The organism is Streptomyces sp. NPDC052023 (assembly GCF_044548465.1).
GTDB lineage: Bacteria > Actinomycetota > Actinomycetes > Streptomycetales > Streptomycetaceae > Streptomyces.
On the sequence record NZ_JBIUBW010000004.1, the window covers coordinates 275,105 to 332,775 of the forward strand.

Genomic DNA, 57,671 nt, shown 5'->3' on the forward strand with positions numbered 1-57,671 from the left:
CGTTGTGCGAGGACCAGTTGAGGGGACCGCTGCGGGTGGGGGCGAGCATCCGTCCCCATGACGCCCGGTGAACACGCGGGGGTCGTGGAAAGTTCATCTGCTGCCTCGATTCTCCTCGGCACGGCGCAGGGGCGCCGCTGATCCAGGAGGCGCATCATGGGGCACAGCCACGGACCCGGGCATCACCACCACGGACACGACCACGACCACGAGCACACGGCTCTGCCGGCCGCGTTCGACACTGCCGTGCCCGACGACGCGCTGACCCCCGAACAGCGGTCCCGCCGCTCGCTGCTGCGCCGCGCCGGTCTGCTGGGCGCGGGCCTGGCCGCCGGCGGCGTGCTGTCGGGCGCCGCCGCCGCCACGGGTGCCGCGCCCGCTGCCGCCGCCCCCCGCAGCCGCCGCGGCAAGGGGTTCCTGTGGCTGGCCGGTGACCACCACATCCACACGCAGTACAGCAGCGACGGCAAGTACCGCGTCGTCGACCAGGTCCGCCAGGGCGCCAAGCACGGCATGGACTGGCTGGTCATCACCGACCACGGCAGCGCCACGCACGCCAAGATCGGTGTGGAGAAGGTCAACCCGGACATCCGGCAGGCCCGCGCCGCCTACGAGGACACCCTCGTCTTCCAGGGCCTGGAGTGGAACATCCCGGCCGCCGAGCACGGCACGGTGTTCGTGCACCCCGGCAGCAACGAGGTCTCCGTCCTCAAGCAGTTCGAGACCGACTACGACGGCAGCGTCAAGGGCGCCAGTGGCAACTCGCCCGCCAACGAGGCCCTGGCCGTCGCGGGCCTCGCCTTCCTCTCCGACCAGGTGAGGCGGCGCAAGGTCAAGGACGCGCTGATGCTCGCCAACCACCCGGCGCGGCGCGGCGTCGACTCCCCGCACGAGATCCGCGCCTGGCGGGACGCGACGCCCGCGAGCCACCAGATCGCCGTCGGCTTCGAGGGCGCGCCCGGCCACCAGGCCGCCGGCCTCCCGGCACCGCTCGGCATGGGCCGGGCCCGCGGCATCTACGACAACAACCCGAGCGCGGACTCCTTCGCCGGCTACCCGCTGGAGAGCTACCGCACCTGGGGCGGCTTCGACTGGATGACCGCCACCGTCGGCGGTCTGTGGGACAGCCTCCTCGCCGAGGGCAAGCCCTGGTGGATCACCGCCAACTCCGACTCCCACCAGGTCTACGCCGACACCGCGGCGCGCGGCGGCGGCGACTTCAACGCCAACGGCCGCTACGACGACCCGGTCTACGCCGGGAAGATCGACGTCAGCCAGGGCGACTACTGGCCCGGCTACTACAGCCGCACCCACGTCGGCGCCGACGGCTTCTCCTACGCCGCCGTCATGGACGGCATCCGCGCGGGCCGTATCTGGGTCGACCACGGCCAGCTCATCAGCGGCCTCGACGTCCGGGTCTCCGGCGGCAGCCGCTGGGCCACCCTCGGCGGCGCCCTGCACGTGCGCAAGGGTACGAAGGTCACGCTCACCGTGGACGTGGCCCTGGCCGGCGGCCCCAACTGGGCGGGCTTCCTCCCGGCCCTGGCCCGCGTCGACGTCATCCAGGGCGACGTGACCGGCGAGGTCTCCGACAAGGACACCTTCACCGCGCCCACCGCCAGGGTCGTCAAGTCCTACGAGGTCGACAGGTCCAGCGGCACCGTCCGCCTCACCTACGACCTCGGCAAGGTCGACCGCCCCGTCTACGTCCGGCTGCGCGGCACCGACGGCAACCGCGGCGCCGTCGGCGCCATGGGCCCGGCCGTCGACCCGGCGGGCCCGGCCCTCGACGTCGTCGGTGACGCCGACCCGTGGCTGGACCTGTGGTTCTACTCCAACCCGGTGTGGGTCCTGCCCTCGTGACGCCGTACGTCCTCACCGTCGACGCGGGCCTGAAGGACCTGCGCGGGACCGACCACCTCCTGCTCGCGCTGGCGGCCGAACTCGCCCTCCCCGAGAGCACGTTCGGCTGCACACACCTCGTACGTGACGAGCGGCCGCGCGTCGCGCTGTCCTTCGCGGTGGAGTCGGAGGAGGTCCTGCTGACAACCCGGGAGGGGCTGACGGCAAGGGGCCACGTGGTGACGGACGGGGCCCCCGACGCGGCGGGCCGCGCCGTGCTCTACCCCGGCATGGCCCACCTCACCGGCACGCTGTCGATCGCGGAGCTGCTGTCCCGCTCCGCGATCGACAGCGTGACCGTCCTGGGCACCACGGGGCCACCCGCTGGGGAAACTCCCGTCGTCACCCGCGACCACGTGCGGCCCCAGTGGCAGGGAGGCGCACTGGTGCTCACCGTCCAGCCCGCGGCCGGGGGAACCCTGACGCCCTTCGAGGTACCGGACCCGACCCCCTGCTGCGCGGACCACTGAGGGCCGGCCTTCAGGCGGGCAGCGCGTCCAGCTCCTCACCGATCGCCTCGCGCAGGGCGAGGTGCCGCGGACCGAGCGCGTGCCGCTCGTCCGCCCAGTGGTCGCGCGGGTACAGCCACACCGGCAGGTGCACGCGATCGGCGGGTTCCCAGTCGAAGCGGGGCCAGACGTGGGCGTGCAGGAACGCGTCGGTGTTGCCGAGGATCTCCAGATTGACCCGGCGGAACGCCGGATCGAACCGCTTGCAGGCGCGTTCCACCGCCTCGCCCAGCCGGTCCATGTCGGAGAGGAACGCGAGCCGCCGCCGCCTCGGCAGCTGGGAGAGCCGGCCGATCGCCGGGTCGTCGCCGAGCAGCACCGAGTAGCCCGGCAGGAACTGCACATCACCGATGACCGCGAAGCCGGCGTCCAGGCGTCGCAGCACGGTCGGGTTCTCGCCGCGCAGTGCGCTGCCGATCCGGTCGCCGCGCCAGTCGGTCGTGGGAGTGTGCGGTTCGGTCATGGCCGTGAAGTGTACGAGGCCCGGGGTCACCCGGGGCCTCGTACCGTCGCTCAGCCGATCTCCGTGAAGACGAAGCCGAACGTGCTGGGCCGTGCGTGCAGCTGGTACTCGGGGAGGGGGCCGGGGCCGCACGACTGGGAGCCGATGCCCGTCTGACCGTGGTCCAGGTTGACCCACACCGTCCCGCCGGGCGTGAGGTCGGTCAGATGTGTGGCGGCGTCCAGCTGCTCGGTCGTCCAGCGCCGGGCGGTGAACCAGAACTCCGGGTCGCCGTCGATGCGCAGCCCGCCGAGTTCCGCCCGGCGGACGTCGGCGCGGGCGCCGTTCTCCTGCGGGTGGACGTAGGGGGTCTGCATCTCGTCGACCGTGGAGTGCCAGCGGCCCAGCATGGCGGCCGACCTGGTGTCGGGGTACGCCTCACCGGGGCCGCCGCCGAACCACGTCACCCGGTCGGCCGAGGAGAGGCCGAAGCGGATGCCGAGCCTGGGCAGGGGCATGGTCCAGTCGCCCTCGGGCGTCACGGAGACGGAGAGCCGCAACCGGGTTCCGTCGCTCGTCCAGCGGTACACCGTCCGCAGGGCGATCTCGGCGGCCGCGGGTGCCACCCGGGTGCGTACCGTCAGCGTGTCCTCGCCCGGCTCCACGCCGTCCAGCCGGTGTTGCATCCGGTGCAGGCCGAGCTTGCGCCAGCGCGGGGCGTGGCGGGCGTCGGGCTGCCAGGGGGCGCCGTTGTCGTTGTCGGTGGGGGCGCGCCAGACGTCGAGGCGCAGTGACGTCACCTCGATGTCGCCGATGGTGCGCAGCGCGCCCGTGCGGGCGTCGAAGGCGGCCGGGCCGAGCCGGATGAGCGGTCCGTCGGCGGTCGGCGGCGCCGTGGCGGCCGGTGCCGTGAACTCCCGCCTGACCACCGGAAGTTGCGCCCAGGCGACCACATGCCCCTGGTCGCCCCACGCCGTGTCCTCGGCCAGTAGCGCCTGCACCGTCCACTGCGTCTCCGCGCCGGCGGGAGCCTCGGGCGGTGCCGGCAGCTTCACGTCGGCCGACTCGCCCGGCGTGAGCGGCGGGACGGACAGCGGGCCGGACTCGGCCGTCTCGCCGTCCACCTGGAACGACCACTCGAAGGCCAGTGCGGACAGGTCGGCGAAGTCGTAGGCGTTGGTGACCCGCACCGCGCCGGACGGGCCGTCCCCCTCGATCCGGACCGGCTCGATGACCTTCTTGAAATCGACCAGGCCCGGCGAGGGCGTCCGGTCCGGGAAGACCAGCCCGTCGCACACGAAGTTCCCGTCGTGCAGTTCCTCGCCGAAGTCCCCGCCGTAGGCGAACCCCAGCTCCGGATGGGTGACACCGTGGTCGATCCACTCCCAGACGAAGCCGCCCTGGAGCCGCTCGTGCGACTCGAAGATCCGCTGGTAGTCGGCGAGACCGCCGGGGCCGTTGCCCATCGCGTGGCCGTACTCGCAGAGGACGAAGGGCAGCCCGCGGCGCTTGTGCGTGCCGCCGTCCAGGCCGCGGCCGATCCGCTCGACCTCGGCGTGATGGGTGTACATCCGGGAGTACACATCGGTGTCACGGCAGCCGGTGTCTCCCTCGTAGTGCACGAGGCGGGAGTCGTCACGGCCGTGGATCCACTCCGCCATCGCGGTCAGTCCGCGCCCCGTCCCGGCCTCGTTGCCGAGCGACCAGACGAGGACCGACGGGTGGTTCTTGTCCCGCTCGACCATACGGGCGGCGCGGTCCAGCAGGGCCGGGGTCCAGCGGTCGTCGTCGACGGGGTTGTCCCGCCAGGACTGCGCGGTGAAACCGTGCGTCTCCAGGTCGCACTCGTCCATCACCCACAGGCCGTACTCGTCGCACAGGTCGAGGAAGGCGGGGTGCGGCGGGTAGTGGGCGGTGCGGACCGCGTTGATGTTGTGCCGCTTCATCAGCAGCACGTCAGCGCGCACGGTCCCGGCGTCGAGGGCGCGGCCGCGCTCGGGGTGCCAGTCGTGCCGGTTGACGCCCTTGAAGAGGACCGGCCTTCCGTTGACCTTGATCAGACCGTCCTCGACGGTCACGGTGCGGAACCCGATGCGCAGGGGGACCCGCTCGCCCTCGGTGGCCAGTTCGCCGTCGTAGAGGCGCGGGGTCTCCGCGGTCCAGGGCTCCACGGCGACCGTGACCGGCTCGCCGGTGGCCACGTCGACGGACAGCTCCGGGACGGTGACCCGGCCGGGCACGTCGGCGTCGACACGCAGGGTGCCCTCGCCGGTGACGTGGTCGTAGGAGGCGTGGACGAAGAAGTCCCGGACGCCGTTCACGGGGCGGTGCAGCAGGGTGACGTCACGGAAGATGCCCGGCAGCCACCACTGGTCCTGGTCCTCCAGGTAGGAACCCGCCGACCACTGGTGCACCCGGACGGCGAGCACGTTGCCGGCCGGTTTCAGCAGCCTCCCGACCGCGAACTCGTGCGGCAGCCGGGAGCCCTTGAACTCGCCCAGCTCCGTGCCGTTGAGCCAGATCCGCGCACAGGACTCGACGCCGTCGAAGCGGAGGACCGCGTCACCGGAGTCCGGCCAGCCGGCCGGGAGGTCGAAGTGGCGGAGATGGTCGCCGGTCGGGTTGTCGGTGGGGACGCGCGGGGGGTCCACCGGAAAGGGGTAGCGGTGGTTGGTGTAGATGGGCGCCCCGTGCCCTTGGAGGACCCAGTGGCCGGGGACGGTGATCCCGGCCCAGCCCGTGGCGTCGTACCCGGGTCCGGCGAAGGAGTCGTCCTCGGCGTCGGCGGTGGGTGACAGCCGGAAGCGCCATTCGCCGTTCAGGGACACGCAGGGCGCGTCGGAGGAGAACCGGGCGCGGGGCGGGAGGCTTCCGCGACCCGGCGCGACGTCCTCGACGTAGCCGACGGCAGGTGTGGTGGTGCGCAGGGACATCGGTCTCCTAGGTAAGCCTTGGTGCCGGGGATTTCGGGTGAGGCACCTCCAGTTCCCTTCCCCGGCACGATCAGGTCCCCGTGGCCGTCCACCCGACCGGATGACGCGACAGCACGCCGGGAGGCTGCCGACGGCCGCATCCTCGCCGTGTCAGGGACCGGGACCCGGGCGGGTTCGCAAGGCGGCACCGAGGGCCGTCCGGGATCAGCCGCCCAGCACACCCCGTACAAAGGCGTTGGTGAACTTCCCCGCCGGATCCAGTTCCTCGACCAGCGACCGGAACTCCGGCAACCTCGGGAACCGCTCCCGCACCACCGCCCCCGGCATCGCGAAGACCTTCCCCCAGTGCGGCCGAGCCCCGAAAGACTCCAGTGCCTCCTCCACCCGTCGCACCACCGGCAGCACCACCGCCATGTCCGCGACCCAGGTGAAGTGCACCGCCACGCTGTCCCGCCCGTACGCGGGGCTCAGCCACTGCTCGTCGGCGGCCACCGTGCGCACCTCGCAGGTCTGCACGACCGGCGCCAGCACGGTACGGATCGCGTCGAGGGCGTGCAGCGCACCGGTCGCGCAGGACCGCGGCATCAGATACTCCGACTGCAGCTCCGCACCGCTGCTCGGGGTGAACTCCGCGCGGAAGTGGGGCAGTCGCTCATGCCAGGGTCCGGGGACGCCGAACTGCTCGGTGCAGTTCACCGCGGGCATCCCCGGCACCGGATGCAGCGCCCGCGTCGCGGGCGGGGCCCACGGGAAGGCGGGCATCGGCCGGTCGGTGCGGCGCTTGACCCACACCTGCCGGAAGCCCGGCGCACGCCAGTCCGTGAACAGGCTGACGCTGTACGCCGCCGCCATGACCTGCTCGAAGTCCAGTCCCTTCAGGGGAAGTTCGGTGAACACGTGCTGCTCGACCTCGAACGCCGGCTCGAGATCGAGGGTGAGCGCGGTGACCACCCCGAGCGCGCCGAGCGAGGTGACCGCGCCGCCGAACCGCTCCTCGCCCCGGCCGATCCTCACCGTCGCACCGTCTCCCGTGACCAGCTCGACCTCCCGCACCGCCACGGCCAGCGGCCCGTTGCCCACGCCCGAGCCGTGGGTGCCGGTCGCCACCGAACCGGCGACCGAGATGTGCGGCAGCGAGGCCATGTTGGCCAGGGCGAGGCCGTGTGCGTGGACCCGGCGGGCGAGTTCGGCGTAACGGACGCCGCCCGGGACCCGTACCGTGCGGGCCGCCGTGTCGACGTCGATCGCGGGCGGCAGGGCGTCCAGGGAGAGCAGCACGCCCCCGGGGCCCGGCTCGGCGATCTCGTTGAACGAGTGGCCGCTGCCCAGCACCCGCAGCCGCGCACCGCCCGCGACGAGCGAGCGCAGCGCGCCGAGCGTGGCCGGGCGGTGCAGCTCCTCGGCGCCGTAGGTGATGTTGCCCGCCCAGTTGGTCACGGTCCCGGTCATGCGGTCGCCTCTTCCCGACGAAACGTGTCAACGTCGGGGACCAGCACATCACCCGCTCCCGGCACCCGGGGGCCGGGGGCCGGATCCGGCCCCCGCGCGACGGGGGCGACCGACCTGACCAGGAGCGACAGGTCACCGGGAGGCGGCCGCCGGGCGGTGTCCGTTTCGTCCTTCTTCCAGGGCTCGTGCCGGACCCGGCTGCACGGTCCCGGAGGCGGGGGGCATACCGTGAGGAGTCGAACACCGCAGCAGGCCGTCGCAGGGAGGAGTCACGGGATGAGCAGCCGCACCGCGCTCGTCGAGGATCTGATGGAGCGCTTCCCGCACGTGCCGCGGGAAGCCGTCTTCAAGGAGGACCTGCTCCGGGGCGGTGTCGCCTTCGATCCCTCCGCGCTCAGCGACAACGAGGGCGGCGAGGTGAAGCCGAAGTCGTACTTCATCTTCTCCTTCGACCACGGCACCCTGCCCGAGCTGGGCGAGGCGGCGCTGCGCCGGCCGCCGGAGGAGATCATTCTCACCGGCGGCCCGTACGACCTGCGCCGCACGGTGGTGTCGGTGCGCGTGAACCCGGCCTCGCCCTACCGCGTCGCCGCCGGCGAGGACGGGCTGCTCGGCCTCTACCTCGACGGGCGGCGCATCGCCGACGTCGGTGTGCCGCCGATGCCGGAGTACTACCGGCACACGCTGTCCAACGGGAAGTCCGTCATGGAGGTGGCCCCCACCATCCAGTGGGGCTACCTGATCTACCTCACCGTCTTCCGGGTCTGCCAGTACTTCGGCGCCAAGGAGGAGTGCCAGTACTGCGACATCAATCACAACTGGCGCCAGCACAAGGCGGCCGGCCGGCCGTACACCGGGGTGAAGGACGTCGAGGAGGTCCTGGAGGCCCTGGAGATCATCGACCGGTACGACACCGCCAAGGCTTCCACCGCCTACACGCTCACCGGCGGCGCCATCACCAAGACCGTCTCCGGACGGGACGAGGCCGACTTCTACGGCCACTACGCCAAGGCCATCGAGGAGCGCTTCCCGGGCCGCTGGATCGGCAAGGTGGTGGCACAGGCCCTGCCGCGCGACGACGTCCAGCGCTTCAAGGACTACGGCGTGCAGATCTACCACCCGAACTACGAGGTGTGGGACGAGTACCTCTTCAAGATGTACTGCCCGGGCAAGGAGCGCTACGTCGGCCGCGACGAGTGGCACAGGCGGATCCTGGACTCGGCGGAGATCTTCGGCGCCCGCAACGTCATCCCCAACTTCGTGGCGGGCGTGGAGATGGCGGAGCCCTTCGGCTTCACGACCGTCGACGAGGCCATCGCCTCGACCACCGAGGGCCTGCGGTTCTTCATGTCGCACGGCATCACGCCCCGGTTCACCACCTGGTGCCCCGAGCCCACCACCCCGCTCGGCAAGGCCAACCCGCAGGGCGCGCCGCTGGAGTACCACATCCGGCTGCTGGAGGCCTACCGCGCCACCATGGACGACTTCGGTCTCACCTCCCCGCCCGGCTACGGCCCGCCCGGGCCCGGCCAGGCGGTCTTCTCCGTCAGCTCCTTCATGGACAGCCTCCCGGCCAGTCAGGAGCCGCAGGAGCAGCGGACGGCACAGCAGGCGTCCCCTACGGCGGCACGGTAAGAAAGGCACTCGGCCCGCTGAATCCCCCAGGGCCCGGTCGCGCTCGTCCGCGACCGGGCCCTCGCGGCGTTCTGCATACCTCGCTTGTCAGTTGTGTCGAAACCGTGAAAGGCTCTTGCCCTGCCCGAGGTTTCCCCACAACTCCCCATGTTCCCACAGGGAGTTGACCTCGCCCGACGCAGGAGACCCATGCCCGACCTGCCGACCCCTCAGGACGCCACCGAGGCGGCGCTGTTCTCCGAGTACTGGGACACGGTGCTGTCCTACGCCGACCTGTGCACGGCCGGATCCGCGGCCGCGACCGCACTCGCCCGGGAGGCGTTCGCCCGCGGGATACGCGAGGCCCGCACCGCCCGGTCCGGACCGGACCGCAACGCCGGCCGGCGCCCGCCCCGGCAACCCCGGCTGCCCCGAATAGCGTTGCTCCTGACGGCCGTTCGCGCCACCGCGGCCGACTGGGAGGCGCAGGGCCAGGGCCACCGGCTCGACCCAGAGCTGCGACTGTGGCTCAACTCCGAGGGGGCCGCCCGCCACACCGGCCCCCCGCTGCGCCGCCCGCTGGCGCTGCGCGCCCTGCGTGACATGCAGGGCCCCGACGCCGAACTGCTGTGGCTGGCCGAGGTGGAGGCCCTCCCGCTGCCCTTGGTCGCCCGCCGCCTCGGCCTCGACCCGAGCGGCGTCGGTGGCGAACTCACCGATGTGCGCGGCCTGTTCCGGGACCGCTGCCTGCGCAACCACCTCGACACGCCGATGGATCCGCAGTGCCGCAGCTACGCCCGGCTCCTCGACGCCGTCACCCGCTCGCCGGTCGCCGACACCCCCGACGACCTCTCCCGGCACCTCGCCCGCTGCGTGCTCTGCGCCGAGGCCGCGGCCTGTCTGCGCCTGCACGGCGGCGGCCTTCCCGGCGCCCTCGCCGGCGGCGTCATCGGCTGGGGAGGCCTCGCCTACCTGGAGCGCCGCCGCAGGGCCGCGGAGGTACGCCTCGGCGCGGGCCGCCCCGGCACCCCCGACCCCGACGACGCGGCCCCCGCCGGTGCCGGCAGGGCGCGGCTGCTGCGCGGCGGCCTGCTCGTCGCCGCCGTCCTCGTCTCCCTGCTCGCTCTCGCCGTCACCCTGATGCCGCAGGGCGGCACCGGCGACGGCTCCGCGCCCCCGGCCGTCCCCACCGACCGCCGCCCGGTGGCCGCGCCCCGCCCGTCCCCGCCGGCCGTCACCCGTGCCCCCTCCGCGCCGGCGTCACCGGCCCCCGAGCCGGGCGCGGAGACCTCCGCCCCACCGTCCGGGCGCGCGGGCGCAGACCCGGAACCCCAGGGCTCGGCCACCACCGCGGCGCGGACCCGGCCGGTGCCCGGCGCGAGCGTCCGGCCGTCCTGCCATGTCACCTACGAACTCGTCGGCCAGTGGCCCGACGGCTTCCAGGCCCAGGTCACCGTCACCACCGAACGCCCCCTCGACGACTGGCGGGTCGCCTGGACCTTCCGGGACGGCCAGCGGGTCGGCCAGATGTGGGACGCGAGCGCCGGCCAGGACGGCTCCCGCGTCACCGCCACCGCCGCCGCCTACAACCGCACCGTCGCGGCCGGCGGCAGCCTCGCCTTCGGCTTCCTCGCCTCCTGGCGCGGCACCAACTCACCGGCCTACGACTTCACGCTGAACGGGCGGGAGTGCGCACGCGCCTGAGGGGGACGGCGGTGCGGAAAACGCGTTGACGGGCCACCGAGGGGCCCCGTTAGAGTGAGGGCGCAACTGGCCGTGGCCCCCGTGCCGCCGCCGTCCCGCCGCGTATCCGGAGAGGAGGTGCCGACCCGATGACTGTCGCTGCGCCGGGCGCTGCCCGCCTTCAGAAGCTCATCAAGTCCACCTCCGTGGCCGCCGGCTGACACACACTCCACACTTCGCGCCCGTCGTCCGTACGCGCGCCCGCCGGGGCCACCCTTGTGAAGGGTCTCCCTGTTGTCCTCCACCTCTGTTTTCGCCGCGCTCGCTCCCTACGGCTGGGACGACGCGTGGGCGGCCGAGTTCGCCCCCTACGACTCCGAGGGGATGCTGCCCGGGCGGGTGGTCCGGGTCGACCGCGGTCAGTGCGACGTGGCCACCGCCGCCGGCACGCTGCGGGCGGACACCGCCTTCGTCACACCGCACGACCCGCTGCGGGTCGTGTGCACCGGCGACTGGGTCGCCGTCGAACCCGCGGGCAATCCCCGCTACGTACGGACGTATCTGCCGCGCCGTACCGCCTTCGTACGCTCCACCTCCTCCAAGCGGTCCGAGGGGCAGATCCTCGCCGCGAACGTCGACCACGCGATCGTCGCCGTGTCGCCGGCCGCCGAACTCGACCTCGGCCGCATCGAACGCTTCCTGGCCCTGGCCTGGGAGTCGGGCGCGCAGCCGGTGGTCGTGCTGACCAAGGCCGACCTGGTGCCGGACGCGGTGACGCTGTCGCATCTCGTCCAGGACGTGGAGACGACGGCGCCGGGCGTGCCGGTGCTGGCGGTCAGCGCCGTCGGCGGGGACGGGCTGGACGTCCTTGCCGCCGTCGTCGCCGGGGGGACCTCCGTCCTGCTCGGGCAGTCCGGCGCGGGCAAGTCGACGCTCGCCAACGCGCTGCTCGGACAGGACGTGATGGAGGTGCAGGCCATCCGGGACGCCGACGGGAAGGGGCGGCACACGACCACCACGCGCAACCTGCTGCCGCTGCCCGGCGGCGGTGTCCTGATCGACACACCGGGGCTGCGCGGCGTGGGGCTCTGGGACGCCGGTACCGGGGTCGGGCAGGTGTTCGCGGAGATCGAGGAGCTGGCGGCGGACTGCCGGTTCCACGACTGCGCCCATGAGTCCGAGCCGGGCTGCGCGGTGCTGGCCGCGATCGACTCGGGTGAACTGCCCGTGCGGCGGCTGGAGAGCTATCGCAAGCTGCTCCGCGAGAACCAGTGGATCGTGGCCAAGACCGACGCCCGGCTCCGGGCGGAGATCCGCAAGGACTGGAAGCGCAAGGGCGCCGAGGGGCGGGCCGCGATGGAGGCCAAGCGGGGGCACCGGCGGTAGGACGTGTCCGGGGCGGGCACGGGTGGGGGCACCGGCCGGTGCCCGGCGGCGCCGCCGCGACCACCCGTGCCCGGTCCGCCCGCCCACGGGGAACTCGTCCCACGTCACACAGCAGGGCGTCCGAATTCCGCCAGCCGCACCCCTGCCCAGGGCGCAGACTGGACAGCGTGATGGACGAAGACACCAGGTACGAGGCCGTGCGCAGCAGGGACGCCCGGTTCGACGGCGAGTTCTTCTTCGCGGTCGAGACCACCGGCATCTACTGCCGCGGCCCAGCTGCCCCGCCGTCACCCCCAAGCGCCCCAACGTGCGGTTCTTCGCGACGGCCGCCGCCGCGCAGACAGCGGGCTTCCGGGCCTGCCGGCGGTGCCGTCCGGACGCCGTGCCGGGTTCCGCCGAGTGGAACGTCCGGGCCGATGTCGTGGGCCGCGCCATGCGGCTGATCGGCGACGGCGTCGTGGACCGGGAGGGCGTCGCCGGGCTCGCCACGCGGCTCGGATACAGCGCCCGGCAGGTGCAGCGGCAGCTCACCACGGAGCTGGGTGCCGGGCCCGTCGCCCTCGCCCGGGCCCAGCGGGCGCACACCGCGCGCGTGCTGATCCAGACCACCGGTCTGCCCATCACGCAGATCGCGTTCGCGGCCGGATTCGCCAGCGTGCGGCAGTTCAACGACACCATGCGCGAGGTGTACGCCTCCACCCCGAGCGAACTGCGGGCCGCCGCGCCCAGGGGACGTACCGCCCGGCGGGCGGACGCACCGAGCGCCGGGATCCCGCTGCGGCTCGCGCACCGGGGGCCGTATCACGCGGGTGCCGTCTTCGACCTGCTGGCGCGCGAGGCGGTGCCCGGCGTGGAGGAGGTGAGCGGCACGCCCGGCCGGCGCACCTACCGGCGCACCCTCCGGCTGCCGTACGGCACCGGCATCGTCGCCGTCGACGAGCGCACCGGCAGCTCCGGCTCCGCCACCCACCCGGGCGGCTGGCTCGACGCCCGGATGCACCTCACCGACCAGCGGGACCTCACCACCGCCGTGCAGCGGCTGCGGCGGCTGCTCGACCTCGACGCCGACCCGTACGCCGTCGACGGGCGGCTCGGCGCCGATCCGAGGCTCGCGCCCCTGGTCGCCGCGCGGCCCGGGCTGCGGTCACCCGGCGCCGCGGACCCGGAGGAGCTTGCGGTGCGGGCACTGGTGGGGCGGCCGGCGGCGGAGCGGCTGGTACGGCGGTACGGCAAGGCACTCGACGCGCCCTGCGGCACCCTGACCCACCTCTTCCCCGAACCGGCCGTCCTCGCCGGCGCCGAACCCGAGGGCGCCCTGGGCACGCTCACCACGGCCCTCGCCGACGGCGTCGTACGCCTCGATCCGGGCGCGGACCGGGACGACGCGCAGGCCGCCCTGCTCGCCCTGCCCGGCCTCGGCGCCACCACCGTCGCCGTCATCCGCACCCGCGCCCTGGGCGACCCGGACGTCGCCCCGCCCGGCGTGGACGTTCCCGTCAGCTGGCGCCCCTGGCGCTCGTATGCCGTACAGCACCTGCGCACCGCAGGGGAGTTGGAGTTCCCGTGAGCATCACCGCCCGTACCCTCGTGACCGAGACCCACTGGACCACCGTCGGCAGCCCGCTCGGTGAGCTCCTGCTCACCGCCGACCAGGACGGCACCCTCACCTCCCTCTCCGTGCCCGGACAGAAGGGCGGGCGGACCGTCCAGGACGGCTGGCTGCACGATCCCGCGCTGTTCCGCGAGGCGCGGGAGCAGCTCGCCGCGTACTTCGCCGGGGAGCTGACGCAGTTCCGGCTGCGGTGGCGTACCGACGGGACGCCGTTCCGGCAGCGGGTGTGGGACGCGATCGAGTCCCTGCCCTACGGCGCGACCACCACGTACGGTGAGATCGCCGCACGGATCGGCGCCCCCCGCGCCGCCGTACGGGCCGTCGGTGGGGCGATCGGCGCCAACCCGCTGCTGGTCCTGCGCCCCTGTCACCGGATCATCGGCGCCGGCGGCTCGCTGACCGGCTACGCGGGCGGCCTGGACCGCAAGGTGCGGCTGCTCACGCTGGAGGGCGCGCTGCCGCCCGTGGGTGCCGCCGGTTAACCGATTGAACCGTCTGCCGCCCACGTGGTTCCGTGGGCGGCATGGTGCCGACCGATCGACTCGCGGCCTTCGCCGCCATGTCGTTCCTGCTGATCGTGGTCCCCGGACCGAGTGTGCTCTTCGTGGTCGGGCGGGCCCTGGCGCAGGGGCGCCGGGCTGCGCTGACCACCGTCGTCGGCAACACCATGGGGGCATACGCCGCCGTGGTCGCCGTGGCGTTCGGCGTGGGCGCCGTGGTGGAGCGGTCGGCCCTGGTCTTCATGGCGCTGAAGCTCGCGGGCGCCGCCTATCTGGTCCACCTGGGCGTCCGCGCGATACGCGGGCGGCACGCGCTGCGGGCGGCGTTCGGCCGGCCGGAACCCGGCCATGGCGGACTGCGCACGCTGTGGGAGGGGTTCGCCGTCGGGGTGACCAACCCGAAGACGATCGTGTTCTTCGCCGCCGTGCTGCCCCAGTTCGTCGACCGCGCGCAAGGGCACGTCGCCGCGCAGATGCTGCTGCTCGGCCTGGTCTTCAACCTCATCGCCGTGGCCTGCGACAGCGTCTGGGGGCTGGCCGCGGCCGGTGCGCGCGACTGGTTCGCCCGCTCCCCGGGACGGCTCGCGGCCATCGGCGGCGCCGGCGGCCTGACCATGATCGGCCTGGGCGTGACGGTCGCGGTGACCGGCCGCAAGGACTGAACGCTCCGAGGCCCCGGCGGGCCGGTCAGCCCCAGATCACGACGCCCAGCCAGGCGCCCATGATCAGCTGGCAGGTGAACAGCTCCGCCAGCACGCTCCAGCCCCCCGAGCGCATCGCCGTGCGCAGCGCTGCCCAGGCCTCGCCGTGGCGGCCGAGCCGGAGACGTTCGCAGAGGTAGATGCCGGCCATGAAGCCGGGGACGGCGCCGACGACCGGTACGACGACGAAGCCGGCGACCGAGCCGAGTCCGGCGTACACCGCCATCCGGGGCGTCGCGCCGCTCTCCCGGAGCCTGCGGGGCGGCAGGGCCCAGCGCGCCACCTGTGCCAGGAACAGCGCGACGGTGGCGCCGACCAGCAGGAACCAGGCGGCCGGCCGCGGGTCCTGCAGCGCCCACCACATCACCGCCGCCCACACCAGCCACGACCCCGGAACGCCGGGCACCAGCACTCCGCACAGGCCGGCCGCCATCAGCAGGCCGGTCAGCAGGAGCTGCCACACTCCCATCTGCCCAGCGTGCCGGAGCCCGCGGAAGCTCGCAGGTCGCACGTGCGGGCCAGCAGCAGGAAACGATCTCCAGGACGGTGCCGTCGGGATCCTCGTGGCACTCGGTGACGCCGGAGTCGCCGCACCGCAGCGGCAGTGCCTCCCGCCACACCGGCTCGAACAGGCCGGTTACTTGTACCTCCTCGCCCCGCCCGAGCGCCAGCTCGGTCAGGCCGCCCGGCTGGTCCAGCGCCGCCCGCTCGACCACGACCCGACAGCGCGCGGCTGCCTGTTCGGAGACGGCGGCCGCCCCGGTCACCACCTCGACCAGGTCGTGCACGGCCGGTTCGGCCCCCGCCGCCCGGAACTTCTCGGCGAGCAGCGCGGCCGCCGGCTCCACCTGTACCAGTTCGTGCCGGCGCCGGGTGAGCAGCGCGCCCAGCGCCACGCCGGGCGGGGCGGCCACCCAGTGGCCGGGCCGGGCGGACGACCGGGCGGCGAGGCCGTGCCGTTCCAGGCTGCGCGGCGCGCGCTCGGTGTCGTGCTCGCCGAGGGCCGGCCGCCGGGCCGGTTCGGGCACTTCGGCGGCGCCCACCGCCACCGGCGCGCGGTACGCAGACTCGTGCGTCCCGTCCAGCCCTGTCGCCGCCGGCACCGGCTGTCGCGCCTCCCCGGAATCCGGACCCCGCGGACCGCCCGTGGCGCAAACAGGCCACGGCGCAAAACCGCCACGGCACATCATCGCCGTACCGCGCGTAACTCTGCCAAGGTGGGGCCACCGGCGCCGACGGGTACCGGGTCTTTCGCGTCGCCGGGCGGTTCTCCCGTGGGGGGTGGAGCCGTCCGGCGGCCTTTTCGAACTCATGTACGGCACTTCCCGCCGCGGCCTGCGTACTTCGCACCCGACACCCGTACGACACCTCACCCGGACACGCCGCGTGAACGCGGGCGTCGCGCCGCATTTTCCCGACGCCCCGTTTTCATCCGGCCCCCGCGGTGGACAATTGGGGGCATGAGCCAGCAGGGGGGAAGGCCCGCCGGTCACTCCGACGACTGGTGGGGGCAGCTGTACGACGACACCACCGAGGACACGGGCCCCACACGCACGCCCGAGTCGCTCGACGACCGCTTCGCCTCGGCGTCCGGCGCGGTGACCGCACCGCCGGGCGCTCCGGGCGGCTTACCGGCGCCGCGCGGCGGCCCACGCGCCGCCGGCCCGGACGCCACGCCCCGCGCCGACGGCACCGGCCCCGCGTCCCGTGACGCCGGGCCGGTCCCCTCCGTACGAACCCCACCGCCTCCCACGGGCCCCACCACCTCGGCCACCGGCGCCCCCGCGCCCACCTTCACGGAGCCGCCCCCACCGCCTGTGCCGCCCCCACCCGCCCCGCCCCGCCCGAACCCGGTCACCCCCACCCCTCTCCACCACGTGGGCTCCGGCCCGCCCACCTACGAACCCGAACCCACCGCCCTCCCGCCCGCCGACCCCGACGACCTCGGCGGCCTGGTTGCCGACACCGTCCTGGACGGCGCCCACTACGGCGCCTGCACCCTGCGCGCGGCCTCGGTGCGCGGGGACTCCGCGCGGTACCGGGGCGAACCACGCCGCGACGCCCTGTTCACCGCTCGGTTCGGCACCGGCGACACCGCGCTCGTGCTGGTCGCCATGGCCACCGGCGCCCGGGCCACCGCCGGGGCGCACCGTGCCGCGGCCGAGGTGTGCCAGTGGATCGGGCGGGCGGTAGGACGCAGCCAGGCACGGCTCGCCGAGGACATACGAGCCGGCCGGCGCGGCGACCTGAAGTCCGGCCTGCACCGGCTCACCGACCGCAGCCTCGGCAGACTCCGCGCCAGCGCCGCCGAACAGGGCCTGCGGCCCGACGAGTACGCCGCCACGCTGCGCTGTCTGCTCCTGCCCGCCGACCCCGGTTGCCGTACCCGCGTGTTCTTCGGCGTCGGAGCCGGTGGCCTGTTCCGGCTGCGGGACGGCGCGTGGCAGGACATCGAACCGCAGGCCGGCGAGATCACCGGCGAGCCGGTCCTCAGCTTCGGCTCACCGCCGGCCGAGACCCGCGCCGGCGACCGGCTCACCATGGACCTCGGCATACCGACCCCGCCGAGCCCCTACGAACCGGCCCCCGAACCGCCCCGTGAACCCTTCCGCTTCCGCGCCTCCGTCGCCCGGCCGGGCGACACGCTCCTGATGTGCACCTCAGGCCTCGCGGAGCCGCTGCGCGGCGAACCGGAACTGCCCGCGCATCTGCGCGAGCGGTGGTCGTCCCCGCAGCCGCCGGGCCTCGCCGCGTTTCTCGCCGACACCCAGGTCCGGGTGAAGGGCTACGCCGACGACCGTACGGCGGCGGCCGTGTGGGAGGCGTGAGGGCGAACCCTGTGGATTGATGGACCCAAGGAGTGCCGAAGGGGTGCATCGAGCCATGGCCAAACAGAACGTCGCCGAACAGTTCGTCGACATCCTCGCCCGCGCCGGAGTCAAGCGCCTGTACGGCGTCGTCGGCGACAGCCTCAACCCGGTCGTCGACGCGGTCCGCCGCAACTCCGCCATCGACTGGATCCACGTCCGGCACGAGGAGACCGCCGCCTTCGCGGCCGGCGCGGAGGCGCAGATCACCGGGAATCTGGCGGCCTGCGCCGGCTCCTGCGGGCCCGGCAACCTGCACCTCATCAACGGCCTCTACGACGCCCACCGCTCCATGGCCCCGGTCCTCGCCCTCGCCTCGCACATCCCCTCCGGCGAGATCGGCCTCGGCTACTTCCAGGAGACCCACCCCGACCGGCTGTTCCAGGAGTGCAGCCACTACAGCGAGATGATCTCCAGTCCGCAGCAGATGCCGAGGCTCCTGCAGACCGCGATCCAGCACGCGATCGGGCAGGGCGGCGTCAGTGTCGTCACCCTGCCGGGCGACGTCGCCGACCGGCCCGCCCCCGACAGGGCACCCGAGAGCGCGCTGGTCACCTCCCGGCCCACCGTACGGCCCGGTGACGCCGAGATCGACCGCCTGGTCGAACTCATCGACGGGGCCGAGAAGGTCACGCTGTTCTGCGGCAGTGGCACGGCCGGGGCGCACGCCGAGGTGATGGAGTTCGCCGAGAAGATCAAGTCCCCGGTCGGGCACGCCCTGCGCGGCAAGGAGTGGATCCAGTACGACAACAAGTTCGACGTCGGGATGAGCGGGCTCCTCGGCTACGGAGCCGCCTACGAGGCCACTCACGAGTGCGACCTGCTGCTCCTGCTCGGCACCGACTTCCCCTACAACGCCTTTCTCCCCGACGACGTGCGGATCGCCCAGGTCGACGTGCGTCCCGAACACCTCGGCCGGCGCTCCAAACTGGACCTCGCCGTCTGGGGCGACGTCCGCGAGACGCTGCGCTGTCTCATCCCGCGCGTGCGGACCAAGACGAACCGCCGCTTCCTGGACAAGATGCTCAAGAAGCACGCGGAGGCGCTGGAGGGGGTGGTCAAGGCGTACACCAGAAAGGTCGACAAGCACGTCCCGGTCCACCCCGAGTACGTGGCGGCCGTGCTGGACGAACTCGCCGACGAGGACGCCGTGTTCACCGTGGACACCGGCATGTGCAACGTCTGGGCCGCCCGCTACATCTCACCGAACGGCCGGCGCCGCGTCATCGGTTCCTTCTCCCACGGCTCGATGGCGAACGCGCTGCCGATGGCGATCGGCGCCCAGTTCACCGACCCCGGCCGGCAGGTCGTGTCGATGTCGGGGGACGGCGGATTCACCATGCTGATGGGGGACTTCCTGACCCTCGTGCAGTACGACCTGCCGGTGAAGGTCGTACTGTTCAACAACTCCTCGCTCGGCATGGTCGAGCTGGAGATGATGGTCGCCGGGCTGCCTTCGTACGGCACGGCCAACACCAACCCCGACTTCGCCGCCGTCGCCCGCGCCTGCGGTGCCTACGGCGTCCGCGTCGAGAAGCCCAAGCAGCTCGCCGGCGCCCTGAAGGACGCCTTCCGCCACAAGGGCCCCGCCCTTGTCGACGTCGTCACCGACCCCAACGCGCTGTCCATCCCGCCGAAGATCAAGGCCGAGATGGTGACCGGGTTCGCCCTGTCCGCCTCGAAGATCGTGCTGGACGGCGGCGTCGGCCGCATGCTCCAGCTGGCCCGCTCCAACCTCCGCAACGTGCCCCGGCCCTAGAGGTACCCGGGGCCGCGGCGTCGCGGGGTCCGGCACACGTCCGCCGCCTACTCGGCGTACGGCGTCCAGCGGCGTGCCGAGGTGTCGTACGCGTACCGGGGCAGGTCCTCGACGGCGGTCGTGCGGAACGGACGGCCGCCGTCGTCGATGCGGACCGTGCCGCTACGGCCCTGGGAGGACCAGTCCAGCTCCAGGTACCACGAGCAGTCGCACTTCTGGGTGCGGGCGTTGACCAGGAGGACCTCCGGGTCCTCGGCGGAGACGCGGTAGGGCAGGGGCACCGCCGGCAGCGGGTCGCCCGCGTCGTTGCCGGGCATCGGGCGGGCCAGCGGCCGGCCGGCGTCGAGGTTCACGGCGAAGTGGCGAGGCGTCAGCGCGCCGCCGCAGCCCTGGTCCATGGCGTACGCCGTGCCGGGCGCCGGGTCGCCGCGGCCGACCACGCGGACGCGCAGCGCCTCCAGGACGACGGCCGTGGACGTCCTGCCCTGCACGGAGACGCGGATGTTCGTCTCCCGCCCGTGCACGGCGTCCTGTGCCGCCGCCCATGCACCGGCGTCCTGCGGAGCCGGGGGCGGCGGGACCCGGTCGGGCGGCCTGCGGATGACGTAGTCGTGCCCGCAGCCGAGCGCCCACGCCTGAGAGTCGGCGGTCCAGGCCAGCGGAGCGGGAACGGCCGCTGGACGGGCGGACCGCGCCTCCTCGCCGCCCTCGCCGCCCTCGTCGTCCGGGCGCAGGGCTACAAGAGCGGCGACGACGACGGAGGCGAGACCGGCGGCGAGGGCCAGGCGGCGCGGGTGGTACCAGGGGCGGTGCCCTGCGCGGTCCGGGGGGAGCTCCGGTACGGGGGCGTGGCCCGTGTCCGGCGGTGGTTCCTGCCCGGGGTCCGGTCCCCGTCCGCCGTCCTCCGCCGGGCGCTCGTGCGCCGCAGTCGCGCACGCCTGGGACTCGCCCCCTCGGCTCCGGTCCTCCTCCCGCACAGGGGCCGCCTGCCGTGCGGTGTGCCGCTGACGTGCCGCGGTCGCGAGGAGCCAGCGCCGGTGGAGGTCCAGGCGCTCCTCCGGGGTGGCGCCGCACAGGGCGGCGAAGCGTTCGACCGGAGCGAAGTCGAGCGGGACCGTGTCACCGGCGCAGTAGCGGTGCAGCGTCGAGGTGTTCATGCCGAGGCGCCGGGCCAGCGAGCCGTAGCTGCGGTCGGTGCGCCCCTTGAAGCGCCGCAGCAGCGCCGCGAACTCCTCGATGTCGTCGTGTGCCGGCACCGGCCCCCCCTCCCGGCCCGGGACGGCATCCCAGGCACCTACATATCTGCACGTCAGCCATGCTGGGATGGTTCCACCGTGCTGGATGCCGCGCCGGCTGTTGCGGCTGCCGGCAGGGACCGCCGATGCTCGTGGTGTCGCTTCGGGCACCGCCGGACCGGCCTCCCGGCACCGGGCGACACCTTTCCGTTCACACGACACCTTCACGGGGGAGACCCATGTCGCACCGCATCCGAGCCGGCGCGCTCACCGCACTCGTCGTCGCCGGGCTCACCGCGCTCACGGCCCTCGCCGCACCGGCGGGGGCCACCGCGCCGGCCACCCGGCCGCCCGCCTTCCTCTCGGCGTCCGAACTGCCGCCGCACCCCTCGTCCACCTGGACCGCCGGCAAGGTCACCGACGGGGTGCCGCAGGAACTGGGCCTCTGCCTCGCCGACGTCTTCCCCGGGTACGACTCCCGCTACCGCGAGTTCCGCACCGACCTCGACACCAGCGCCCGCCAGCTCACCATCGTCACGGGCAGCGCCGTGAAGGCCAAGGCGCTGGCCGACCGGATGAACCAGGAGATCCGCAGCTGCCCGGACCGCATCGAGGAGGACCCGGAGAGCGGTGCCGCGCACCGCGACTACGGCACCGTGCGGGTCGAGGAGGGTGCCCGCGTGCACGGTCTGCACACCTGGACGTCCTGGGGTGCCACCGATGTCCGTCTGCTGTCGGTGGGCCGTGACGGCCGGACCGTCACCGTCGTGGACTGGTCGCAGCTCGGCGACTTCACCGACGCCCCGGTCCGCGACTTCAAGAAGACGACCGGCACCGCCGTCGGCAAGCTGTACTGACCGCACGGGCCCGGCGCGCAGCGGCGGCCCCCTCTCCCACGGGGGTGGGGAGGGCGGCCGCCGTGCTGTGCCGCCGACCGCACCGATCCAGCCAGTCTCGCCGGCCGCGGCACGGCTTCCGTACGGCGGCCGGGGAGCGGATGCCGAGAACCGGCGGCCCCACGCGCTTCCCGGCTACGGCCGGATCGGCAGCGCCGGGTGGGTAGTCGGGGCGATCCGGAGCGGCCCGTACCGCGCCGGGCGCGCGGGCGGCGGCCGGGTGGGGCGCCCGTGGCGGTGACAACCGTGGCCGAACACCCGGTCGTTGACAATTCCACATGACTGCCCCCGTGCCCATCGGGCAAGGATCCCCGTGAACGTGTTCGAGCAGGAGGGGAACCGACATCGGCACGCGGGCGGGGGACATGAAGAGGCAGGCACGAGGGGGCGGTCCCACGGCGTTCGGGGCCTTCTCGGCGGGAACGGTGCAGGACGCGGCCGACGGCGCCACCGAGCAGGCACAGGCGCAGCACCTGAGGCGCAGACTCGGGCGGGCGGACCTGAGGGCCGTCCCCGAGGCGCGCAGAGAGCTGCGCCACCTGCTACGGGACTGGGGACGGCCCGGCAGGGCGGAGATAGCGGAACTGCTCACCAGCGAACTCGTCACCAACGCGATCGTCCACACGGATCACGAGGCGGTCCTGACGGCCACCGTCGGGCCGCACGGGCTGCGGGTGGAGGTACGGGACTACGTCTCCCGCAGGCCCCGGCCGCGGGTGGCGGAACCCGACGAGAACACGCACGGCAGGGGGCTGGTGCTGGTGGAGTCCCTCGCGGACGCGTGGGGCGTACGGCCGCACGAGGTGGGGAAGTCGGTGTGGTTCGAACTCGAGGCGGACGCGGACGCCGCCTGAACGACCCGGGGTGCGGCCCGCGCGGGACCGCACCCCGTCCGGTGCTGTCCGGTCCTAGCCGAACTGCTGCTCCAGGTCCTTCAGCTTGCGCTCGAGGGAGTCGAGGCGGGGGAGGGCCATGGTGTCGTCCTCCGCGGTGAGGTCGACCGTGACCGGTTCGGTGCCCTTGCGGACGGGCTGGAGCGAGGGCCGGGTACGGACGGGCAGCTCCGGGGCGGCTATGGCAGGCTCCGTGGAGAGGCGCTCGGCGCTGCCCTGCTCCACGGCCGGCAACTCCACCTGCCGGCCGCCGCCGCGCCCGGGGAAGCCGCGCCCGTGGCCCCGGCTGATCGCCTTGAGCTGGGCCCGCTCCAGCCGCTCCTGCTCACGCCGCCGCAGCCGCGCCTGCTCCTTCTGCCGCTTGTCCTCGCGGACCTCGTCGACCGCCTCGTCGAGGGTGCGGACACCTTCCAGAAGCATCAGCGACCAGGCCTTGTACGTCTCACGCGGGGCCCGCATCCAGCGGACGATGCGGATCTGCGGCAGCGGTCGCGGAATCAGGCCCTGCTCGCGCAGCGCCGCCCGGCGGGTCTGCTTCAGGGCTCGGTCGAACAGGACCGCCGCCGAGAGGGACATGCCCGCGAAGAAGTGGGGGGCGCCGTCGTGGCCGAGGCCGCGAGGGGCGTGCACCCAGTTGAACCAGGCCGCCGCGCCCGCGAAGGTCCACACGAGTATCCGGGAGCCGAGCGCCGCGTCACCGTGGCTGGCCTCCCGCACCGCGAGCACCGAGCAGAACATCGCCGCGCCGTCGAGGCCGAACGGCACCAGGTACTCCCAGCCGCCGGAGAGGCCGAGGTTCTGCTGGCCGAAGCCGACCAGGCCCTTGAAGGAGAGTGCCGCGGCGACGGCGGCACAGCAGAAGAGGAGTACATAGGAAGCGGTGCCGTATATGGCTTCCTTGCGCCTGCGGCGCTCCTCCATACGCTCCCACGAGTCGTCCGCGCTCGTGTCCTTCCCCGCGGAACGCTTGCCGCGCTGGAGTACCGCAACCGCCGTCAGCATGCCCGCGAGCAGTACGGCGCACGGTAGCAGCCAGTTCAGCGATATGTCGGTCAGTCTCATCTGGGGTCCCTTGCATTGGGATAGGGCGTAACGCCCGCCATGGTGGCCCAAACCCACCGGCCCTCAGGGGGTTTCGGGGCAAGAGGCCGCCATCGAAGTGCAAGGGGATGCCCGGGGCGGCGTTCTGCTCGAACTGCCGCTTGAGGGGCGGGAGTTGAGTTCGAATAAGACTACCCGTACGAGTGGTGCGGCGAAAGTTGCGGTGACTCGTGAGGGAGTTGTGAAACGCCTGACCGCATGTGGTCACGCGGGACTGGTGGTGCCGGGTGGGTGCCGGTGCGGGTCGGGGCTGGATGATCTTACGGGATGCTCGGCGCCTCAAGCGGCGGTCGTGGCGAGCAGTTTGGTGACGCGGTCCGCATCGCAGGTGCGCGGGCAGGTGGCGCAGGTGTCCTCGGGGCGGAGGGTGTAGAACATGCAGCAGCTCGCCCGGTCCCGGGTGGGCAGCGTCTCGCCGTTCGGGCCCTTCAGCTCGCGGAAGGCCGCCGAGCCGGCGTACGGCTTGGTCGCGCCCGGCAGCAGCAGCTCCAGTTCGTGGCGCGCGCGGTCCTGCTCGCCGAGGAGGTGCGCCACGTACCACAGGCCCTCGACGATCTCGTCCGTCGCCATGCCCCACAGCGCGCGGCCGCGGCGGCGCATCCGGGGGCCGAAGGCGGCGAGAACCGGTTCGAGGTGCTCGGCGACCGCCGCGCGCACCTCGGCTCGCAGCGCTTCCTCGTCCGGGACCACCGTGGCGCCGGGGAGGGCCGCCGCGGGGTCGCCGGGGAGGCAGGCGAAGCCGTGCGGGCGGACCAGGAGGTGGCCCATGTCCAGGCCGGGGGCGCTCCGGTCGTACGAGACATGCGTCACGGGGTAGCGGGGGACGCGGCGGCCGAGGAACCACGGCACGGTGATCAGCAGACAGGCCGGCCAGGCGTAGCGGTGCAGGCCGAAGCTGGCGACGACGTCGGGGCGCGCTCGCAGGCCGTAGTCGCGGACGACCTGGGCGTCGTCGTGCGCGAGGAAGTCGTCGAGGGCGTCGCTGCCTGCGGCGAGGGCGTCGCTGGTGATCCATCCTGGGCCGGCGGGGAAGGGTTCGGCGGGGTCCAGCTCGGTGATGCCGAGGCTGGGGACGGCTTCCTTGAGGCGGGCGTACGCGTCTGCTGTGGCCGAGGCGGGCGCGGGCATACGGGGACCACCCATTCGGAGACGTCACGGGCCGTTTGAAGGTAAGGCTTACCTTAGCCGGAAGGGCCGGGGATGTGAACCGGGGGCTTCTCCGCCTAAGGTGCTTCACGGTCGAGTGACCTCAAGTGCTGACAGGTCCGGAGGGGAGTCCCGTGGAGCGAGGTGCGCAGCCCTCTGCCGGGGCGCGGTTCGCGGGCCTTGCGCTGCCCGGGGTGCGGGTGCCGGCGCAGCCCGGCGCCGCGGACGCGGAGCGGAGTGCCTCCGCGCGCGGTGAGCACACGCACGGCGAGCAGCCGATCCGGCCTGTCGTGCGGCGGTCGTCGGTGCGGGGGCAGGTGCTGGACGCGTTGCGGGCGGCGCTGGCGACCGGGGAGCTGCGGCCGGGGGAGGTGTACTCGGCGCCGGCGCTGGGGGAGCGGTTCGGGGTGTCCGCGACGCCCGTGCGGGAGGCCATGCAGCAGCTGGCGCTGGAGGGCGCGGTCGAGGTCGTGCCGAACCGGGGCTTCCGGGTGATCCAGCGGGACTCGCGTGAGCTGGCCGAACTCGCCGAGGTGCGGCGGCTGATCGAGGTGCCGGTGATTCTGCGGCTGGCCCGTGCGGTGCCCGGTGAGCGGTGGGCGGAGTTGCGGCCGCTGGCCGAGGCCACGGTGCGGGCGGCCTCCTCCGGGTGCGGGGCCACGTATGCGGAGGCCGACCGGGCGTTTCACCGGGGTGTACTGGGGCTTGCGGGGAACGAGCAGCTGGTGCGGATCGCGGACGACGTGCACCGGCGGGCGCAGTGGCCCTCCTCCGGCCTGGGAGGGCGCACGGAGTTGATGGCCGATGCGGCCGAGCACGCCGCGTTGGTGGATGCGCTCGTGTTGCGGGACCTCACGACGGTGCGGGTGGTTGTGGAGGAGCACTACGCCTGGGGGTGTTAGGCGCCGTGCCTGCGGCGTCTGGTGGGGTTGCTGTAGCGCCGGCCGTGGGGGGGGCCGTCCCCGGAACGGCGCGGAATCGGTCTCTTAGCGACTCGCCCGGGTCGACGCGCCAACCGCTGCGGGCGGACACCCCCCGGCACGGACCCTTCCCGCCGTGGGCGGTTTTCCCGGCGCGCGCCCTTGGCCTTACGCCGTTGCCGCGTCGGGGGTCGGTGGGGTCAAGTGGGCTGCCAGCCAGGTGGGGACGCCGCCCAGGAGGCGGTAGAGGCGGCGGGCCTCCTCGCGCAGGCGGGAGGCCTCCGGTTCGGGTTCCGTGTCCGCGAGGGAGGCCAGCGCGGGGGCCGTGCCGACCAGGTAGCCCAGTTCCTCGCGGATGCGCAGGGACTCGGCGAAGCCGTGGCGGGCCTCGGTCAGATCGCCTTCCCTGAGGGCCAGTCCGGCGAGGTGGCGCCAGGTGAAGGACAGCAGGAGGGTGTTGGCGTGGGCCGTGGCGCCCGCGTGGGCGCGGCGGTAGGCGGCCTGGGCGGACTGGGGGGAGTGGGCGAGGTTCTCGGCGAGCAGGCCGCGGCGGAAGTCCAGCAGGGGGCGTCCGGGGGTGCCGGGAGGGATCAGGGCCGCCGCGCGGCCGAGGGCCGCCCGGGCCTCGTCGGCGCGGTCCCGGACCGTGTGCAGGGTGGCGGCGTAGGCGAGTTGGCCGCGTTCGCAGGCCGCCGCGCCCCGTTCCTCGTCGGTGAGGGCGAGGGCCTCGGCCGTGCGCAGGGCGTCCTCGGCCTCCTCCCAGCCCTGCTCGGTGTACAGACAACGCTCGACCAGCAGCGCCGCGCGTTGCAGCGCTGCCGCCGGCGTGGCCGGGGTCAGCAGGGCGGCCGCGTCGGCCCAGCAGGCCCGGGAGCGCAGCCGCCATACCGCGGTCTGGAGGGGATCGTCGTCAGAGGTCGTTCCAGAACCGGACATGGCGGTATGCGCCACGTTGCCCTCCCCGAGCACGCCATCGAGCTGTTGAGTGGTGGCCGCATTCCAACACCAATTCAGCTGCCCGGCCAAGAGGGTGGGTGAAGGATTTCACAAAGTCGAGGGAGACCTCGGCCCTTCAGGTTTCAGCTCATGCGCAGTGCCAGGAAGAAGTCCAGCTTGTCCTCCAGACGGGAGAGGTCGCGGCTCGTCAACTGCTCGATGCGGCCCACCCGGTAGCGCAGGGTGTTGACGTGCAGGTGGAGGCGGGAGGCGCAGCGGGTCCAGGAGCCGTCGCTTTCGAGGAACGCCTCCAGCGTCGGGATCAGCTCGGCGCGGTGACGGCGGTCGTAGTCGCGCAACGGGTCCAGGAGGCGGGCCGTGAAGGCGCGGCGTACGTCGTCGGGGACGAAGGGGAGCAGCAGGACGTGGGAGGCCAGTTCCTGGTGGCCGGCCGCGCAGACCCGGCCGGTGCGGGCGGCGGCCACCCGGCGGGCGTGCCGGGCCTCCTCCAGTGCGCCGCGCAGGCCCTCCGCGGAATGGACGGCCGCGCTGACACCGAGGGTGACCCGCCCGTCGCCGTCCAGGCCTGCGGAGAGGGGGTCCCGTACGGAGGTGAGGAGGGCGTCCGCGAGGACGCCGGTCTCCGAGCCGTCGTCCTCCGCCGAGACCGCCGGGAGGGGGACCAGGGCGATCGCCTCGTCGCCCGAGTGGGCCACGGCGATGCGGTCGGAGGGCTCGGGGCCGGCGGCCGTGGGGTCGACCAGGATCTCCTCCAGCAGGGACTGGGCCACCGGGCCGGCCTCGATCGCGGAGTCCTCCCACTCGACGCGGGCCACGACCACCTGCCAGTGCGGGGCCGTGCCGAGACCGGGCAGCAGGACCGGCGCCGCGACGCGCAGCCGGGCCGCGATCTCGGCGGGTGCGGCGCCCGTCTGGACGAGTTCCAGGACCTCCTGGGCCAGCCGGCGGCGGACCGTGCGGGCGGCGTCGCGGCGGTCGCGTTCGACCGCGATCAGCTGGGTGACGCCGTGCAGCAGGTCCAGGCGCTCCTCCGCCCAGTCGCCGGCGTCCGCCTCCACGGCGAGCAGCCAGTCCGACAGGACCGTCTCGCGGACGTCCCGGGAGGCCTGGGGGGAGCGGCCGCTGCTGCGGATGGGGAAGACCGAGTACGTCGTGGAGCCGAGGATCAGGCGGTGCGGGCCGCGGCGGCCGGTACGGGCGGCCGCCATGTGTTCGGCCGCCAGCTTCGCGCAGGCCTCGGGAGGCAGCACGGGGCCACCGACCTTGGAGCCGGCGATGAGGCGGCCGGTGGGCGAGAGGACCCAGGCGCGCAGGTCCAGGTCGGAGCCGAGGAGGTCGAGCACGACGTCCGGGCCGCCGCCCGCCGGACCTGAGGTCATCATCCGGCGATGCCGGTCGACCACGGCCGCGAGGTCGCCGGCCCGCTCGCCCGAGACCTGCCGTACGACGTGTTCGGTGATCGTCGCGAAGGCCACCGACTCGTGCACGGCGAACAGCGGGAGCCGGTGCCGGGCGCACGCCTGGACCAGGTCCTCGGGCACGTCGCCCAGCTCGGCCTCGCCGGCGGCGAGGGCCGCCACGCCGGCCTGCACCAGGATCCGTACGAAGGGCTCGGCGTCCGCGGCGTCCCGGCGCCAGGCCAGACCCGTCAGCACCAGTTCGCCGCCCGCGAGGTAGCGGCTGGGGTCCCGCAGGTCGGTGGTCATCACGCCCCGCACGGTGCGGTCCAGCTCGTCCTCGCCGCCGAGCAGCCTGAGGCCCAGCGCGTCGGTGTCCAGCAGTGCGCGCAGCCGCATTCTCGTCGCCGCCGTTCCTTGTCTCGAAAACTACGATGGATCTTGACGGGCCGAGGGTGGATGGCCCGTGCGGTGGGCGGTGGAGCGATGCTCGCCGTCTCCCGTGCTGTGCCCCAGGTCACGCGGGCTGTGCCGGACGTTTCCCCAGGAAAACCAGGAGGTTACCGATGACCTCCGTTCATACGAATCTACAAGATGCCCGGCCTGGCCAGCCAACTCCTTCATGGTTTCGGTGACTGACCCCGTTGGAGCAAGGGGCTGTGTACTGACGTCAATCCGCGTTAACAGCACATGAACGAGCCGGGCCCGCCGCACACGGATTGGCTCAATCTGTACGACCCACGAAGACGAAGAAGAAGAGAGCCGGTCATGGACTTCCTTCGCCCCGCCAGCTGGGAGGAGGCGCTCGCCGCGAAGGCCGAGCACCCCACCGCTGTGCCGATTGCGGGTGGCACCGATGTGATGGTCGAGATCAACTTCGACCACCGCCGGCCCGAGTACCTCATGGACCTCAACCGCATCGGCGATCTCTCCGAGTGGGAGGTCGGCGAGGACTCCGTGCGACTGGGTGCCTCCGTACCGTACTCCCGGATCATGGAGCACCTGCGCGCCGAGCTGCCGGGCCTGGCCCTCGCCTCGCACACCGTGGCCTCCCCGCAGATCCGCAACCGCGGCGGCGTCGGCGGCAACCTCGGCACCGCCTCACCGGCCGGCGACGCCCACCCCGCCCTCCTCGCCGCCGGCGCCGAGGTCGAGGTGGAGTCCGTACGGGGCTCGCGGCGCATCCCGATCGACGAGTTCTACACCGGCGTGAAGCGCAACGCGCTCGCCGCCGACGAGCTGATCCGTGCCGTGCACGTCAAGAAGGCGGACGGGCCCCAGCAGTACTCCAAGGTGGGCACGCGCAACGCCATGGTCATCGCCGTGTGCGCCTTCGGGCTCGCGCTGCACCCCCGGACGAGGACGGTCCGTACCGGAATCGGTTCGGCCGCCCCGACCCCCGTGCGCGCCAAGGCCGCCGAGGAGTACCTGAACGCGGCGCTCGAAGAGGGCGGCTTCTGGGACAACGGAAAGATCATCACCCCGTCGGTCGCCAAGCAGTTCGCGGACCTGTGCTCCGCCGCCTGCAACCCGATCGACGACGTCCGGGGCACGGCGAGCTACCGCCGGCACGCGGTGGGCGTCATGGCCCGCCGGACGCTGACCTGGACCTGGGAGTCGTACCGCGGCACCGCCGCACGCACGGAGGGAGCCGCGTAATGCGCGTCAATTTCACGGTCAACGGCCGTCCGCAGGAAGCCGACGACGTCTGGGAGGGCGAGTCCCTGCTGTACGTGCTGCGCGAGCGGCTCGGCCTGCCGGGGTCCAAGAACGCCTGCGAGCAGGGCGAGTGCGGCTCCTGCACGGTCCGGCTGGACGGTGTGCCGGTGTGTTCGTGCCTGGTCGCCGCCGGCCAGGTCGAGGGCCGCGAGGTCGTCACCGTCGAGGGCCTCGCCGACTTCGCCAAGCAGCGGGCCGCGGGCGGCTGCGCCACCGGCGCGTGCGGCACCTCGCTGGACGAGGCGAAGGGCTGGCAGGCCAAGGGCACCGACTCGCAGACCGGCGAGGGGACCGAACTCTCCCCGGTCCAGCAGGCGTTCATCGACGCCGGCGCGGTCCAGTGCGGTTTCTGCACGCCGGGCCTGCTGGTCGCCGCCGACGAGATGCTGGAGAGCAACCCGAACCCGTCCGACGCGGACATCCGCGAGGCGCTCTCGGGCAACCTGTGCCGCTGCACCGGCTACGAGAAGATCATGGACGCGGTCCGCCTGGCGGCCGCCCGCCAGTCCGAGGGGGTCTGACATGCCGGCCAACGGCGCTCCTACGAAGATCACGCAGGGCTCGCAGACCAAGGGCGGCATCGGGGAGTCCACGCTCCGCCCGGACGGCACCCTCAAGGTCACCGGCGAGTTCGCGTACTCGTCCGACATGTGGCACGAGGACATGCTGTGGGGGCAGATCCTGCGCTCCACGGTCGCGCACGCCGAGATCGTCTCGATCGACACGTCCGAGGCGCTCGCGACGGCCGGTGTGTACGCCGTGCTGACGTACGACGACCTGCCCACCGAGGTGAAGAACTACGGCCTGGAGATCCAGGACACGCCGGTTCTCGCGCACGGCAAGGTACGGCACCACGGTGAGCCGGTCGCGATCGTCGCCGCCGACCACCCGGAGACGGCCCGCCGCGCCGCCGCCAAGATCAAGGTCGAGTACCGGGAACTGCCCGTCATCACCGACGAGGCCTCGGCGACCGCGCCGGACGCGATCCTGATCCACGAGGGCCGCGACGACCACCACGCCGGCCATGTCCCGCACCCCAACATCGTGCACCGCCAGCCGATCATCCGCGGCGACGCGGACGAGGCCGCCAAGAGGGCGGACGTGATCGTCAAGGGTGAGTACACCTTCGGCATGCAGGACCAGGCCTTCCTCGGCCCCGAGTCCGGCCTCGCCGTGCCGGAGGAGGACGGCGGCGTCCACCTCTACATCGCCACCCAGTGGCTCCACTCCGACCTGCGCCAGATCGCGCCGGTCCTCGGTCTGCCCGAGGACAAGGTGCGGATGACGCTGGCCGGCGTCGGCGGCGCGTTCGGCGGCCGCGAGGACCTGTCGATGCAGATCCACGCCTGCCTGCTGGCGCTGCGCACCGGCAAGCCGGTGAAGATCGTCTACAACCGGTTCGAGTCCTTCTTCGGGCACGTCCACCGCCACCCGGCGAAGCTCTACTACGAGCACGGCGCCACCAAGGACGGCAAGCTCACGCACATGAAGTGCCGGATCGTCCTGGACGGCGGCGCCTACGCCTCCGCCTCCCCGGCGGTCGTCGGCAACGCCTCGTCCCTGTCGGTCGGCCCGTACGTCATCGACGACGTCGACATCGAGGCCGTCGCCCTCTACACCAACAACCCGCCCTGCGGCGCCATGCGCGGATTCGGCGCGGTCCAGGCGTGCTTCGCCTACGAGGCGCAGATGGACAAGCTCGCCGCGAAGCTCGGCATGGACCCGGTGGAGTTCCGGCAGCTCAACGCCATGGAGCAGGGCACCCTCCTGCCGACCGGCCAGCCGGTCGACTCGCCTGCCCCGGTCGCCGAACTCCTGCGCCGGGTCCGGAAGATGCCGATGCCGCCGGAGCGTCAGTGGGAGTCCAGCGAGGGCGCCGACGTGCGCCAGCTGCCCGGCGGTCTGTCCAACACCACGCACGGCGAGGGCGTCGTACGCGGTGTCGGCTACGCGGTCGGCATCAAGAACGTCGGCTTCTCCGAGGGCTTCGACGACTACTCCACCGCCAAGGTGCGCATGGAGGTCGTGGGTGGCGAGCCCGTCGCGACCGTGCACACCGCCATGGCGGAGGTCGGCCAGGGCGGTGTCACCGTCCACGCGCAGATCGCCCGCACCGAGCTGGGTGTCGCCCAGGTGACCATCCACCCGGCCGACACGCAGGTGGGCAGCGCCGGTTCGACGTCCGCCTCGCGGCAGACGTACGTCACCGGCGGTGCCGTGAAGAACGCCTGTGAGCTGGTCCGCGAGAAGGTGCTGGAGATCGGCCGGCGCAAGTTCGGCTCCTACCACCCCGCCTGGGCCACCGCCGAGTTGCTGCTGGAGGGCGGCAAGGTCGTCACCGACGGCGGTGAGGTGCTGGCCGGCCTGACGGACGTCCTGGAGGGCGAGACCGTCGAGGTCGAGGAGGAGTGGCGGCACCGGCCGACCGAGGCCTTCGACCTGCGCACCGGCCAGGGCAACGGCCACGTCCAGTACTCCTTCGCCGCGCACCGCGCCGTCGTCGAGGTCGACACCGAGCTCGGCCTGGTCAAGGTGATCGAGCTGGCCTGCGCCCAGGACGTCGGCAAGGCGCTGAACCCGCTGTCCGTCATCGGCCAGATCCAGGGCGGTACGACCCAGGGCCTGGGCGTGGCGGTCATGGAGGAGATCGTGGTCGACCCGAAGACCGCGAAGGTGCGCAACCCCTCCTTCACGGACTACCTGATCCCGACCATCCTCGACACGCCGACCATCCCGGTCGACGTCCTCGAACTCGCCGACGAGCACGCCCCGTACGGGCTGCGCGGCATCGGCGAGGCCCCCACCCTGTCCTCGACCCCGGCGGTCCTCGCGGCGATCCGCAACGCGACCGGCCTGGAGCTGAACAGGACGCCGGTCCGCCCCGAGCACCTGACCGGCACCGCGTAAGACTCTCCGGGCGGCGCACGGAACGTCACACACTCCGCGCCGCCCGGAGCCCCGGACACCGCTCCGCTCGCGGTGCCCGGAACCGATCCGAATCGTTCGTCCCGGCCGTCCTCCGGGTCGTGCGGCCGAAGCACCTTCCCAAATCCCGCAGCCGCCACGGCGGTCCCCGTGCGGGTGCCCCTTTGAACCTTGGGAGTAGGCCCACATGACCCAGCAGTCACTGGAGCCGAAGACCGTCTCGGAGGACGCGGGCGCGGGTAGCCGCGTTCCCGCCGGACGATCTTGGCTCGACCGGTACTTTCACATATCCCAGCGGGGATCCACGGTCGCGCGTGAGGTGCGCGGCGGCATCACCACCTTCATGGCGATGGCGTACATCCTCCTGCTCAACCCCCTGATCCTATCCGGCAAGGACGCGGCGGGGGACACGCTCGGCCAGAAGGCCCTGATCACCGCGACCGCGTTCGCGGCGGCACTCACCACGCTGCTGATGGGTTTCGTCGGCAAGGTTCCCCTCGCGCTCGCCGCGGGTCTCTCCGTCTCCGGAGTCCTCGCCTCCCAGGTCGCTCCCCAGATGACCTGGGCTCAGGCGATGGGCATGTGCGTGATGTACGGCGTGGTCATCATGCTGCTGGTCGTCACCGGCCTGCGTGAGATGATCATGAACGCGATCCCGCTGCCCCTGAAGCACGCGATCACCATGGGCATCGGCCTGTTCGTGGCCCTCATCGGCTTCTACAAGGCCGGGTTCGTGCACAACGGCGAGACCACCCCGGTGATCCTCGGCCCGGAGGGAGAGCTGGCCGGCTGGCCGGTGCTGCTCTTCGCCGTGACCCTCCTGGCCATCTTCATGCTCCAGGCGCGCGGGATCCCCGGCGCCATCCTGATCGGCATCGTCGGCGGCACCCTCCTCGCCGTGGTCCTCAACGCGGCCGGCGTCATCAAGCCCGACCAGTGGGCCGGCGGCGCTCCCGAACTGAGCGGCGGCGCGGTCTCCATGCCCGACTTCTCGATCTTCGGCCACGTCGAGTTCGGCGGCTGGGGCGAGGTCGGCGCGATGACCGTCGGCATGATCGTCTTCACCCTGGTGCTCGCCGGCTTCTTCGACGCGATGGCCACCATCATCGGCGTCGGCACCGAGGCGAAGCTGGCGGACGACAAGGGCCGGATGCCGGGTCTGTCCAAGGCGCTGTTCATCGACGGCGCGGGCGGCGCGATCGGCGGCGTCTCCGGCGCCTCCGGCCAGACCGTCTTCGTGGAGTCGGCGACCGGCGTCGGCGAGGGTGCCAGGACCGGCCTGTCGTCCGTGGTCACCGGTCTGTTCTTCGCCGCCTGCCTGTTCTTCACGCCGCTGACGGCGATCGTGCCGGGTGAGGTCGCGGCCGCCGCCCTGGTGGTGATCGGCGCCATGATGATGATGAACGCCCGGCACGTGGACTGGTCCGACCGCGCCACCGCGATCCCGGTCTTCCTGACCGTCGTGATCATGCCCTTCACCTACTCGATCACCGCGGGTGTCGCGGCCGGCGTCGTCTCGTACGTCGCCATCAAGATCGCTCAGGGCAAGGCGCGGGAGATCGGCGCCTTCATGTGGGTGCTGACGGTGATCTTCGTGGTGTTCTTCGCCCTCAATCCCATCGAGAGCTGGATGGGCGTCCACTAGGCGCCCAACCCACGCTCCGCACACAACCGCTAAGGAGACCGACAGATGCTGGACATCGCCGACGAGCTGCACCGGTGGGTCGAGCAGGGACGCGACTTCGCCGTGGCCACCGTGGTGGCCGTGGGGGGCAGCGCCCCGCGCCAGCCCGGCGCCGCCCTCGCGGTGGACGCCGACGGCACGGCGATCGGCTCGGTCTCCGGCGGATGTGTGGAGGGCGCGGTCTACGAACTGTGCCAACAGGCGTTGCAGGACGGCGAGCCGGTCCTGGAACGCTTCGGCTACGGCGACGAGGACGCCTTCGCGGTCGGCCTGACCTGTGGCGGCGTCATCGACATCCTGGTCACCCCGGTCCGGGCGGACGATCCCGTCCGGCCGGTGGTGGCGGCCGCGGTGGCCGCCGCGTCCCGGCGCGAGCCCGCCGCCGTGGCCCGGATCGTCTCCGGCCCGGCTGCACTGACGGGCGGCCGCGCGCTGCTGGTCCGCCCCGACGGGTGGTACGACGGCGGCTTCGGCGCCCATCCCGAGCTGGACCGCACCGTCGCGGCCGAGGCCGGCGCCTTCCTGGACGCGGGCCGCACCGGCACCCTGGAGATCGGTGAGCAGGGCTCCCGGTGCGGAGCACCGCTCACGGTGCTGGTCGAGTCGTCGGTCCCGGCCCCTCGCATGATCGTCTTCGGTGCGATCGACTTCGCCTCGGCGCTGGTCCGCGTCGGCAAGTTCCTCGGCTACCACGTCACGGTCTGCGACGCCCGCCCCGTCTTCGCGACGCGGACCCGCTTCCCCGAGGCCGACGACATCGTCGTCGACTGGCCCCACAAGTACCTGGAGAGCACCCTCGTCGACGGCCGCACGGTCCTGTGCGTGCTGACCCACGACGCCAAGTTCGACGTGCCCCTGCTCCAGCTCGCGCTGCGGCTGCCGGTGGCCTACGTCGGCGCCATGGGCTCCCGCCGCACCCACCTCGACCGCAACAGGCGGCTGCGCGAGGTCGGCGTCACCGACCTGGAGCTGGCCCGCCTGCACTCGCCCATCGGCCTGGACCTCGGCGCCCGGACGCCCGAGGAGACGGCACTGTCCATCGCCGCCGAGATCGTCGCGGGCCGGCGCGGCGGCAGCGGGGTCTCGCTGGCCGGCGCGCACACCCCGATCCACCACGACACCCCTTCGGCACCTGCGGGGCGGATCGGGTCGGTGGCCTGAGCCGGGCGTCCTGCCCTGTCCGCGCCCGCGGAGTCCGTGCCCTTGCGCGGACCCCGGGGGCGCGGGTCACCGCCCCCGCAGCAAGCGGTTCGCCGCCCGCCCGAACACCAGGCGGGACGCCCGCTCCAGGGTGCCGTCGAAGGCGGTCGGCAGCAGGCGTACGCGCAGTTCCTCGCGCCAGACCACGTGCGCGCGCCCACCCGGGCCGGGGCGGACCTCGATCTCCGCCCAGCCGCGCATGACCCGGCCGCGCTTCTCCAGGCGGCACCGGCCGGGGGTGTCGTCGTCCGGCGGCTGCCAGACGGTGACCTCCATCCGATCGTCGAAGGCGAGCGGCCCGACGCCCGAACGGGCCACGAACACCGTGCCCTCGTGCGTCGGCTCCGGGGTGAGCACGGTGACGCGGGTCAGCGGGACGACGTCACCGTGCCGGGGCCAGTCGGTGAGCCGGCGCCAGGCCTCGGCCGGGGTGAGCGGCGCCGTGCGTTCGAGGAGGAAGGTGGCCACGCTGGGATCCTAGGCGGCCCGCGCGACGCCGGGCCGTAGGGCCGCACGAACGGATGACGGCGACATCCGGGCACCAGGGCCTGTCCGGCAGCCCTAGCGGTAGACCTCGCCCGGTTCGGCCCTGCCGGGGGCCAGCAGTTGGGGGACCGTCACGAACACGTATCCGCGCTTCTTCAGCGCGTCGATGATGCCGGGCACGGCCGGCACGGTGCCGTCGTAGATGTCGTGCAGGAGGATGATCCCGTCCCGGCCGGTCCGGTCGAGGACACGCCGGCGGATCAGGGCCGAGTCGTCGGTCGTGTAGTCCTTGGCGGTGACGCTCCACAGGACCTCGGCGAGGCCGAGTTCGCGGCTGATCTCGTGCACGGTGTCGTCCGTGCGGCCCTGGGGCGGGCGCATGAGGGTGGGGCGACGGCCGGTGAGGCGCTCGATCTCCTCGTTGGGGCGCCGGAGTTCCTCGCGTATCTCGTCCGGCTCCAGCTCGGTGAGGATCTTGTGGTCCCAGGTGTGGCTGGCTATCTCGTGGCCCTCGCCGGCCATCCGCCGGACCAGTTCCGGGTACTTCTCGATGTGCCGCTTGCCGAGCAGGAAGAAGGTCGCCGGGACCTGCTTCTCCTTCAGGATGTCGAGCAGGCGCGGGGAGTTCTCGCTGGGGCCCGCGTCGAAGGTGAGGGCCACGCACTTCGCGCGGCGGCAGTCGACGGTGCCGAACGCGGCCTCGGTGCCGGTCGCGCCCTCGGCGCGGACCGCGCTGGGGGCGGTGGTCTCCAGGGTCGTGCAGCCCGCCAGGACGGGCGGCAGACAGAGAGCCGCCAGCAAAGTCGCGGCGGCACGGAACGTGGAGCCCCGTCTTCGCGTCTTCCCGGGCGGCCGGGACGACCTGCTCGCGGAAGGCGCACCGGCACTGCGGAGAATTCCAGGTCGAAGAGGCATGCCGAGACTATACACACGATGTATACGCGGAGTTCATAGTGGGTCCTCTGATTGTCCGGAGTGCTCCGGGAGGGTTTGAGGCGGCCGCATGCTGGCACCCGGCCACACATGACCACCGCATACGCCGTGGTGATCCCCACGCTCGTCCACGACACACTGGCCGACTGCCTCGGCGCACTGGCCGCCGCCACCGGTCCGCCGCCACGCGAGATCGTCCTCGTCGACGACCGGCCGGACCCGGATCCGGGCACGCTGGAGCATCCGCTGAGCGTCCTGGGTGACCTGCGCGACCGTACGACCGTGCTGCACGGCGGCGGGCGCGGACCGGCGGCCGCCCGCAACTCCGGGTTGCGCGCGATCGCCTCACCCTGGGTCGCTTTCCTCGACGACGACGCCCAGGTCGGCCCGCACTGGTGCGAGCAGCTCACCCAGGACCTGGCCGCCGCCGGCCCCGACACCGCCGGGGTGCAGGGGGTGATCTCGGTGCCGCTGCCCCGCCACCGCCGCCCCACCGACCGGGAGCGCGAGACGGTGGCCCGGGCGCGGGCCCGCTGGGGCACCGTCGACATGGCCTATCGCACCGACGCGCTCAAGCAGGCCCGCGGCTTCGACGAACGCTTCCTGCGCGCCCACCGCGAGGACGTCGACCTGGCCCTGCGGCTCCTCGACGCGGGCTGGGGCATCCGGCAGGGGCGGCGCACCACTCGGCACCCCGTGCCGGCCACCGGCCGCTGGGCCTCGCTGGCCGCTCAGCGCGGGCACGCGGACGACGCGCTCATGCTGCGGCTGCACGGCCCAGGATGGTGGTACAAGGCGGTCGCGCCGCGCGGGCGTATCCGCGGCCACCTCGCCGTGACGGCGGCGGGCGCGGCGGCGTGCGCGCTCGCGGCGGCCGGGCGGCGGACGGCGGCCCTGACCGCCGCGTCGCTCTGGGCCGCCGGCACCGCCGAGTTCGCCTGGGCCCGCATCGCCCCCGGGCCGCGCACCCGGGACGAGGTGGCCACCCTCCTGGTGACCAGCGCGCTCATCCCACCGGCGGCCAGCTGGTACTGGCTGAGCGGCCTGTGGCGGCACCGGGGCGTCCCCGCGTGGCGGGAGGCGGCGCCATGAGCCGGATCCGCGCCGTGCTCCTCGACCGCGACGGCGTCCTCGTCGAGGACGCCCCCGGCAACGCCGACCCCGGCCGGGTCCGCCCCGCCGACGGCGCCCACGAGGCGCTCGCACTGCTTCGCCTGCACGGCATCCGCACCGGCTTGCTCACCTTCCAGCCCGGTATCGCCGACGGGCTGCTCACCGAGGCCGATGTACGGCGGGTCGACGCCCGCGTCGAGGAGCTCCTCGGCCCCTTCGACGTCCGCGGGGTCTGCCCGCACGCCCCGGCGGACGGGTGCCACTGCCGCCCGCCCGAGCCGGGCCTGATCCTCTGGGCCGCCGGCCGCATCTGCACGGCCCCCACGGACTGTGCCGTGATCGGCGACACCGGCGCCCACGTGGAGGCCGCCCGCCGGGCGGGTGCCCGCGGCATGCTCGTGGCGACCGCCCGCACCCGGCCGCAGGAGACCGCCGGGGACGCCGCCCCGGACCTGCGCAAGGCGGTGCGGTCGCTGGTCTCCGGCCGGACGGTTTCCCCTCGGCCGCGTTGACCTCCGGCCGTGCTGTTCCTCTGCCGCGTTGACCGTCGGCCGTGCTGTTCCTCGGCCGCGTTGACTCCGGCCGTGCTGTTTCTCGGCGGGTTGACCTTCGGCCGTGCTGTTCCTCTGCCGAGTTGACCTCCGGCCGCTCTGAACCACCGCCGCGTTGCCCCCCGGCCGCGCTGAGCCCCCGCCGGGTTGACCCCCGGCCCATCGATCCTCGGCAGGGCCGACTTGACTACAGGGCCCGCGCGACGAGAAGGGCGACGTCGTCGTGGTCCTCGGGGTGACGCAGGCCGTACAGCAGCAGGTCGCAGGTCTCCTCGAGGGGCCGGCGGGGTTCGTCGAGGAAGGTGAGCAGGGCGGCGAGGCGCTCGTCGATGGGGTGGTGGCGGGTTTCGACGAGGCCGTCGGTGTACAGGACCAGCAGGTCGCCGGGGGCCAGGTCGACCGTGGTGGCCTCGAACGGGATGCCGCCGATGCCCAGCGGGGTCCCGGCGGGCAGATCGAGCAGTTCGGGGGACCGGCCCGGCCGCGCCAGCGCCGGCGGCATGTGTCCCGCGTTCGCGATACGGCACTGTCCGGTGCGGGGGTCGTACACGGCGTACAGGCAGGTGACGATGTAGTGCTCCAGATCGCAGGTGATCTTGTCGAGGTGCTGGAGCACCGCCTCGGGTTCGAGGTCGAGGTCCGCGTAGGCGCAGGTCGCCGTGCGCAGCCGGCCCATGGTGGCGGCGGCGTCGATGCCGTTGCCCATGACGTCGCCGACCACCAGGGCGGTCTTGTCGTCGGTCAGGCCGATCACGTCGTACCAGTCGCCGCCCACCTCGCTGGTGGACTGCGCGGGCTGGTAGCGGGAGGCCAGCTGCAGCCCGGTGTGGTGCGGCGCGTGGTCCGGCAGCAGGCTGCGCTGGAGGGTGAGGGCCGTGTTGCGCACGCTCTGGAACCAGCGGGCGTTGTCGATGGCCACGGCGGCCCGGCTGGCCAGCTCACCGGCCAGCACCACGTCGTCCTGGTCGAACGGCAGCGCGTTGCGGGTGCGTTTGAGGTCGAGGGCGCCGAGCACCTCGCCGTGCGCGATCAGCGGCACGGCCAGATACGAGTGGACGCCGGCCTGCGCGAGCAACGCGCCGGCTTCGTCGTCCCGGGCGATCCGCGGCAGGTCGCGCTCGCCGACATGCCGTACGAGCACCGGCCGGCCGGTGTGCACGCACAGGGTGACCAGCCGGTCCCCCTCGTAGGAGGCGAGGTCCCCGGGAGTGTCGGCGGCGCGCAGCGCCACGGTCGGATGGGCCGCCTTCAGGGCCAGGGCGCGGAACAGTTCCGGCCCGTTGTCCGGCGCCCGGGTACGGCGGCAGGCCAGCGCCGAGTCCAGGACGTCCACGGCGACCACGTCGGCCAGCTCGGACGCCGCGATGTCGGCCAGTTCGTGCGCGGTCCGCTCCACCTCCAGCGTCGTGCCGACCCGGGTGGAGGCGTCGGCGATGAGCGCCAGCCGCCGCCGGGCCCGGTCGGCCTCGGCGGCCGCGCGGTGCCGTTCGGTGACGTCGACGACCGAGGTGGCCGCGCCCAGGACCCGCCCGCCGGGATCCTCCAGCCGGTAGAACGACAGGGACCAGGCGTGCTCGTGCTCGGGGTCGGCCGGCGGGCGGCCCACGTGGTACTGGTCGAGCAGCGGCGTCCCGGTGGCGAGCACCTGGTGCAGGCAGGCCTCGATGGTGTCGATGTCCGGCAGGTGCAGCCGCTCCCTGAGATGACGGCCGATGTGCTCCTCGGCGGGCACCCCGTCGATCCGCTCCAGTGCCGGGTTGACGAGCAGATACCGCAGGTCGGGGTCGAGAAGGGCGAGGCCGATCGGGGACTGGTTGATCAGCCGTTCGCACAGCGCCAGATCGGTCTCGACCCGCTGGAGCAAGTTGTGGTCGGCGGCCAGGCCCAGGGCGTAGACGTCCCCGAGGTCGTCCAGCAGCCGCATGTTGCGGAACTCCGTCAGCCGGCTGCTGCCGTCCTTGTGCCGGATCGGGAACGCCCCCGCCCAGCTCCGGCCCGTCTCCAGCACCTCCGCGAACAGCTTCGCCACGGCCGGCAGATGCTCGGGGTGGACGAACAGCCGCGACGCGTAGGTGCCGAGTGCCTCCTCGGCGGTGTAGCCGAAGAGCTCCTGCGCCTGCGGGGTCCAGAAGACGATCCGCCCGTCGGCGTCGACCACCACCGCGGCCACACTCAGCACGTCGAGCAGGCCGATCGGCCTGGGCGGCTCCGGGCCGTACTCGTCCTCGTCGGGCTGGAAGGACTCGGCTGTCATCCCTGATCCTCCTCCACCGGCCGGCGGAAGTGACGCCGTGCCCTTCCATGCTGCCCCCCGCCCCCTGCCTTGCCCAGTCCGAGGATCCCGGCAACCCCCCGGGACCGTGCACATCGGAGGGACTAGCAGGAACATGGTCGTGTAAAGGATGGGGACCCATGGACTCTGCGCGACACGGTTCCGAACCGCCGGCGCCCCCCGGCACGCGCGACCTCCTCGACGCGTCCACGGACGCGGCGGCGGTGGTCTCCGGTACCGGCGAGGTGATCGGCTGGACGCGCGCGGCGGAGCAACTCCTCGGGCTCCCGGCGCGCGACGTCGTCGGCTCCTCCGCCGCCCGGCTGCCGGCGGGGCCCGTGGATCCGGTCCGCGCGAGCGCCGTCGCCGACCGGTGCCGCGCCGGAATGGGGTGGAGCGGCCACGTCCCGCTGCGGCACCGCGACGGCCGCCGGATCGACGCCGACCTTCGGGTCTCCGCCTGCTTCCGGATCGGCTCGCAGGAGTGCTTCCTGGTGTCGGCGCGGGAGCAGCGCCAGCGGTGGACCGTCGGGCAGAGCGTGGTCGACGGCTTCCTGACCCGCTCGCCGGTCGGCATGGCGGTCGTGGACCTGGACCTGCGCTACGTGTGGATGAACGACACCCTGGAACGCTTCGGCGGCGTCCCCCGGGAGCAGCGGCTCGGCCGCCGTCTGAGCGAGCTGCTGCCCGGGCTCCAGGCGGAGACCCTCGAAGGCCTGATGCGCAAGGTGCTGCTCACCGGTGTCCCCGTCACCGACTACGAGTACGTCGGCTGGAGCTGGGCCGACCCGCACCGCCAGCACGCCTACTCGACGTCCTTCTTCCCGCTGACGGACGACGACGACCTCGTCACCGGCGTCTGCTACATGGTCCTGGACGTCACCGAGCGGTGGAACGCCCGCCAGCTGCTGTCGCTCGTCAACGACGCCGGGACCAGCATCGGCCGGACCCTGGACGTGATGCGTACGGCGCAGGAACTCGCCGACTTCGCCGTCCCCCGCTTCGCGGACTTCGTCGTCGTCGACCTCCTGGAACCGGTCCTCAGCACCGAGGGGCACGGAGCGTGGCTGACCGACGCGGGTCCGGCGTCCGCCAGGCCGGTGATGCGCCGCGCCGGCATGAGCTCGGTGCGACGGGGCTGCCCGGAGGCCGTGGCACGGGTCGGGGACCGGGTGGACTTCCTCCCGCCGCCGCACGACGTGAACCTGCTCATCGACGGAGAGCCGATCCTCATTCCGGTGCTCGACCCGTCCGACGCCCTCTGGGTCGCCGAGCAGCCCGCGCGCGTGGAGTCCATCCGTGACTTCGGGCTGCACTCCCTGCTCTCCGTGCCGATGCGGGCGCGCAACACCGCCTTGGGCCTCACCACGTTCCTGCGCTCGCTCAATCCCACCCCGTTCCAGCCCGACGACGTGCTGCTGGCCCGGGAGCTGGTGGCGCGGGCGGCGCTGTGCGTCGACAACGCCCGCCGCTACACCCGGGAGCACACGGCGGCGATCACCCTGCAACGCAGCCTGCTGCCGCAGGCCCTGATGGGCGGTACGGCGCTGGAGGTGGCCTCCTACTATCTGCCGGCCGACCCGAGCGGCGGGGTCGGGGGCGACTGGTTCGACGTGATCCCGCTGTCCGGGGCGCGCGTGGGCCTCGTCGTCGGCGACGTCGTCGGCCACGGCATCACCGCCGCGGCGGCGATGGGCCGGCTGCGCACCGCCGTGCAGACCCTCGCCGACATGGATCTGCCGCCCGCCGACCTGCTGGCCCACCTCGACGACCTGGTGCTGCGGCTGAGCGAGGAGAAGACCGACGAGAGCACCACCGCCTTCCTCGGGGCGACTTGTCTGTACGCCGTCTACGACCCGGTGAGCAGGCGGTGCACGATGGCCCGCGCCGGGCATCCGCCCCCGGTCGTCGTCGCGCCCGGCGGACAGGTCTCCTTCCCGGAGCCTCCGGCCGGGCCACCGCTCGGACTGGGCGGCCTGGGGTTCGAGTCCACCGAGATCGAACTCGCCGAGAACAGCCTCCTCGGGCTCTACACCGACGGCCTCGTCTCGGGAGCCGACCGCGACATGGAACTCGGCATGTCCCGGCTCGGCGAGGTCCTGGCCCGGCATCCCACAGACCCGGACGCGGCGCGGGCAGCGGGCACCGGGGGTGGGGAGGGCGTGGGGGTGGCGGGCTCGGACGGTGGCGATTCGGGTGCGGGTGCCGTGGGTTCGGATGGGGTCGAGCGGCGTGCGGGCGGCGTGGGTTCGGATGGGGTCGAGCGGCGTGCGGGCGGCGTGGGTTCCGAAGCGGACGGTGCGGGGGCGGCGGGCTCGGACGGTGGCGATTCGGGTGCGGGTGCCGTGGGTTCCGAAGAGGGCGCGTCGGGTGCGGGCGGGCCCGAGGCCGGGGACGGCGACCGGGATGCGGGTGGGCCGGAGGCCGGCGGGGGCGCGACGGCGGCGGGGAGTTGTGGTGACCGGGCGTCTGCTGCTGGGGTGAGCGGCGAGAGCGTGGAGGGAGCCAATCGCGCCGCGCACACCTGCCGGGACCCGGCCCCCGACCTCGCGGCGCTGTGCGCTTCCGTGGTGCAACGGCTGGTGCCCGTGCCCCAGCCCGACGACATCGCACTGCTCCTGACGCGCACCCACGCCCTCGGCGACGACGACGTCGTCTCCTGGGACGTACCGGCGGACCCCGCGGCGGTCGCCGTCGCCCGGGCCAGGGCGACCCTCCAGGTCGAGGACTGGGGCCTCACGGAGCTGGCCATGACCACGGAGCTGATCGTGAGCGAACTGGTCACCAACGCGGTCCGCTACGCCGAGCCGCCGATCCACCTGCGTCTGCTCCGCGACTCCCGGCTGACCTGCGAGGTCGCCGACGCCAGCAGTACCGCACCGCGCCTGCGGCACGCCCGCAGCACGGACGAGGGCGGCCGGGGCCTGTTCCTGGTGGCCCAGCTCGCCCACCGCTGGGGCGCCCGCCACACCCACGGTGGGAAGATCATCTGGGCGGAACAGGAGATCCCGTAACGCCGTCGAGCGCCGGACGCAGCCCGGCCCGCGGCCGAGCGTGGCTGGGGCATCCGGGCCTCACTTACGCTCCGGCGTCACCGTCAGCCGTAGGCTGGCCTCCGTGCGCGAAGGACAGGATGCGGAAGTGACCGGGACGACGGTGGCGCAGGTCATGGCGGAGCTGGCCGCGCTCGAGGACCCGAAGATGCGCGCGGTGAACGAGAAGCACGGCGACGACCACGGCGTGCATCTCGGCAAGTTGCGCGCGCTCGCGAAGCAGCTCAGGACCCAGCAGGATCTCGCGCGCGAGCTCTGGCGGACGGACGACACCGCGGCGAGGCTCCTGGCGATCCTGATCTGCCGTCCGAGGGCGTTCGAACGGGACGAACTGGACACCATGGTGCGCGAGACCCGCGCCCCCAAGGTGCACGACTGGCTCGTGAACTACGTGGTGAAGAAGAGCCCGCACTCCGAGGAACTGCGCCGCGCCTGGTTCACGGACCCGGATCCGGTGGTCGCGAGTGCCGGCTGGGCGCTGACCACCGAGCGGGTGGCGAAGAAGCCCGAGGGCCTGGAGCTCGACGGGCTGCTCGACGTCATCGAGGCGGAGATGAAGGACGCCCCGGATCGTCTGCAGTGGGCGATGAACCACTGTCTGGCGCAGATCGGGATCCAGCACGCCGGGTACCGCGCCCGCGCGATCGACATCGGCGAGCGCCTGGCAGTGCTCAAGGACTACCCGACACCCCCGAACTGCACCTCTCCGTTCGCGCCCGTCTGGATCGCGGAGATGGTGCGCCGCCGGCAGGAGACGTAGGGCCTGTCGCTTTTTGGCTAGTCGTCCTCCTCGATCAGGGCGTCCTGGATCCGTCGGGCCACGGTGGCGACATCGGCGCCGGTGTCGGCGGGAATCTCGATGTTGACCTTCTCGCCCTTCGCCGTGATCTGGACAGTGATGCCGTCGGGTCGCTCGAAGGTGTTCCGAATGAGCTCCGTGAGCCTGAGGAAGGTGTCCGGTCCCTGAAGGAGGCTGATGGTGGTCGTGGTCACGGTGATACCGATCAAGGCGATCTCGGCGGCGGAGCCCCGGGTGCCGGGGCGGATCGCCAGTCTTTGACGCACGAGGGCGTCGGCGAGTTCGGACGGCATGACTACAGCGATCAAGAGCTGCCCCTTCAACGTGGTCGGAGTCGCCGCACGGTGCGCACGGACGAGCCTTTGGTGCGTCAGTACGCCTGGTAGGAGGCCCAGATGACGGGGTGCGGATCACGGATGTCATCGCCGGTGTCCGTCGTTCCCCGCAGGGAGCAGATCTTCCACTCGTTGAGCATCCGCAGCTGAAGCCTCCGCAGCAGATCCGCGTGATCGCCCTGAGGTCGCTCCAGCATTCCCTCCACGATCAGGTCCTCGAACACTTCGGTGAACGACGTGTCGAGAATGTCCACGCACGTGGCGATCACCTGGTCGGCCCCCGACTGGACGGCGCCGGCCGCGAGACCGAGGGTTTCACCTCCCAGGGAGGAGGAGGTCGAGCTGGAGCAGCACGAGAGGACCACCTGGGCCGGCATCGGCAGGAACGGAGTGCCGTCGTCGAGGCTGCCGAACAGTTCGCCCGAGCTCAGGAAGTCGTCCTCGGCCAGTGGAAGTGCGGCCCATGCCGGGTCGGAGTCGTGCACCGCGTGCCCGCGGTAGAAGAACAGTCCATGGGCCGACGGCCCGACGTGGTGAAGTGCCCGGAGCAGGGCGTCCTTCGAGGCGGGCACGGGGGACCCGGCTGCTTCCAGCAGTGTGACCGCGCTCCGCACCACGGATTCCGAGGTCCGCTCACGCAGTGTTCCGTCCGGGTTGTCGCAGGCCAACAGGAACGGTGCGGGTGCGGAGGCCGGCCGGGCCGTCCGCACGCTGCGCGCCGAGCGTGTGAGCTGATTGGGGGTGGAGGTCCACATCCGCAGTGTGGCCCGTTCCACCAGTCGGTCCTCCGTCCCCGGGATCATCGCGATCGGCCAGGGAACGCAGGCCAGTTCGCGCGCCGCCGAGATCGTCAGCGACGCGGGCTCGGCCGCAGTCGCCGCGCCCAGTTCCGCGACCAGCGGAGGCGGGAGGAGATCGCCGACCGTGCGGGTGATGATCTGTTCCTCGGCAGACTTCCAGCTCTCAAGGTGGGTGTACGGCTCGTAGTAGTCACCGGGGCCACGCCGGTACGGGAACAGGCTCCAGGTCTTCGGTTCCGACGACTGGGCCTGCCCGGCGAGGGCCAGCAGTACCGGCTTGATGCGATCCCGCTCCCGGAGGTCGACCTTGCCGTACCCGATCGGCTCCCTGTCCCGGGCGGCGAACCAGAAGAGGAACCCGTCCTCCACGTGTGAGGACCAGAAGAGGCCCATGGGCAGTGCTTCGTCCAGTGCGCGGGGCACGAGTGCGGGTGCCCTCCCGGCCTGCAGCACGTTGCCGTAGTGAGGCATGAGAAGTGCCGTGCCCTGAAAGGACACGGGCGAAGGGAAGTGCAGCAGCGTCGCACCGAACGCGTCGTTCAGCGCGGTGAACAATGCCTGGGACACCAGCGGTGTGCTGCTTTCCGCCGCCTCGGCCGGCGCCGACGACGCGCTGAACCCGCTGTCCGCGAGCTTCGTCTTCTCCTCCTCGGCATCGACCTCGACGATCGTGCCGATCATGGACTGGAGCCGGCACGACTCGATCAGTTCGGCCATGGCCCGACTGTCACCGAGGGCTGCCGCCGCCGTCAGCGCCGCGTGCCTCGCGGGGCCGAAGTTGGTCCACAGAGCGACACGTTGTGTGTGCGAACAGGCTCGGTAGCGCTGAGCGTCCAGCTTCGCCCAGGCGGCGAGAGCGAGAGCGAGCCCTTCGTCGTGCCGGCCCAGGTCTACCCGGATCGCCGCGGACCGCTGCTCCAGATCCCCGATCAGCCAGTAGTCGGCCCGTTCCTCGGCCAGGTGCCCGATCGCCGAGGTCAGGAGCCCGAGCGCCCGCTCCGGCTGCGTGTCGTCGGCGAGACGCGCCGCGAGGCAGGAGACCAGGTAGGTGTAGGGAATGATCCCCAACTTGCGCACCCGCTCGATCCCGGCGACCTCGTGCGCGCCGATGCCCGGCGCCTCGTCCAGCACCCGCGTGGCTATCCGGTGAAAGACGGCGGACACTCCGTGGGTCGCCCCCTCAATGGTCTTCAGATGTTCGAGCGCACCGTCCCGATCTCCTGCCTTCATGGTGAAGACGACCATCTGACAAAAGGTCCGGCGTTTGTGACGGGGCGTGCGCCAGTAGATTGCAGCGCCTGCGAAGCACTCCGCCGCGGTGGCCCAGTCGGCGAACCGCACATATTCACGCCCGAGCAGTTCGTAAAGGATCGCGAGGTGCCTGTCGGCGCGCGGGGCCGCGTCGGGCCCCAGCGGCTGTTGGGTGATGCGTATCAGTATCGAACGCACGTAGGACAACCCCGCGTTTCCCGAGTCCTCGGCATCGGCGAGCGTCACCCCGCCGAGGAGGCCTTCGAGATCCAGCAGTTCGCGGTGCAACTGCTCCGGCAGATCGGTACCGCGTTCCAGATAGGCGTCGATGAGTCCCGCGATCCGCTTGATGCCGGGGGAAGCCGGCTTCCCCCGGTCAGGACGCAGCCGTCGGCGCTCGAAACGTCCCGCGACAGCGAGAAGACGCCCCAACGCGGTTGATCTCATCTGTGCCCCCCAGCACCTCACGCTCCCCGTAGGTCACCAGAAGATCCAGGGCGCGGTACGGCCGAGGTCTGGCAGCGGGGTAGCCACGGAAATCATGCCGTTCCGAGGCGGCCGGGGGGACCGGATTGCGAGAATTCGGGACACTCCAGGCGAGCATCCGACCGGTGGTCCTGTGAAGGACATTCCGCCGTTCTGCGTCGGCCCGCAGCGTTCCGCGGCCGCGATTCGGAACATCGATCCGGCGTTCCGCGCCAACATCTTCACTGTCGAGGTCTGGAAGCCCGCGCTCGTGAAGTCGCGGGGACCGCTTTCACGTCCTCGGCACCTATGCGCTCGCCCGATGCGCTCGCCCGATGGCTCGGCCAACTCCAACCCGACCGTCACCTTCGACCACTGGATGTTGTCTCGGCCGGGCGTGATCAGCCGATGTCGCAGGCACCGGACTCTTCGAGGGGGCGGCTCGCGAGGTCGTCGGCCCACCCCACCGCCCAGGTGTGCAGAGCTGTGATGGTGGCGTCGCCGAGGCTGTAGGCGGCGAAGGCTTCGTCGTCGGTCCACTGCGCGCCGGTGAGGCTCGCTTGGAGGTCATCGCGCTCGAAGCGGCCGCGGGCGTGGCAGCGGCGAACTCCTCGAGCTCGGCATACCCGCCGGTGAGGACCAAGAGATATGGCGAGCGACTGCCCTGGTGCGACCGACGAGGGTGCGCAGCACCGGCCACAGCTCGATGAGTAGATCCCCAGCAGGGACTCAGAGCCAGTCCCGTCGCTTGAATATCAGGTACAAACTGACGCAAACCACCCCCATCAGGCCGATCGCAAAGGGGTATCCGAAGCTCCAATGCAACTCAGGCATGTCCTCGAAGTTCATCCCGTAGATCGTCCCGACCAGCGTCGGAGCGAACAGGATCGCCGCCCACGACGAGATTTTCTTGATCTCCTCGTTCTGCTCGAATCCGGCCTCCGCGAGCGCCCGCATCTCCGCGTTCTGCTGCTGCGTCACCAGCGTGGCGTTCACCGTCAGGATGTCGGTCAGGGCCTGGCGGAAGCCGTCGACGCGTTCGCTGGTGTGGGTGACGTGGTCGGCGACGTCCCGCAGGTAGCGCTGGAGTTCCTCGTCCGTTCCGTACTTGGCGAAGCCCGCCATCAGGCCGTGCAGCATGCCGACCAGGGGGCGGGTGGCGCGCTGGAACTCGACCATCTCGCGGGAGAGTTCGTAGATGCGCCGGGAGACCTCCGGGTCGCCCCGGAACACCTCGGTCTCGATCTCGTCGATGTCGGTCTGGACGCCCGTGACGACCGGCGCGTAGCCGTCGACGACGGTGTCGAGGATGGCGTACAGGACCGCTTCCGGGCCCAGCCTCAGCAGTTCCGGCGACTCCTCCATGCGGCGGCGGACGGCGGAGAGGTCCGGTGCCGCGCCGTGGCGGACCGTGATCAGGAAGTCGGGGCCGACGAACACGTGCAGCTCGCCGAACTCGACCTCCTCCGAGGCGTCGAGATAGCGGGCCGCCCGCAGGACGACGAAGAGGGTGTCGCCGTAGCGTTCCAGCTTCGGCCGCTGGTGCGCCTCCATCGCGTCCTCGACGGCCAGCGGGTGCAGGTCGAACTCCTCGGCCAGGGAGAGCAGTTCACGCTCCGTGGGGCGGGCGAGGCCGATCCAGGCCATACCGGCCGGCTTCCGGCTCAGCTCGCGGTAGGTGTCGGCCAGGGTCGCGGGGGAGGAGACCCGGACGCCGTCCTCGTACAGCGCCGCCTCGACCACGCTGCCGATCTCCGCGTCCCGCGCGGTGGCCGGTCCGGCGGCCAGGGGCGGGTCGGCCGGTTGGCGCGGGGGGAGCGCGCGTCGCAGGCCGGATCTCTTCGACGGGTTCTTCCAGGCGATGGGGTACCTCCCTGGCCGGTCCGCGGCGGCGGTGTGATCGTTCGCAAGGATATACGGGGCAAACGGCGGCGTGGCGGGGCGGTGAACGACCGATCGCCGGGAATCGCGGACCGAAGCTGTCCGCAAGCGCCGCTAGCGTGCGGAGCATGACCACGACGACAGCCGTGCTCGGCACCCGCGCCCTCAACCGCGCCACCCTCGACCGCCAGCTGCTCCTGCGCCGTGCGCCGCTGCCGGCGAAGGCGGCGCTGGAGCACCTGGTCGGCCTTCAGGCCCAGGAGGTCAAGCCGCCGTACTACGCGCTCGCCGCCCGCCTCGACGGCTTCCGCCCCGAGGACCTCTCGGCCCTGCTGACCGACCGCGAGGCGGTCCGGATCGTCACCCTGCGCTCGACCATCCATCTGCACACCGCCGACGACTCCCTGACCCTGCGACCGTTGGTGCAGCCCGCCCGCGACCGGGAGCTCCGGATCTTCCGCAAGGGCCTCGCCGGCGTCGACCTGGAGCGGCTCGCCGGCCTCGCACGTGAGCTGGTCGAGGCCGGGCCGCGCACCATGCGTCAGCTGCGCGAGGCCCTGGGTGCCGAGTGGCCGGACGCCGATCCGCAGGCCCTCGCCGTCGCCGCCCGCTGTACGCTCCCGCTGGTCCAGGTCACCCCGCGCGGAGTGTGGGGCAGGAGCGCCCAGGTCTCCCTCACCACCGCCGAGCACTGGCTGGGCCGCCCCTCCGAGCCGGCCGCCACCGCGGAGAGCGCCGTGCTGCGTTATCTCGGCGCCTTCGGTCCCGCCTCCGTGCAGGACATGCAGACCTGGTCCGGCCTGACCCGGATGCGCCCCGTGTTCGAAAGGCTCCGCCCGCGGCTGGTCACCTTCCGGGACGAGCGCGGCACCGAACTCTTCGACCTCCCGGACGCCCCCCGGCCCGACCCGGAGACCCCCGCCCCGCCCCGCTTCCTGCCCGAGTTCGACAATCTGCTGCTGTCGCACGCCGACCGCACCCGCGTGGTGCCGCCCGCGCACCACGGCCGCACCTGGCAGGTGAACACCGTTCACTGCCCGCTCCTGGTCGACGGCTTCCTGGCCGGCGTCTGGCGGCTGCTCGACGGCGCCCTGGTCGTCGAGCCCTTCGGCGGCCTCACCCGGGCCCAGCGCGACGAGGTGACCGAGGAGGGCCGGCGCGTGCTCCAGGTGCTGCACCACGGAGCGTCGTACGACATCCGCTTCGCAACGGTCCTGCCGTAGTGCGGGCCGGCGCATGGAGAGGGGGGGGGGGGGGGGGGGGCGGGGGGGGCCCCCCCCCCCCCCGCCCCCTGGCTCGACTACCTGAGGGATACTCAGGAGGTCTTGGTGCGTTACGAGTTGACCTGTGCGCTCACCAGGCTGGAGAAGGTCGTCAGCCGGGTGTAGACGCCCGGGTAGCCGGCCTGCGCACAGCCTTCGCCCCAGGAGGTGACCCCCGCGAGGACGCCCCCGATGAGCAGCGGGCCGCCGCTGTCGCCCTGGCAGGTGTCCACGCCGCCGGAGGTGTATCCCGCGCACACCATGTCGCTCGCCACGAAGTCGGAGCCGTAGGAGCCGCGGCAGCTGGAGTCGGACACGACCGGTACGGTCGCGGTCCGCAGCTGGTCGGAGGAGCTGCCGCTCTGGGAGGTGGTGCCCCAGCCGAGGACGCGGGCCGTGGTGCCGGCCGCGTACACCGAGGTCTGCGAGGAGGAGACGTACTTCGCCGCGGTGTACGGCATGGACGTCGACAGCGTCAGAACGGCCACGTCGTCGCCGTTGGTGACGTCCGAGTAGCCGGGGTGGATCCAGATCTTGCTGACCCGGCTCACCGTGCCGTTGGTGCCGTTGAGGTACGTACGGCCGCCGACCACGCGGACGCTGCCGGTGCTCTCGCCGACCATGCAGTGGGCGGCGGTCACGACCTTCGTCGGCGAGACCAGCGTGCCGCCGCAGAACTGGTCCTGCGAGGCGTCCGTGATCTGCATCATGAACGGGTACGCGGTCGTCGTGGTGGTGGTACCGCCGACGATGGGCTGCGGGGCGGCGACGGCGGCGGGGGAGGCGAGCAGCGCGGTCGTGGCGGCGGCAGCGGTCGCGGCGACGAGGGCCGCGGTCCTTCTCGCACGGGTGAGCCCGAACATGAGTCTCCTCAAGGGGGTTGCCGGTGGGGGGTCGCGCGGGTCGGGGGGTGGAGCACGAGGGACTCGGGTCCGACCCCCGTGTGCCCGGCGAGCGGCACGTGGATAAACTATGGCCGGATGCCCACCCACCCCAATGAGGGAACCCCCTAGGGGAGTTGGGGCAGGGAAAACCCTCGGTTCGGTGTCCCCCGCCCGGTGCCTGGCGTGGCGTACGGCCTACCTGACGTGCCGTCCCGCCGCCAGCCGGACGATGTCCACCCGGGAACGGATCCCCAGCTTGCGGTAGACCCGGGTGAGTGTCGCCTCGACCGTCTTGACGCTGATGAACAGCCGCCCGGCTATCTCCCGGTTGGTCGCGCCCTCCATCACCAGCGCCGCGACCTGACGCTCCATCGAGGCGAGCCCCTCCAGCGCGGCCGGCGCCGGAGCCGGGGCCGGCCGCCGGTCCGGCGTCGCACCCGCCGCCACGGCCGCGTCGACCTGTCGCAGCCAGGGCAGCGCCCGGCACCGGCGGAACAGCCGGGCCGCCTCGTCGTACGCCGTCGGACCCGGCTCCCGCCCGGCCCGCAGCAGCGCCAGCTCGAAGGCGGCACGCGCCTCTTCGAGCCCGTAGCCCAGCTTGCTCAGCCGGTCCTGCACCGACGTCAGCTGGCCTACCGCCGCCTCGTGTTCGCCGCCCGCCGCCCGCACCAGTGCCTCCGCCCGGTCGAGCACCGCCAGCACGCTCTCCCGCCCGAGCCGCAGCGCCTGCCCGCGTGTCACGTCGATGACGTCCTGCGCCTCCGTGAGCTCCCCGATCCGCACGAGCGCCTCCGCGAGGTCCCCGTGCCAGCGCCCGCGTGCCGGGTCGGTGACGCCGAGCCCGTGCTCCAGCTCGCGCACCCGGCGCAGTGACCGGACGGTGCCCGGCGCGTCCCCGGCGACCAGCTGGACGTATCCGAGGGCGGCCAGCGCGCGGGAGACATAGATCTGGTCGCCGTCCTCCTCGGCGTGCTGCACCGCCTCCCGCGCCAGTGCCAGCGCCTGGTCCGCGCTGCCGCCGGAGGCCTCGGCGAGCGAGGTGAGCATCGCCGACGCCACCTCGCCCATGCCGGAGTCGCGGGCCAGCCGCAGGCTCTCCCGGGCCAGGTCGAGGGCGCGTCCGCAGTGCCCGGAGCGCAGTTCGGTCTCGGCCAGCAGCCGCAGGAAGTGCACCTCGCTCTCGACCATGCCGCGCCGCCGCACCTCGCGCAGCAGTGCCGTGACCGTGGTGCGGGCCTCCTGCAACTGGTCGCTCATCAGCAGCCAGCGGAATCGGGTGGAGCCCGCCCCGTTGTGGTGACACGCCACCTGCGGGTCCTGCGGCTCCTTCAGCGCACGCTTGATGGTCGCCGGCGCGTCCGGGTGACCCATCAGGGTCTCGGCCTGCGCCTGGAAGGCGAGCGCCAGCAGTTCGGTACGCCGGTCCCCGGCCCGGGCCGCCAGGTCCGCGGCGTGCGCGGCCTCCTCGCGGCCCTCGGCGAAGTCGCCCTCGACGACCAGCGCCCGCCAGGCCAGCTGGTAGTGGACCGGGGCCAGCAGCCGCGGGTCGTCGCCCGCGTCGGCGAGCGCCTGCGGGTAGACGGCGTCGACCTCCCCGAGGGCCTGTCCGGCCGCCTCGATCACCACCATCCAGGCCCGCACCCGCTCGGCCGCGGACGTGGCCCGGGTGAGCACCTCGCGTGCGATGTCCCGGGCCAGGTCCACTTCGCCCGCCGTGATCGCGTCCTCGGCCGCCTGCAACCGGCGCTCGTCCGGCCCCGGCACGCTGTCCGCCGGCGCGTGCCGCGCCGCGAGCAGCCCGAGCGAGGCGGCCACCGAGGGCGCGCCGCGGTCCCGGGCCAGCATGGCGGCGCCGGCGAGCCGGGCCGCCACCTCCGGATCCGTTCCGGTCGTCGCCAGTGCCAGATGCCGCGCCCGCTCGATCGGATCGGAGGCGGCCGTGGAGAGCGCCGCGTGCGCGGCCCGCCGCTGGTGCGCGGGCGCCTCGGCGTACAGCGCCGCCGAGACCAGCGGATGGGCGAAGCGTACGGCGGGGCCCTCCGGCTCCGTGGCCAGCAGCCCGAGTTCGGCCGCGCGGGCGGTCTCGGCCTCGGCGTTCTCCCGGCCTGCCGCGTGCAGCAGGGACAGCGTGGGCCGGGCGCCCGCACTGGCCACGAGAAGGGTGTGGCGGGCGTCCGCGGAAAGCATCTCCAGCCGGCTCAGGACGAGCGCCCGCAGCGAGGTCGGCACCGGCAGCGGCTCGCCGGGGCGCGGCGGAGTCGGGTTCTCGGCGAGGGCGCGGCCCAGCTCCAGGGCGAAGAGCGGATTGCCGCCGCTGGTGCGGTGGATGTCCCGGACCGTGGAACGCGGCAGGCCGCTGTAGCCGCGGTGGTCGAGCAGCGCGGCGACCTGGGCGCGGGAGAGCGGGCCGAGCCGGACGGCGAGGGTGTCCGGGGGAGAGGTGCGCAGATGGCGGTCGTACTCCTGGCCCTCGGTCCGCACCGCGCACAGCATCGTGACGGGGGTGTCGCCGAGGCGGCGGGCGGCGAAGCCCAGCAGCTCCGAGCTGGCCGGGTCCAGCCACTGCACGTCGTCCGCGACGACCAGGACCGGCCCTTCGGCGGCGAGCGCCCTCAGCGCGGACAGCACGGCGAGGCGCAGCGCGAGGCCGTCGCGCTGGAGGGTGGACTCGCCGCGGCCGGTGAGCGCCGACTCCAGCGCCGTGCGCTGCGCGGCGGGCAGCTTGCCCGAGACCTCGTCCAGCACCAGGCCGAGCAGGTCGGCCAGGGCCAGGAAGGGCAGATGCGATTCGGACTCCGTCGCCGAGCAGCGCAACACGGTCCGTGCCGCCTCGGCGTTAGTGGCGGCCAATGCCCGCAGCACGGTCGACTTTCCTATTCCGGCGGGCCCGTGGAGCAGCACGCTGCCACCGCGGCCGAGCTGCGCACGTGCCGCCGTGAACAGTTCCTCCTGGCCGATGACCAGGTCGGGGCGGCTTCTGGCAGGCTCCTTGAAGTCCCGTCGCACGGTCACCGCTCCCTCCGTGTGTCGTGTTCGGGCCAAATTCTAGGCAACAACTCCTTGAAATCCGGAGCGCCGAGATGGTGAGGGAAATAACAACAGGGGTGCATGGGCAAATTCAGACGACCGTCAGGTGAATGGTCTGCCCGTACCGAAGGCTGCCCATGCCTGGGCGCGGCGGTGTCCGCGACCGGCGTCGGAGGTCCACCCTCGTCATGCGGCACTCACCCCGTTCCGGGGTGGTGACACCCGCGTCGCGCAGTACACGATGTGAGCGAGCCGCCCGGCGGCGGTCCGGCACCGAGGAGGACGGATGACGACGGCGACGGAGCAGTTCCGTGAGGCACGGGACTTCCTGCTGGAACACCGCGAGGACTACGCCACCGCCCACGCGGGCTTCCGCTGGCCGCGCCCGGAGCACTTCAACTGGGCGCTGGACTGGTTCGACGTCGTCGCGGACGGCAACGACCGCACGGCGCTGCACATCGTCGAGGAGGACGGCGCCGAGCTGAAGCTCTCCTTCGCCGCCCTGGCCGGGCGATCGGCACGCGCCGCCAACTGGCTGCGCGCACAGGGCGTCGGCGCCGGCGACCGGATCCTCGTCATGCTGGGCAACCAGGCCGAGCTGTGGGAGACGGCCCTGGCCGCGATGAAACTGCGCGCGGTCGTCATCCCGGCCACGCCCCTGCTCGGCCCGGCGGACCTGCGGGACCGGGTGGAGCGCGGGCGCGTGCGGCACGTCCTCGTCCGTGCGGGGGACTGCGGCAAGTTCGACGAGGTGCCGGGCGACTTCACGCGCATCGCGGTCGGGGGCGCGCCGGAGGGCTGGCTTCGCTACGAGGACGCCTACACGGCCCCGGCCGGCTTCACGCCCGACGGTCCCACCCGTGCCGACGACACGCTGATGCTCTACTTCACCTCGGGGACGACGGCCCGCCCGAAGCTGGTCGAGCACACCCACACGTCGTATCCGATCGGGCACCTGGCGACGATGTACTGGATCGGCCTCAAGCCCGGCGACGTGCATCTGAACATCTCCTCACCGGGCTGGGCCAAGCACGCCTGGTCCAACCTGTTCGCCCCGTGGAACGCCGAGGCGACCGTCTTCCTCCACAACTACACCCGCTTCGACGCGGCCCGGCTGATGACGGAGATGGACCGGGCCGGTGTGACGACGTTCTGTGCCCCGCCGACGGTGTGGCGGATGCTCATCCAGGCCGACCTGACCCAGCTGCGCACGGTGCCCCGCGAGGTGGTGGCTGCCGGGGAGCCGCTCAACCCCGAGGTCATCGAGCAGGTGCGGCGGGCGTGGGGGGTGTCCGTCCGGGACGGTTTCGGCCAGACGGAGACCGCGGTGCAGGTGTCCAACAGCCCCGGGCAGCCCCTGAAGACGGGGTCCATGGGCCGGCCCAGCCCCGGATACCACGTGACGCTGCTGGATCCGGTCTCCGGTGCGCCGGGCGCCACCGAGGGCGAGATCGCCCTCGATCTGTCCACCCGTCCGGTCGGTCTGATGACCGGTTACCACGGTGACGCGGACCGGACGGCGGAGGCGATGGCGGGCGGCTACTACCGCACCGGTGACATCGGCTCCCGCGACGACGACGGTTACATCACCTACGTGGGCCGCGCCGACGACGTCTTCAAGGCCTCCGACTACAAGATCTCGCCGTTCGAGCTGGAGAGCGCGCTGCTGGAACACGAGGCGGTGGCGGAGGCGGCCGTCGTCCCCGCCCCCGACGCCCTGCGCCTCGCCGTCCCCAAGGCCTACGTCGTCCTCGCCGAGGGCTGGGAAGCCGGACCCGACATGGCGAAGGTGCTGTTCGAGCACTCGCGCGACACCCTCGCCCCGTACAAGCGCATCCGGCGGCTGGAGTTCGCGAGCCTGCCGAAAACCGTCTCCGGAAAGATCCGCCGTATCGAACTGCGGGAGGCCACGGCCGCGGGCTCGGTGAACGAGTACCGCGAGGAGGACTTCCGCTGACACGGCCCGCACGGCAGCCTTCGGGAGGATCGCGCCGCGATCGAAGCGCCGGGCGTGGCACCGGAGTCGCCCTGGCCGACGGCAGGAACGGCCAGGGCGGGCTGGAGACCGCCGCCCTCGGAGAGGCCGGCGGCACGGCCGTCGCGCCGCCGGGCGGCCACAACCTCTGAGGGCTGCTCCGGGGGCCCGCGACCCCGCCGTCTCAGGTCAGGGTGGAGTGCAGGGTGTCGGCGGGCTGGTTCACCGGGCGCGGGGTGCCGGTGGGGTCGTCGACGGCGAACAGCGGGACGCCGAGGGTGTCGGCGCGGGCGCGGGCCTCGGGGACGTATCCGGCCAGCGAGAAGTACACGCAGCGCACGGACTCCGACATGGCCGTCAGCCACAGGCACTCCACGTCCCGCACCGTGGCCGGGTGCCCGGACGGGTCGACCTGGGCGAGCAGGCCGCGGGCCGAGAGCCCGATCCCGGACGGTGGCCGCTGGTCGGCGCGGCGCAGGTCGCGGTGGCCCAGGCGATGCAGATAGAGGGCGGCGGCCGTGACCGCGTCGCGGGCGGTGCGCAGGGCGACCGGTGGCCGGGGACCGGCCACGGGCAGGCGCAGCACCGTTCCGCAGGGGCAGCCCAGCTCCGGGCGCGGCCACTGGTTGCGCCGGCCGCAGGGCACGCAGGGGACCTCCACCCACTCCTCGTCCCAGCTGCGGTGGGCCACGGACTGCGGCGCGGCGTGCGGGTCCAGTGGTGGGCCGGCGGGGGCGCCGCAGGCGCAGGGGTAGGACGGCGCGGTGTAGAGGTGCTCGCGCCGGCAGGCCGGGCAGCGCACCGGCAGGCTCTCGGGCATGGCCACATCGTGCTCCTCCCTCCCCTTGCCTGTCCGCGCCTTGACGGCATTTGGCACCGAGCCTTACATTGTTTCCAGATAGTAGAAGTTACTTTCCGCTATACGGAAGTGCTACCGGCGGGGCGCGACGGGAGTACGCATCCGACAGCCGAAGCAGGAGTACTCAATGGCTCGTATGACCGCTGCCCGCGCGGCAGTCGAGATCCTCAAGCGCGAGGGCGTCTCGGACGCCTTCGGTGTGCCGGGCGCGGCGATCAACCCGTTCTACGCGGCACTCAAGGCGTCCGGCGGCATCAGTCACACCCTCGCCCGCCACGTCGAGGGCGCCTCGCAC

Annotated in this window: 42 protein-coding genes and 3 pseudogenes (1 of these 45 cut by a window edge); 25 read left to right on the forward strand and 20 right to left on the reverse strand. The window is 72.8% G+C overall.

Features of this window, described 5'->3' with window-relative positions; translation table 11 throughout:
* The first annotated feature begins 156 nt into the window (after nt 1-156).
* Together ACIHCM_RS11630 and ACIHCM_RS11635 are read left to right on the forward strand one after the other, a co-directional pair.
* On the forward strand, nt 157-1,863 hold the full coding sequence (locus ACIHCM_RS11630) for a PHP domain-containing protein (RefSeq protein WP_399892857.1): 1,707 nt from the start codon (nt 157-159) through the stop codon (nt 1,861-1,863).
* On the forward strand, nt 1,860-2,372 hold the full coding sequence (locus ACIHCM_RS11635; RefSeq protein WP_399892860.1) for a hypothetical protein: 513 nt from the start codon (nt 1,860-1,862) through the stop codon (nt 2,370-2,372). Before ACIHCM_RS11630 ends, ACIHCM_RS11635 begins: the two co-directional genes overlap by 4 nt.
* A 10-nt stretch (nt 2,373-2,382) precedes the next feature.
* Here the strand turns inward: ACIHCM_RS11635 and ACIHCM_RS11640 are convergent, their stop codons facing one another.
* From ACIHCM_RS11640 to ACIHCM_RS11650, 3 genes are all read right to left on the reverse strand, one after another.
* The gene (locus tag ACIHCM_RS11640; protein ID WP_399892863.1) at nt 2,383-2,874 is read right to left on the reverse strand and encodes a diadenosine tetraphosphate hydrolase; all 492 of its coding nucleotides are present in this window, start codon (nt 2,872-2,874) and stop codon (nt 2,383-2,385) included.
* A 50-nt stretch (nt 2,875-2,924) separates the two neighbouring features.
* Nucleotides 2,925-5,786 carry a glycoside hydrolase family 2 TIM barrel-domain containing protein gene (locus ACIHCM_RS11645; RefSeq protein ID WP_399892866.1) on the reverse strand — a complete coding sequence of 954 codons (2,862 nt, stop codon included), beginning with the start codon at nt 5,784-5,786 and terminating at the stop codon, nt 2,925-2,927.
* Nucleotides 5,787-5,990: 204 nt separating this feature from the next.
* Nucleotides 5,991-7,235 (reverse strand): D-arabinono-1,4-lactone oxidase, encoded by a 1,245-nt coding sequence (locus ACIHCM_RS11650; protein WP_399892868.1) that lies wholly within the window; start codon nt 7,233-7,235, stop codon nt 5,991-5,993.
* A gap of 276 nt (nt 7,236-7,511) precedes the next feature.
* Here ACIHCM_RS11650 and ACIHCM_RS11655 point away from each other — a divergent pair, with 276 nt between their 5' ends.
* From ACIHCM_RS11655 to ACIHCM_RS11680, 6 genes and pseudogenes are all read left to right on the forward strand, one after another.
* Nucleotides 7,512-8,870, forward strand: a complete 1,359-nt coding sequence (locus ACIHCM_RS11655) for a radical SAM protein (RefSeq protein ID WP_399892871.1) — start codon at nt 7,512-7,514, stop codon at nt 8,868-8,870.
* A gap of 189 nt (nt 8,871-9,059) precedes the next feature.
* Nucleotides 9,060-10,553, forward strand: coding sequence for a cellulose binding domain-containing protein (locus tag ACIHCM_RS11660; RefSeq protein WP_399892874.1), 1,494 nt, complete (start codon nt 9,060-9,062; stop codon nt 10,551-10,553).
* A 273-nt stretch (nt 10,554-10,826) separates the two neighbouring features.
* Entirely contained in the window at nt 10,827-11,918 is a 1,092-nt protein-coding gene (gene rsgA / locus ACIHCM_RS11665) for a ribosome small subunit-dependent GTPase A (RefSeq protein WP_399892877.1), read from the forward strand.
* A 170-nt stretch (nt 11,919-12,088) separates the two neighbouring features.
* Nucleotides 12,089-13,485 (forward strand): annotated as a pseudogene (locus ACIHCM_RS11670) (DNA-3-methyladenine glycosylase 2 family protein).
* Nucleotides 13,482-14,012, forward strand: coding sequence for a methylated-DNA--[protein]-cysteine S-methyltransferase (locus tag ACIHCM_RS11675; RefSeq protein ID WP_399892879.1), 531 nt, complete (start codon nt 13,482-13,484; stop codon nt 14,010-14,012). The pseudogene ACIHCM_RS11670 and the gene ACIHCM_RS11675 overlap by 4 nt, the downstream one beginning before the upstream one ends.
* Nucleotides 14,013-14,053: 41 nt before the next feature.
* On the forward strand, nt 14,054-14,692 hold the full coding sequence (locus ACIHCM_RS11680) for a LysE family translocator (RefSeq protein ID WP_399892882.1): 639 nt from the start codon (nt 14,054-14,056) through the stop codon (nt 14,690-14,692).
* 25 nt (nt 14,693-14,717) lie between these two features.
* Here the strand turns inward: ACIHCM_RS11680 and ACIHCM_RS11685 are convergent, their stop codons facing one another.
* Both ACIHCM_RS11685 and ACIHCM_RS11690 read right to left on the reverse strand, forming a co-directional pair.
* Nucleotides 14,718-15,200 carry a DUF456 domain-containing protein gene (locus ACIHCM_RS11685; RefSeq protein WP_399892885.1) on the reverse strand — a complete coding sequence of 161 codons (483 nt, stop codon included), beginning with the start codon at nt 15,198-15,200 and terminating at the stop codon, nt 14,718-14,720.
* 58 nt (nt 15,201-15,258) lie between these two features.
* A pseudogene (locus ACIHCM_RS11690) lies at nt 15,259-15,834 on the reverse strand (helix-turn-helix transcriptional regulator); the annotation flags it as partial.
* A gap of 357 nt (nt 15,835-16,191) precedes the next feature.
* On the opposite strand from ACIHCM_RS11690, the gene ACIHCM_RS11695 reads away from it, so the two are divergent.
* Nucleotides 16,192-17,559 (forward strand): protein phosphatase 2C domain-containing protein, encoded by a 1,368-nt coding sequence (locus ACIHCM_RS11695; RefSeq protein WP_399892887.1) that lies wholly within the window; start codon nt 16,192-16,194, stop codon nt 17,557-17,559.
* 55 nt (nt 17,560-17,614) lie between these two features.
* Nucleotides 17,615-19,357, forward strand: coding sequence for a pyruvate dehydrogenase (locus tag ACIHCM_RS11700; RefSeq protein WP_399892890.1), 1,743 nt, complete (start codon nt 17,615-17,617; stop codon nt 19,355-19,357).
* A 47-nt stretch (nt 19,358-19,404) separates the two neighbouring features.
* Here ACIHCM_RS11700 and ACIHCM_RS11705 read toward each other — a convergent pair whose 3' ends face one another.
* The gene (locus ACIHCM_RS11705; protein WP_399892893.1) at nt 19,405-20,613 is read right to left on the reverse strand and encodes a helix-turn-helix domain-containing protein; all 1,209 of its coding nucleotides are present in this window, start codon (nt 20,611-20,613) and stop codon (nt 19,405-19,407) included.
* Between the two features lie 218 nt (nt 20,614-20,831).
* On the opposite strand from ACIHCM_RS11705, the gene ACIHCM_RS11710 reads away from it, so the two are divergent.
* Both ACIHCM_RS11710 and ACIHCM_RS11715 read left to right on the forward strand, forming a co-directional pair.
* The gene (locus ACIHCM_RS11710; protein WP_399892896.1) at nt 20,832-21,449 is read left to right on the forward strand and encodes a hypothetical protein; all 618 of its coding nucleotides are present in this window, start codon (nt 20,832-20,834) and stop codon (nt 21,447-21,449) included.
* A gap of 404 nt (nt 21,450-21,853) precedes the next feature.
* A complete protein-coding gene (locus ACIHCM_RS11715; RefSeq protein ID WP_399892899.1) occupies nt 21,854-22,342 on the forward strand; it encodes an ATP-binding protein in 489 nt (162 codons plus the stop codon).
* Between the two features lie 54 nt (nt 22,343-22,396).
* Here the strand turns inward: ACIHCM_RS11715 and ACIHCM_RS11720 are convergent, their stop codons facing one another.
* Together ACIHCM_RS11720 and ACIHCM_RS11725 are read right to left on the reverse strand one after the other, a co-directional pair.
* Nucleotides 22,397-23,443: a DUF2637 domain-containing protein gene (locus ACIHCM_RS11720; RefSeq protein WP_399892901.1), complete on the reverse strand. Its 1,047-nt coding sequence runs from the start codon at nt 23,441-23,443 to the stop codon at nt 22,397-22,399.
* Between the two features lie 318 nt (nt 23,444-23,761).
* Nucleotides 23,762-24,610, reverse strand: coding sequence for a (2Fe-2S)-binding protein (locus ACIHCM_RS11725; protein ID WP_399892904.1), 849 nt, complete (start codon nt 24,608-24,610; stop codon nt 23,762-23,764).
* Between the two features lie 152 nt (nt 24,611-24,762).
* Here ACIHCM_RS11725 and ACIHCM_RS11730 point away from each other — a divergent pair, with 152 nt between their 5' ends.
* Complete coding sequence (locus ACIHCM_RS11730) at nt 24,763-25,530, forward strand: GntR family transcriptional regulator (RefSeq protein ID WP_399892907.1); 768 nt, start codon at nt 24,763-24,765, stop codon at nt 25,528-25,530.
* 186 nt (nt 25,531-25,716) lie between these two features.
* On the opposite strand, the gene ACIHCM_RS11735 is transcribed toward ACIHCM_RS11730, so the two are convergent.
* Together ACIHCM_RS11735 and ACIHCM_RS11740 are read right to left on the reverse strand one after the other, a co-directional pair.
* Complete coding sequence (locus ACIHCM_RS11735) at nt 25,717-26,484, reverse strand: hypothetical protein (protein WP_399892911.1); 768 nt, start codon at nt 26,482-26,484, stop codon at nt 25,717-25,719.
* Nucleotides 26,485-26,627: 143 nt separating this feature from the next.
* Nucleotides 26,628-28,301, reverse strand: coding sequence for a PucR family transcriptional regulator (locus ACIHCM_RS11740; protein ID WP_399892914.1), 1,674 nt, complete (start codon nt 28,299-28,301; stop codon nt 26,628-26,630).
* A gap of 369 nt (nt 28,302-28,670) precedes the next feature.
* Between ACIHCM_RS11740 and ACIHCM_RS11745 the strand changes: the two genes are divergently transcribed.
* From ACIHCM_RS11745 to ACIHCM_RS11765, 5 genes are all read left to right on the forward strand, one after another.
* Nucleotides 28,671-29,561 (forward strand): FAD binding domain-containing protein, encoded by an 891-nt coding sequence (locus ACIHCM_RS11745; RefSeq protein WP_399892917.1) that lies wholly within the window; start codon nt 28,671-28,673, stop codon nt 29,559-29,561.
* Entirely contained in the window at nt 29,561-30,142 is a 582-nt protein-coding gene (locus tag ACIHCM_RS11750; protein ID WP_399892920.1) for a (2Fe-2S)-binding protein, read from the forward strand. The genes ACIHCM_RS11745 and ACIHCM_RS11750 overlap by 1 nt, the downstream gene beginning before the upstream one ends.
* 1 nt (nt 30,143) lies before the next feature.
* A complete protein-coding gene (locus ACIHCM_RS11755) occupies nt 30,144-32,528 on the forward strand; it encodes a xanthine dehydrogenase family protein molybdopterin-binding subunit (protein ID WP_399892922.1) in 2,385 nt (794 codons plus the stop codon).
* Between the two features lie 205 nt (nt 32,529-32,733).
* Entirely contained in the window at nt 32,734-34,191 is a 1,458-nt protein-coding gene (locus tag ACIHCM_RS11760) for an NCS2 family permease (RefSeq protein ID WP_399892925.1), read from the forward strand.
* Nucleotides 34,192-34,236: 45 nt separating this feature from the next.
* Complete coding sequence (locus ACIHCM_RS11765) at nt 34,237-35,391, forward strand: XdhC family protein (RefSeq protein WP_399892928.1); 1,155 nt, start codon at nt 34,237-34,239, stop codon at nt 35,389-35,391.
* 66 nt (nt 35,392-35,457) lie between these two features.
* On the opposite strand, the gene ACIHCM_RS11770 is transcribed toward ACIHCM_RS11765, so the two are convergent.
* A complete protein-coding gene (locus ACIHCM_RS11770) occupies nt 35,458-35,898 on the reverse strand; it encodes an SRPBCC family protein (RefSeq protein ID WP_399892931.1) in 441 nt (146 codons plus the stop codon).
* A gap of 93 nt (nt 35,899-35,991) precedes the next feature.
* A complete protein-coding gene (locus ACIHCM_RS11775; protein ID WP_399892934.1) occupies nt 35,992-36,831 on the reverse strand; it encodes a polysaccharide deacetylase family protein in 840 nt (279 codons plus the stop codon).
* 108 nt (nt 36,832-36,939) lie between these two features.
* Here ACIHCM_RS11775 and ACIHCM_RS11780 point away from each other — a divergent pair, with 108 nt between their 5' ends.
* Both ACIHCM_RS11780 and ACIHCM_RS11785 read left to right on the forward strand, forming a co-directional pair.
* Nucleotides 36,940-37,941, forward strand: a complete 1,002-nt coding sequence (locus tag ACIHCM_RS11780) for a glycosyltransferase family 2 protein (protein ID WP_399892937.1) — start codon at nt 36,940-36,942, stop codon at nt 37,939-37,941.
* A complete protein-coding gene (locus ACIHCM_RS11785) occupies nt 37,938-38,474 on the forward strand; it encodes a D-glycero-alpha-D-manno-heptose-1,7-bisphosphate 7-phosphatase (protein WP_399892940.1) in 537 nt (178 codons plus the stop codon). Before ACIHCM_RS11780 ends, ACIHCM_RS11785 begins: the two co-directional genes overlap by 4 nt.
* A 226-nt stretch (nt 38,475-38,700) precedes the next feature.
* Here ACIHCM_RS11785 and ACIHCM_RS11790 read toward each other — a convergent pair whose 3' ends face one another.
* Nucleotides 38,701-40,767 (reverse strand): SpoIIE family protein phosphatase, encoded by a 2,067-nt coding sequence (locus ACIHCM_RS11790; protein WP_399892943.1) that lies wholly within the window; start codon nt 40,765-40,767, stop codon nt 38,701-38,703.
* Between the two features lie 158 nt (nt 40,768-40,925).
* Here ACIHCM_RS11790 and ACIHCM_RS11795 point away from each other — a divergent pair, with 158 nt between their 5' ends.
* Both ACIHCM_RS11795 and ACIHCM_RS11800 read left to right on the forward strand, forming a co-directional pair.
* Nucleotides 40,926-43,799, forward strand: coding sequence for a SpoIIE family protein phosphatase (locus tag ACIHCM_RS11795; protein ID WP_399892946.1), 2,874 nt, complete (start codon nt 40,926-40,928; stop codon nt 43,797-43,799).
* 154 nt (nt 43,800-43,953) lie between these two features.
* Nucleotides 43,954-44,598, forward strand: coding sequence for a DNA alkylation repair protein (locus ACIHCM_RS11800; RefSeq protein ID WP_399893391.1), 645 nt, complete (start codon nt 43,954-43,956; stop codon nt 44,596-44,598).
* 17 nt (nt 44,599-44,615) lie between these two features.
* On the opposite strand, the gene ACIHCM_RS11805 is transcribed toward ACIHCM_RS11800, so the two are convergent.
* From ACIHCM_RS11805 to ACIHCM_RS11820, 4 genes and pseudogenes are all read right to left on the reverse strand, one after another.
* Nucleotides 44,616-44,945: a hypothetical protein gene (locus ACIHCM_RS11805; RefSeq protein WP_399892949.1), complete on the reverse strand. Its 330-nt coding sequence runs from the start codon at nt 44,943-44,945 to the stop codon at nt 44,616-44,618.
* Between the two features lie 62 nt (nt 44,946-45,007).
* Nucleotides 45,008-47,455 carry a CHAT domain-containing protein gene (locus ACIHCM_RS11810; RefSeq protein WP_399892952.1) on the reverse strand — a complete coding sequence of 816 codons (2,448 nt, stop codon included), beginning with the start codon at nt 47,453-47,455 and terminating at the stop codon, nt 45,008-45,010.
* A 434-nt stretch (nt 47,456-47,889) separates the two neighbouring features.
* Nucleotides 47,890-48,110 (reverse strand): annotated as a pseudogene (locus ACIHCM_RS11815) (hypothetical protein); the annotation flags it as partial.
* 107 nt (nt 48,111-48,217) lie between these two features.
* Complete coding sequence (locus ACIHCM_RS11820) at nt 48,218-49,231, reverse strand: magnesium and cobalt transport protein CorA (RefSeq protein ID WP_399892955.1); 1,014 nt, start codon at nt 49,229-49,231, stop codon at nt 48,218-48,220.
* A 266-nt stretch (nt 49,232-49,497) separates the two neighbouring features.
* On the opposite strand from ACIHCM_RS11820, the gene ACIHCM_RS11825 reads away from it, so the two are divergent.
* Entirely contained in the window at nt 49,498-50,592 is a 1,095-nt protein-coding gene (locus tag ACIHCM_RS11825) for a winged helix DNA-binding domain-containing protein (protein WP_399892959.1), read from the forward strand.
* A 110-nt stretch (nt 50,593-50,702) separates the two neighbouring features.
* Here the strand turns inward: ACIHCM_RS11825 and ACIHCM_RS11830 are convergent, their stop codons facing one another.
* Nucleotides 50,703-51,494, reverse strand: a complete 792-nt coding sequence (locus ACIHCM_RS11830) for a S1 family peptidase (RefSeq protein WP_399892962.1) — start codon at nt 51,492-51,494, stop codon at nt 50,703-50,705.
* Nucleotides 51,495-51,710: 216 nt separating this feature from the next.
* Nucleotides 51,711-54,527, reverse strand: coding sequence for an AAA family ATPase (locus tag ACIHCM_RS11835; RefSeq protein ID WP_399892965.1), 2,817 nt, complete (start codon nt 54,525-54,527; stop codon nt 51,711-51,713).
* A 301-nt stretch (nt 54,528-54,828) separates the two neighbouring features.
* Here ACIHCM_RS11835 and ACIHCM_RS11840 point away from each other — a divergent pair, with 301 nt between their 5' ends.
* Nucleotides 54,829-56,499 carry an AMP-binding protein gene (locus ACIHCM_RS11840; protein WP_399892968.1) on the forward strand — a complete coding sequence of 557 codons (1,671 nt, stop codon included), beginning with the start codon at nt 54,829-54,831 and terminating at the stop codon, nt 56,497-56,499.
* Nucleotides 56,500-56,701: 202 nt separating this feature from the next.
* Here the strand turns inward: ACIHCM_RS11840 and ACIHCM_RS11845 are convergent, their stop codons facing one another.
* Complete coding sequence (locus ACIHCM_RS11845) at nt 56,702-57,337, reverse strand: hypothetical protein (RefSeq protein WP_399892971.1); 636 nt, start codon at nt 57,335-57,337, stop codon at nt 56,702-56,704.
* 166 nt (nt 57,338-57,503) lie between these two features.
* On the opposite strand from ACIHCM_RS11845, the gene gcl reads away from it, so the two are divergent.
* On the forward strand, nt 57,504-57,671 hold the beginning of the coding sequence (gcl, locus tag ACIHCM_RS11850) for a glyoxylate carboligase (protein ID WP_399892974.1). 1,617 nt of this gene lie beyond the right edge of the window; the window shows 168 of its 1,785 coding nt (coding positions 1-168); it begins with the start codon at nt 57,504-57,506; the stop codon falls past the right edge of the window.

Bases quoted from the DNA above. Each gene is read 5' to 3' on its own strand.
- ACIHCM_RS11720 (WP_399892901.1), bottom strand. From the start codon at position 23,443: ATGAGACTGACCGACATATCGCTGAACTGGCTGCTACCGTGCGCCGTA.
- ACIHCM_RS11795 (WP_399892946.1), top strand. From the start codon at position 40,926: ATGGACTCTGCGCGACACGGTTCCGAACCGCCGGCGCCCCCCGGCACG.
- ACIHCM_RS11760 (WP_399892925.1), top strand. From the start codon at position 32,734: ATGACCCAGCAGTCACTGGAGCCGAAGACCGTCTCGGAGGACGCGGGC.
- ACIHCM_RS11640 (WP_399892863.1), bottom strand. From the start codon at position 2,874: ATGACCGAACCGCACACTCCCACGACCGACTGGCGCGGCGACCGGATC.
- ACIHCM_RS11660 (WP_399892874.1), top strand. From the start codon at position 9,060: ATGCCCGACCTGCCGACCCCTCAGGACGCCACCGAGGCGGCGCTGTTC.
- ACIHCM_RS11745 (WP_399892917.1), top strand. From the start codon at position 28,671: ATGGACTTCCTTCGCCCCGCCAGCTGGGAGGAGGCGCTCGCCGCGAAG.
- ACIHCM_RS11740 (WP_399892914.1), bottom strand. From the start codon at position 28,301: ATGCGGCTGCGCGCACTGCTGGACACCGACGCGCTGGGCCTCAGGCTG.
- ACIHCM_RS11840 (WP_399892968.1), top strand. From the start codon at position 54,829: ATGACGACGGCGACGGAGCAGTTCCGTGAGGCACGGGACTTCCTGCTG.
- ACIHCM_RS11750 (WP_399892920.1), top strand. From the start codon at position 29,561: ATGCGCGTCAATTTCACGGTCAACGGCCGTCCGCAGGAAGCCGACGAC.
- ACIHCM_RS11630 (WP_399892857.1), top strand. From the start codon at position 157: ATGGGGCACAGCCACGGACCCGGGCATCACCACCACGGACACGACCAC.
- ACIHCM_RS11800 (WP_399893391.1), top strand. From the start codon at position 43,954: ATGGCGGAGCTGGCCGCGCTCGAGGACCCGAAGATGCGCGCGGTGAAC.
- ACIHCM_RS11685 (WP_399892885.1), bottom strand. From the start codon at position 15,200: ATGGGAGTGTGGCAGCTCCTGCTGACCGGCCTGCTGATGGCGGCCGGC.
- ACIHCM_RS11680 (WP_399892882.1), top strand. From the start codon at position 14,054: ATGGTGCCGACCGATCGACTCGCGGCCTTCGCCGCCATGTCGTTCCTG.
- ACIHCM_RS11700 (WP_399892890.1), top strand. From the start codon at position 17,615: ATGGCCAAACAGAACGTCGCCGAACAGTTCGTCGACATCCTCGCCCGC.
- ACIHCM_RS11775 (WP_399892934.1), bottom strand. From the start codon at position 36,831: ATGCCTCTTCGACCTGGAATTCTCCGCAGTGCCGGTGCGCCTTCCGCG.
- ACIHCM_RS11785 (WP_399892940.1), top strand. From the start codon at position 37,938: ATGAGCCGGATCCGCGCCGTGCTCCTCGACCGCGACGGCGTCCTCGTC.
- ACIHCM_RS11780 (WP_399892937.1), top strand. From the start codon at position 36,940: ATGACCACCGCATACGCCGTGGTGATCCCCACGCTCGTCCACGACACA.
- ACIHCM_RS11645 (WP_399892866.1), bottom strand. From the start codon at position 5,786: ATGTCCCTGCGCACCACCACACCTGCCGTCGGCTACGTCGAGGACGTC.
- ACIHCM_RS11825 (WP_399892959.1), top strand. From the start codon at position 49,498: ATGACCACGACGACAGCCGTGCTCGGCACCCGCGCCCTCAACCGCGCC.
- ACIHCM_RS11765 (WP_399892928.1), top strand. From the start codon at position 34,237: ATGCTGGACATCGCCGACGAGCTGCACCGGTGGGTCGAGCAGGGACGC.
- ACIHCM_RS11650 (WP_399892868.1), bottom strand. From the start codon at position 7,235: ATGACCGGGACCGTGACCAACTGGGCGGGCAACATCACCTACGGCGCC.
- ACIHCM_RS11655 (WP_399892871.1), top strand. From the start codon at position 7,512: ATGAGCAGCCGCACCGCGCTCGTCGAGGATCTGATGGAGCGCTTCCCG.
- ACIHCM_RS11735 (WP_399892911.1), bottom strand. From the start codon at position 26,484: ATGTCCGGTTCTGGAACGACCTCTGACGACGATCCCCTCCAGACCGCG.
- ACIHCM_RS11755 (WP_399892922.1), top strand. From the start codon at position 30,144: ATGCCGGCCAACGGCGCTCCTACGAAGATCACGCAGGGCTCGCAGACC.
- ACIHCM_RS11715 (WP_399892899.1), top strand. From the start codon at position 21,854: ATGAAGAGGCAGGCACGAGGGGGCGGTCCCACGGCGTTCGGGGCCTTC.
- ACIHCM_RS11845 (WP_399892971.1), bottom strand. From the start codon at position 57,337: ATGCCCGAGAGCCTGCCGGTGCGCTGCCCGGCCTGCCGGCGCGAGCAC.
- ACIHCM_RS11830 (WP_399892962.1), bottom strand. From the start codon at position 51,494: ATGTTCGGGCTCACCCGTGCGAGAAGGACCGCGGCCCTCGTCGCCGCG.
- ACIHCM_RS11790 (WP_399892943.1), bottom strand. From the start codon at position 40,767: ATGACAGCCGAGTCCTTCCAGCCCGACGAGGACGAGTACGGCCCGGAG.
- ACIHCM_RS11710 (WP_399892896.1), top strand. From the start codon at position 20,832: ATGTCGCACCGCATCCGAGCCGGCGCGCTCACCGCACTCGTCGTCGCC.
- ACIHCM_RS11695 (WP_399892887.1), top strand. From the start codon at position 16,192: ATGAGCCAGCAGGGGGGAAGGCCCGCCGGTCACTCCGACGACTGGTGG.
- ACIHCM_RS11725 (WP_399892904.1), bottom strand. From the start codon at position 24,610: ATGCCCGCGCCCGCCTCGGCCACAGCAGACGCGTACGCCCGCCTCAAG.